Annotated in this window: 48 protein-coding genes (1 of these 48 running past the window's edge); 21 read left to right on the top strand and 27 right to left on the bottom strand. The window is 55.9% G+C overall.

The window, feature by feature from the left end:
* The 11 genes from ENI00_RS16625 to ENI00_RS16675 form a co-directional block, all read right to left on the bottom strand.
* On the bottom strand, nt 1–852 hold an 852-nt coding region (locus tag ENI00_RS16625), incomplete at its 3' end, for an adenylosuccinate synthase (RefSeq protein WP_304104781.1).
* 87 nt (nt 853–939) lie between these two features.
* Nucleotides 940–2,121 carry an ATP phosphoribosyltransferase regulatory subunit gene (locus ENI00_RS16630; RefSeq protein ID WP_304104784.1) on the bottom strand — a complete coding sequence of 394 codons (1,182 nt, stop codon included), beginning with the start codon at nt 2,119–2,121 and terminating at the stop codon, nt 940–942.
* 179 nt (nt 2,122–2,300) lie between these two features.
* On the bottom strand, nt 2,301–3,176 hold the full coding sequence (hflC, locus tag ENI00_RS16635; protein WP_304104786.1) for a protease modulator HflC: 876 nt from the start codon (nt 3,174–3,176) through the stop codon (nt 2,301–2,303).
* A 2-nt stretch (nt 3,177–3,178) separates the two neighbouring features.
* Nucleotides 3,179–4,384, bottom strand: coding sequence for an FtsH protease activity modulator HflK (hflK, locus tag ENI00_RS16640; protein ID WP_304104789.1), 1,206 nt, complete (start codon nt 4,382–4,384; stop codon nt 3,179–3,181).
* Nucleotides 4,385–4,462: 78 nt separating this feature from the next.
* Nucleotides 4,463–5,761 carry a ribosome rescue GTPase HflX gene (hflX, locus tag ENI00_RS16645; protein ID WP_304104792.1) on the bottom strand — a complete coding sequence of 433 codons (1,299 nt, stop codon included), beginning with the start codon at nt 5,759–5,761 and terminating at the stop codon, nt 4,463–4,465.
* Between the two features lie 119 nt (nt 5,762–5,880).
* Entirely contained in the window at nt 5,881–6,132 is a 252-nt protein-coding gene (gene hfq, locus ENI00_RS16650; protein ID WP_304104794.1) for an RNA chaperone Hfq, read from the bottom strand.
* A gap of 37 nt (nt 6,133–6,169) precedes the next feature.
* Nucleotides 6,170–7,222 (bottom strand): tRNA (adenosine(37)-N6)-dimethylallyltransferase MiaA, encoded by a 1,053-nt coding sequence (gene miaA, locus ENI00_RS16655; protein ID WP_304104797.1) that lies wholly within the window; start codon nt 7,220–7,222, stop codon nt 6,170–6,172.
* A gap of 2 nt (nt 7,223–7,224) precedes the next feature.
* Nucleotides 7,225–9,141 (bottom strand): DNA mismatch repair endonuclease MutL, encoded by a 1,917-nt coding sequence (gene mutL, locus ENI00_RS16660; RefSeq protein WP_304104800.1) that lies wholly within the window; start codon nt 9,139–9,141, stop codon nt 7,225–7,227.
* A gap of 20 nt (nt 9,142–9,161) precedes the next feature.
* On the bottom strand, nt 9,162–10,523 hold the full coding sequence (locus tag ENI00_RS16665; protein WP_304104803.1) for an N-acetylmuramoyl-L-alanine amidase: 1,362 nt from the start codon (nt 10,521–10,523) through the stop codon (nt 9,162–9,164).
* A 31-nt stretch (nt 10,524–10,554) separates the two neighbouring features.
* Nucleotides 10,555–11,040 (bottom strand): tRNA (adenosine(37)-N6)-threonylcarbamoyltransferase complex ATPase subunit type 1 TsaE, encoded by a 486-nt coding sequence (tsaE, locus tag ENI00_RS16670; protein WP_414674281.1) that lies wholly within the window; start codon nt 11,038–11,040, stop codon nt 10,555–10,557.
* Between the two features lie 8 nt (nt 11,041–11,048).
* The gene (locus tag ENI00_RS16675) at nt 11,049–12,611 is read right to left on the bottom strand and encodes an NAD(P)H-hydrate dehydratase (protein ID WP_304104808.1); all 1,563 of its coding nucleotides are present in this window, start codon (nt 12,609–12,611) and stop codon (nt 11,049–11,051) included.
* A gap of 147 nt (nt 12,612–12,758) precedes the next feature.
* Between ENI00_RS16675 and queG the strand changes: the two genes are divergently transcribed.
* The gene (gene queG / locus ENI00_RS16680; protein ID WP_304104811.1) at nt 12,759–13,838 is read left to right on the top strand and encodes a tRNA epoxyqueuosine(34) reductase QueG; all 1,080 of its coding nucleotides are present in this window, start codon (nt 12,759–12,761) and stop codon (nt 13,836–13,838) included.
* On the opposite strand, the gene orn is transcribed toward queG, so the two are convergent.
* Nucleotides 13,833–14,375: an oligoribonuclease gene (gene orn / locus ENI00_RS16685; protein ID WP_304104814.1), complete on the bottom strand. Its 543-nt coding sequence runs from the start codon at nt 14,373–14,375 to the stop codon at nt 13,833–13,835. The genes queG and orn overlap by 6 nt on opposite strands.
* An 85-nt stretch (nt 14,376–14,460) precedes the next feature.
* Between orn and rsgA the strand changes: the two genes are divergently transcribed.
* Nucleotides 14,461–15,516: a small ribosomal subunit biogenesis GTPase RsgA gene (gene rsgA, locus ENI00_RS16690; RefSeq protein ID WP_304104817.1), complete on the top strand. Its 1,056-nt coding sequence runs from the start codon at nt 14,461–14,463 to the stop codon at nt 15,514–15,516.
* 19 nt (nt 15,517–15,535) lie between these two features.
* On the opposite strand, the gene motB is transcribed toward rsgA, so the two are convergent.
* Together motB and motA are read right to left on the bottom strand one after the other, a co-directional pair.
* Nucleotides 15,536–16,495: a flagellar motor protein MotB gene (gene motB / locus ENI00_RS16695; RefSeq protein ID WP_304104821.1), complete on the bottom strand. Its 960-nt coding sequence runs from the start codon at nt 16,493–16,495 to the stop codon at nt 15,536–15,538.
* 46 nt (nt 16,496–16,541) lie between these two features.
* Entirely contained in the window at nt 16,542–17,393 is an 852-nt protein-coding gene (gene motA, locus ENI00_RS16700) for a flagellar motor stator protein MotA (RefSeq protein WP_304104823.1), read from the bottom strand.
* A 198-nt stretch (nt 17,394–17,591) separates the two neighbouring features.
* Between motA and asd the strand changes: the two genes are divergently transcribed.
* A complete protein-coding gene (gene asd, locus ENI00_RS16705) occupies nt 17,592–18,449 on the top strand; it encodes an archaetidylserine decarboxylase (RefSeq protein ID WP_304104826.1) in 858 nt (285 codons plus the stop codon).
* On the opposite strand, the gene epmA is transcribed toward asd, so the two are convergent.
* Both epmA and efp read right to left on the bottom strand, forming a co-directional pair.
* The gene (gene epmA / locus ENI00_RS16710; protein ID WP_304104829.1) at nt 18,446–19,414 is read right to left on the bottom strand and encodes an EF-P lysine aminoacylase EpmA; all 969 of its coding nucleotides are present in this window, start codon (nt 19,412–19,414) and stop codon (nt 18,446–18,448) included. The two genes, asd and epmA, sit on opposite strands and share 4 nt — an antisense overlap.
* A 7-nt stretch (nt 19,415–19,421) precedes the next feature.
* Nucleotides 19,422–19,997, bottom strand: a complete 576-nt coding sequence (gene efp / locus ENI00_RS16715; RefSeq protein WP_304104832.1) for an elongation factor P — start codon at nt 19,995–19,997, stop codon at nt 19,422–19,424.
* A 45-nt stretch (nt 19,998–20,042) separates the two neighbouring features.
* Between efp and epmB the strand changes: the two genes are divergently transcribed.
* The 3 genes from epmB (at nt 20,043) to ENI00_RS16730 (ending at nt 25,351) form a co-directional block, all read left to right on the top strand.
* The gene (gene epmB / locus ENI00_RS16720; protein WP_304104835.1) at nt 20,043–21,077 is read left to right on the top strand and encodes an EF-P beta-lysylation protein EpmB; all 1,035 of its coding nucleotides are present in this window, start codon (nt 20,043–20,045) and stop codon (nt 21,075–21,077) included.
* Nucleotides 21,078–21,318: 241 nt separating this feature from the next.
* Nucleotides 21,319–23,127 (top strand): GTPase, encoded by a 1,809-nt coding sequence (locus ENI00_RS16725; protein WP_304104838.1) that lies wholly within the window; start codon nt 21,319–21,321, stop codon nt 23,125–23,127.
* 139 nt (nt 23,128–23,266) lie between these two features.
* Nucleotides 23,267–25,351, top strand: coding sequence for an EAL domain-containing response regulator (locus tag ENI00_RS16730; protein ID WP_304104841.1), 2,085 nt, complete (start codon nt 23,267–23,269; stop codon nt 25,349–25,351).
* Nucleotides 25,352–25,376: 25 nt separating this feature from the next.
* On the opposite strand, the gene serB is transcribed toward ENI00_RS16730, so the two are convergent.
* Complete coding sequence (gene serB, locus ENI00_RS16735; protein ID WP_304104844.1) at nt 25,377–26,609, bottom strand: phosphoserine phosphatase SerB; 1,233 nt, start codon at nt 26,607–26,609, stop codon at nt 25,377–25,379.
* Nucleotides 26,610–26,654: 45 nt separating this feature from the next.
* A complete protein-coding gene (gene parC / locus ENI00_RS16740) occupies nt 26,655–28,955 on the bottom strand; it encodes a DNA topoisomerase IV subunit A (protein ID WP_304104846.1) in 2,301 nt (766 codons plus the stop codon).
* A 278-nt stretch (nt 28,956–29,233) separates the two neighbouring features.
* Here parC and ENI00_RS16745 point away from each other — a divergent pair, with 278 nt between their 5' ends.
* Nucleotides 29,234–29,497, top strand: a complete 264-nt coding sequence (locus ENI00_RS16745) for a hypothetical protein (RefSeq protein ID WP_304104848.1) — start codon at nt 29,234–29,236, stop codon at nt 29,495–29,497.
* Nucleotides 29,498–29,871: 374 nt separating this feature from the next.
* Here the strand turns inward: ENI00_RS16745 and ENI00_RS16750 are convergent, their stop codons facing one another.
* A complete protein-coding gene (locus tag ENI00_RS16750; RefSeq protein WP_304104851.1) occupies nt 29,872–30,453 on the bottom strand; it encodes a YceI family protein in 582 nt (193 codons plus the stop codon).
* A 54-nt stretch (nt 30,454–30,507) separates the two neighbouring features.
* Nucleotides 30,508–31,068, bottom strand: a complete 561-nt coding sequence (locus ENI00_RS16755) for a cytochrome b (RefSeq protein WP_304104855.1) — start codon at nt 31,066–31,068, stop codon at nt 30,508–30,510.
* Nucleotides 31,069–31,607: 539 nt separating this feature from the next.
* On the opposite strand from ENI00_RS16755, the gene ENI00_RS16760 reads away from it, so the two are divergent.
* Nucleotides 31,608–32,903, top strand: coding sequence for an EAL domain-containing protein (locus tag ENI00_RS16760; RefSeq protein WP_304104857.1), 1,296 nt, complete (start codon nt 31,608–31,610; stop codon nt 32,901–32,903).
* On the opposite strand, the gene ENI00_RS16765 is transcribed toward ENI00_RS16760, so the two are convergent.
* The 5 genes from ENI00_RS16765 to ENI00_RS16785 form a co-directional block, all read right to left on the bottom strand.
* On the bottom strand, nt 32,890–34,665 hold the full coding sequence (locus tag ENI00_RS16765; protein ID WP_304104860.1) for an SLC13 family permease: 1,776 nt from the start codon (nt 34,663–34,665) through the stop codon (nt 32,890–32,892). The two genes, ENI00_RS16760 and ENI00_RS16765, sit on opposite strands and share 14 nt — an antisense overlap.
* A gap of 112 nt (nt 34,666–34,777) precedes the next feature.
* A complete protein-coding gene (gene parE / locus ENI00_RS16770) occupies nt 34,778–36,673 on the bottom strand; it encodes a DNA topoisomerase IV subunit B (RefSeq protein WP_304104863.1) in 1,896 nt (631 codons plus the stop codon).
* An 89-nt stretch (nt 36,674–36,762) separates the two neighbouring features.
* Nucleotides 36,763–37,251 (bottom strand): protease complex subunit PrcB family protein, encoded by a 489-nt coding sequence (locus ENI00_RS16775; RefSeq protein WP_304104865.1) that lies wholly within the window; start codon nt 37,249–37,251, stop codon nt 36,763–36,765.
* 20 nt (nt 37,252–37,271) lie between these two features.
* Nucleotides 37,272–39,971, bottom strand: a complete 2,700-nt coding sequence (locus ENI00_RS16780; protein WP_304104868.1) for a S8 family serine peptidase — start codon at nt 39,969–39,971, stop codon at nt 37,272–37,274.
* A 67-nt stretch (nt 39,972–40,038) separates the two neighbouring features.
* Nucleotides 40,039–40,659: a TetR/AcrR family transcriptional regulator gene (locus tag ENI00_RS16785; RefSeq protein ID WP_304104870.1), complete on the bottom strand. Its 621-nt coding sequence runs from the start codon at nt 40,657–40,659 to the stop codon at nt 40,039–40,041.
* Between the two features lie 185 nt (nt 40,660–40,844).
* On the opposite strand from ENI00_RS16785, the gene ENI00_RS16790 reads away from it, so the two are divergent.
* The 8 genes from ENI00_RS16790 to ENI00_RS16825 all read left to right on the top strand — a co-directional run bounded on the left by ENI00_RS16790 (nt 40,845) and on the right by ENI00_RS16825 (nt 52,164).
* Nucleotides 40,845–42,659 (top strand): acyclic terpene utilization AtuA family protein, encoded by a 1,815-nt coding sequence (locus tag ENI00_RS16790; protein WP_304104872.1) that lies wholly within the window; start codon nt 40,845–40,847, stop codon nt 42,657–42,659.
* Nucleotides 42,660–42,663: 4 nt separating this feature from the next.
* Nucleotides 42,664–43,530, top strand: a complete 867-nt coding sequence (locus ENI00_RS16795) for an SDR family oxidoreductase (RefSeq protein WP_304104875.1) — start codon at nt 42,664–42,666, stop codon at nt 43,528–43,530.
* Nucleotides 43,531–43,539: 9 nt separating this feature from the next.
* Nucleotides 43,540–45,156, top strand: a complete 1,617-nt coding sequence (locus tag ENI00_RS16800; RefSeq protein ID WP_304104878.1) for an acyl-CoA carboxylase subunit beta — start codon at nt 43,540–43,542, stop codon at nt 45,154–45,156.
* A 257-nt stretch (nt 45,157–45,413) separates the two neighbouring features.
* On the top strand, nt 45,414–46,574 hold the full coding sequence (locus tag ENI00_RS16805) for an acyl-CoA dehydrogenase family protein (protein WP_304104881.1): 1,161 nt from the start codon (nt 45,414–45,416) through the stop codon (nt 46,572–46,574).
* 55 nt (nt 46,575–46,629) lie between these two features.
* A complete protein-coding gene (locus ENI00_RS16810) occupies nt 46,630–47,451 on the top strand; it encodes an enoyl-CoA hydratase/isomerase family protein (RefSeq protein ID WP_304104884.1) in 822 nt (273 codons plus the stop codon).
* Nucleotides 47,452–47,484: 33 nt separating this feature from the next.
* On the top strand, nt 47,485–49,455 hold the full coding sequence (locus ENI00_RS16815; protein ID WP_304104887.1) for an acetyl/propionyl/methylcrotonyl-CoA carboxylase subunit alpha: 1,971 nt from the start codon (nt 47,485–47,487) through the stop codon (nt 49,453–49,455).
* Entirely contained in the window at nt 49,452–50,285 is an 834-nt protein-coding gene (locus tag ENI00_RS16820) for an SDR family oxidoreductase (protein ID WP_304104891.1), read from the top strand. The genes ENI00_RS16815 and ENI00_RS16820 overlap by 4 nt, the downstream gene beginning before the upstream one ends.
* A 55-nt stretch (nt 50,286–50,340) precedes the next feature.
* Nucleotides 50,341–52,164 carry a long-chain-acyl-CoA synthetase gene (locus ENI00_RS16825; RefSeq protein WP_304104893.1) on the top strand — a complete coding sequence of 608 codons (1,824 nt, stop codon included), beginning with the start codon at nt 50,341–50,343 and terminating at the stop codon, nt 52,162–52,164.
* A gap of 57 nt (nt 52,165–52,221) precedes the next feature.
* Here the strand turns inward: ENI00_RS16825 and ENI00_RS16830 are convergent, their stop codons facing one another.
* Together ENI00_RS16830 and ENI00_RS16835 are read right to left on the bottom strand one after the other, a co-directional pair.
* On the bottom strand, nt 52,222–53,202 hold the full coding sequence (locus ENI00_RS16830; protein WP_304104896.1) for an NADPH:quinone oxidoreductase family protein: 981 nt from the start codon (nt 53,200–53,202) through the stop codon (nt 52,222–52,224).
* Between the two features lie 212 nt (nt 53,203–53,414).
* A complete protein-coding gene (locus tag ENI00_RS16835) occupies nt 53,415–53,981 on the bottom strand; it encodes a BLUF domain-containing protein (RefSeq protein ID WP_304104900.1) in 567 nt (188 codons plus the stop codon).
* Between the two features lie 198 nt (nt 53,982–54,179).
* Between ENI00_RS16835 and ENI00_RS16840 the strand changes: the two genes are divergently transcribed.
* The 5 genes from ENI00_RS16840 to ENI00_RS16860 form a co-directional block, all read left to right on the top strand.
* On the top strand, nt 54,180–54,797 hold the full coding sequence (locus tag ENI00_RS16840) for a trimeric intracellular cation channel family protein (protein WP_304104902.1): 618 nt from the start codon (nt 54,180–54,182) through the stop codon (nt 54,795–54,797).
* Between the two features lie 39 nt (nt 54,798–54,836).
* Nucleotides 54,837–56,135 (top strand): NCS2 family permease, encoded by a 1,299-nt coding sequence (locus tag ENI00_RS16845; protein ID WP_304104904.1) that lies wholly within the window; start codon nt 54,837–54,839, stop codon nt 56,133–56,135.
* A 30-nt stretch (nt 56,136–56,165) separates the two neighbouring features.
* Entirely contained in the window at nt 56,166–56,708 is a 543-nt protein-coding gene (locus tag ENI00_RS16850; RefSeq protein ID WP_304104908.1) for an adenine phosphoribosyltransferase, read from the top strand.
* Between the two features lie 73 nt (nt 56,709–56,781).
* The gene (locus ENI00_RS16855; protein WP_304104911.1) at nt 56,782–57,444 is read left to right on the top strand and encodes a fumarylacetoacetate hydrolase family protein; all 663 of its coding nucleotides are present in this window, start codon (nt 56,782–56,784) and stop codon (nt 57,442–57,444) included.
* A 47-nt stretch (nt 57,445–57,491) separates the two neighbouring features.
* Nucleotides 57,492–57,671 carry the 5' portion of an ABC1 kinase family protein gene (locus ENI00_RS16860; RefSeq protein ID WP_304104914.1) on the top strand. The gene runs 1,131 nt beyond the window's last position, so only the first 180 of its 1,311 coding nucleotides appear in the window; its start codon is at nt 57,492–57,494; the stop codon falls past the right edge of the window.

Below are 57,671 nucleotides of genomic sequence, written 5' to 3' on the forward strand. Positions count from 1 at the left end.
GAACAGCTCCGTGGGGAAAGGGCCAGCCCCAACCCGGGTGGTGTAGGCCTTGGTAATGCCCAGCACGTAATCCAGGTACAAGGGGCCAAAACCGGAACCTGTGGCGGTACCACCCGCCGTGGTATTGGACGACGTTACGAACGGATAGGTTCCCAGGTCAATGTCGAGCAAAGATCCTTGGGCGCCTTCGAACATGATGTCCTGTCCGCGCTTGCGGTAGTCGTGTAGCAAATCGGTGACGTCGGCTGCCATGGGCAGAATTTCTTCGCCCATCTGTTTCAGCTCTTCAAGAGCCGCATCGATATCTTCAGCTTCTTCCTTGAAGTACTCCGTCAGAACAAAGTTGTGATACGACATGATTTCACGCAGCTTCATCTCGAAATCCGCCGGGTTATGAAGATCGCCAAGACGAACGCCACGGCGGGAAACCTTGTCTTCATAAGCCGGCCCAATGCCCCGGCCGGTGGTGCCAATTTTGTCATTGCCTTTGGCGCGTTCGCGGGCCTGGTCAATGCGCACGTGGGTGCGCAAGATGATCGGACACGCAAGGCTGATACGCAGCCGGTCACGAACCGCCACACCGGACGCCTCAAGTTCGCGGACTTCTTTCATGAGAGCTTCCGGCGAAACAACAACGCCGTTGCCAATCAGGCACTGAACGTCCTGCCGCAGGATACCGGAGGGAATCAGGTGCAGAGCCGTTTTCTTGCCTTCGATGACCAACGTATGGCCTGCGTTATGGCCGCCCTGAAAACGGACCACCGCTGCGACTTTTTCGGTCAACAGATCGACGATTTTACCCTTGCCTTCATCACCCCATTGGGTGCCCAGCACAACAACGTTTTTACCCATGATTTTCTCTCAATGCGCACACGATGAGGCGTGCGTCTTGCAAATTTGGTAAATGTACCTGTATGAGTTCACGGCAGCTCACGAGCGTCAACCCAGCGTCTGTACCACCCAACGATCACCCTGTTTTACCAGTTCCCGATCACACCCTCGGGTTGCGGGATCAACTCCGTTGTCTTCCGGTAGCGCCCGGACAACGGTCTCCGTTATTCTCAGTTTTGAGATCATCTTTTCCAGCACTGCATCGTTCTGTGCAGGTGCCCAGACAGCGCAGCTGCGATTGAGCGACCGCTTGCCAAGGGCTACGAGTGCCCGTATGTCCAGGCTGAACCCTGTGGCAGGACGTGCCCGTCCGAAATCACTGCCAATGGCGTCGTAACGGCCGCCTTTGGCAACGGCGTCACCGTGGCCCGGCACGTAAGCGGCAAACACCAGACCGGTGTGATAGTTGTAACCGCGCAACTCGCAGAAATCGAAACCGAAACTGACTTCCGGGAAGTCTCTTTCCAGCATCTGTGCGACCCGGCCTAATTGATCGAGCGCCGCACTCAGGCTTTCGGACGCGCCGCTCAGTATTCGACGTGCTTCTGCCAGAGCCTCCGGGCCACCGCTTACACGGGCAAGCTCGCGGAGACGCGCACCCGCTGAACCGGCAGGGCAATCCCCCAGCAACTGGTCCAGCTCAGGTACCGATTTGCGCGCCATGGCGTCAAAGATTGCCGCACTGGTGTCACGATCAAATTGCGCTTCGCCAATCAGACTTTCATAAATGGAAACGTGGGCCAGATCCAGATGAATACTCGGCAGGCCAGCAACGCGAAGGGCCTCCAGCATCAGGCTGATGATTTCCATGTCTGCAGATTCAGACGCGCTACCGAACAGTTCACAGCCCGCCTGAATGGGCGTGCGCCCGGTCAGCATGTGCTTGGGGCGGGTATGAAGCACGTGTCCCGCATAGCACAAGCGTGTGATCCCCTCCTGTCCCAAGGTGTGGGCATCAATGCGCGCAGCTTGGGGCGTCATATCGGCTCGAACACCCATCATGCGCCCGGTCAGCTGATCCGTCAGCTTGAAGGTTTGCAGTTCCAGGTTGTGCCCGGTGCCGGTAAACAGGGATTCGAGGTATTCGATAAGCGGTGGGATAACCAGTTGGTAGCCCCAGCGTTGGCAGGTATCCATTACATCCCGGCGCAGGGATTCTATCTGTCCGGCCAGTGGCGGCAAGATATCCTCCACCCCGTCCGGCAGTAACCAGCGATCAGATACTGTCATGAGATTCCGTTGTCCATCCCGCACACTTCTGCTTGTTACGCAGAAAAATACGCAGGTTCTTTAGGGTGACATTCGGGTAGAAGAACCCGAACCAAAACTCAGCAAATTTTACACTGTTGGCGGACACAAAAAAACCGGAATACCAGGGCATTCCGGTTTTTCAGCAAACGGTGCGCGTTTTAGCTTCCGCCCTTTGAATCCTTCAGGAATTTCATGAATTCGCTGTTGGCGTCAATAACCATCATGTCGTCTTTGCCAGAGAAAGTGTTCCGATATGCCTGAAGACTACGGTAGAAGCTGTAGAAGTCAGCGTTGGAGCCATAGGCGTCTGCGTATATCTGGGCCGCTTCACCATCACCTTCACCCCGAGTTGTTTCCGAGGCAGAGAATGCTTCTGCCAGGGTAACGGTTTTCTGGCGATCCGCATCGGCGCGAATACCCTCAGCCAGCTCCTTGCCGCGGGAACGGAATTCCTGGGCAAGTTTCTCACGCTCAGCCGCCATCCGGCGATAAACGTTTTCACTCACCTGTCCGGGAAATTCTATAGCCTTAAGTCGGATATCCCTGACTTCGATACCAAACTCTTTTACAGAGGTTTCATTTACCCGGTCACGCAGAGTTTGCATAAGCTGGTCACGCTGACCTGAGACCACCTCGTGCATGGTGCGAACACCGAACTCATCCCGCAGTCCGTTATCCACCCGTGACAACAACAGTGACTGGGCACGCAATTCATCCCCGCCGGTGGCGCGATAGAACTGATCCACGTCACGAATTTTCCAGACAATATAGGAATCCACATCCAGCGGTTTCTTTTCAACCGTCAGGTACTGCCGCGAAGGCAAATCCATGGTCAGTACGCGGACATCGAACTGCCGAACCTGATCGATCACCGGCACCTTGAAATGAATGCCCGCCTGGATATCAGTTTCAACCAACTCACCGAACCTGAGCATGACCCCACGATGAGTTTCCGGAATGATAAAAACGCTCGACATTACCAGCAGGACGACGATCAGGGCGCCTGCAAGGCCCACTACACCTTTAGGTCCCATGATTATCTGCTCCTCCGTGCATTAGTGTCTTGTCTGGTCCGCAATTTCTGAACAACCTGATCGGTCAGGTCTTCAATATCCGCCTGGCTTCCACCACTTCCTGAAGACTGATTGCCTCCCCGTGATGATGAACCCTGGGTGAGACGATCCAGAGGCAGATACATCATGTTGCCACTGCTTTCAGTATCCACAAGAATCTTGCTGCTGTTTGAAAGCACAGTTTCCAGAGTCTGCAAGTACATACGCTCGCGAGTGACCACGGGCGCCGTCTGATAGACAGCCAGTAACTCGAGGAAACGGGCTGTTTCACCGCGGGCGCGCTCAACAACCTCTTGCTTGTAAGCGCTTGCTTCTTCGATCATGCGCTGCGCTTGGCCGCGAGCTTCAGGAACCACCTTGTTTCGGTAGGTTTCTGCCTCTTCCTTAACGCGTTGCTCATCTTCACGAGCGCGCTGGACTTCCCGGAACGCATCTTGCACCGCTGCGGGTGGCTGAGTACTTTCAACGTTAACACGGACGATCTCAAGACCGGTTCCGTATTCTTTCAAAAAGCCCTGGAGGCGCTGTTCAACACGAACGGCGAGTTCTGCACGACCTTCTGTCAGCACATCATCGAGAGACGAACTGCCAACCTCGTGGCGCAGTGCGCTGTCTGTGGCGAACGCGAGAGCCTGGTTAGAGTCACGCACGTTCAAGACGTAAGCACGCGCATCACCAACCCGGTACTGAACCTGCAGATCGATCGTTACCAGGTTTTCATCCTGGGTCAGCATCTGCCCGCTCGACTTGGCGGTTCTTACGCTGGTGACTCGCACCATGGTGACGTCGTCAATCAGAGGCACTTTGAATCTCAGGCCGGGGCTTTCAGTTTTGGCATATTCACCAAATCTGAGCACCACAGAGCGCTCTTGCTCGTTGACGGTGTAGAATGATTGAAATATCACGTAACCCAGCACGAGAATGGCTGCCAGTGCGAGAATAGCGCCGAACCCGCCGCCACCCCCGGAACTTTTACCGCCCTCGTTGTTACCAGAGTCTCCGGACTTTTTACCCTTACCGCCCAGCATCTTACTAAGCTTGTCCAGGCCTTTTTTCAGCGCCTCGTCAAGGTCTGGTGGTCCCTGATCATTGCCGCGACGACCGCCACCCGTTCCCCAGGGATCGTTGTCTTTGTCGTTGCGGTTTCCACCCGGTTCATTCCAGGCCATAGTGCTCTCCGTTACTAACGTGTCGATGGCTGCAGATACTAGGGACTTATCATCGCCCCGGCAATAGCCACTAAGGTTTCAGGCACGCCCAACGTCCAGACGTACCGATTCTTCACTGATGCCCGCACGGCTCAGAAGCTGCAGCCAGTCCCGATGTTGTAATCGGGTTTCGAGCACCATGTCTCCGGATTCCCGGTGTTCTTCGCTGAGTACTGATCCCGCCTCGTGCATGAGCGCCCGAAGCTTGCCATCAGCAGGCCCGAGCAAAACGAAGTAGTGTACAACATCTTCAGCCAAACGCTCGACGATCGCATCGTACAAGCCGTCCAGACCTTCACCGGAAACCGCAGACACCCAGGCCCGCACAGGCACACCCTCTTCATTGCGCTCTATCCGGGGAGTGAAATTGTCCAGCAAATCGATTTTATTGAATACCTGAAGCACAGGTATTTCGTCGGCGCCGATTTCCGCCAGCACCTCTTCAACTTGTTCTATATTTTCATCACGGCGGCTATCGTGACTGTCCACGATGTGAAGCAGAATGGTCGCTTCCGTTGTTTCTTCCAGGGTAGCCCGAAATGCCTCAACCAGTTTATGGGGCAGATGCCGGATAAAGCCCACGGTATCCGCCATTACGACCGGCCCTATGTCCGGAAGTTCCAGGCGTCGGATGGTTGGGTCCAATGTTGCGAACAACTTGTCGGCCGCGTATACGGAAGACGTGGTAATCCGGTTGAACAAGGTAGATTTGCCAGCGTTGGTATAACCAACCAGAGATACCGTCGGAATGTCTGCACGCTTGCGCGCGCGACGACCCTGATTACGCTGCCTGCGAACCTTCTCAAGACGCTTGTGGATCGACTTGATGCGCTCACGCAGCAATCTGCGGTCGGTTTCCAGTTGGGTTTCACCGGGGCCACGCAGGCCGATGCCGCCTTTCTGACGCTCAAGGTGTGTCCAGCCGCGTACAAGGCGCGTTGACATGAAATCAAGCTGAGCCAGCTCTACCTGTAGCTTGCCTTCGTGGGTGCGAGCTCGCTGCGCAAAAATATCCAGAATAACGCCGGTTCGATCCAGAACACGGCATTTTAACTCACGCTCAATGTTTCGTTCCTGGCTGGGGCTAAGCGCGTGGTTGAACAGAATGACATCGGCTTCGTGTGCGGTCATCGCATCACGAATTTCCTCCAGCTTGCCTTCGCCCACGAACAATCTCGGGCTGGGCTGCTTGCGGGATCCGGTTACAACTCCAACCGCCTCAACACCGGCAGACGCAACAAGTTCCCGAAATTCCTCGGGATCTTCAGAGCCTTCATGAGACGTAAAATCGATATGGACGAGGATCGCTCGTTCACCTACATCCGGGCGCTCAAACAATGGGCATCAACTCCGAAACAGTCTGGCTGTTAACCTCAGAAAAACAAACACCCGCGGCCGTCAAAACCCAAAGGCTCGTCGGGAACGCGGGTGGCAAAAACCGGTAACCCCGGGTCAATTCAGTCTTCAGATTCATCCTCTTCTGCCGGATTTTGCTGCGGAATGCGAACATTCCTGGCAGGCACAACCGTGGAAATTGCGTGCTTGTAGACCATTTGGCTGACGGTGTTTTTCAACAAAATAACGAATTGGTCAAAAGACTCTACCTGGCCCTGCAATTTGATGCCGTTAACCAAAAAGATGGAAACCGGAATGCGTTCCTTGCGTAAGGCATTGAGGTAAGGGTCTTGTAACGAGTGCCCTTTTGACATGTTTATTCTCCTGTTTTTTAGTAAATGCAAATCGTCATTATTCGAAACTAAATGTGGCGTGAAGTCTGACTTTTTTCAAGGCTGCCTCAACGATAAACGGGCCTTCGCTGTCGAACCAGTTCAAATCAGACCACTTGCGAAGCCACGTTAACTGCCGCTTGGCAAGCTGTCGGGTGGCCGCGACGCCGTTGCTTACAAATACGTCATAATCGTCGGAATTGACCAGATAACTCCAAGCCTGACGATAACCAACGCAACGCATCGAAGGGAGGTCCGGGTCAAGATCGCCCCGGCCCATCAGTGCGCGAACTTCTTCCAGAAATCCCGCTTCCAACATACTTGCGAAACGCTGGTGTATTCGGTCGTGAAGCACTTGCCTCTGCGGAGGTGCAAGCGCGAGTTGCGTTATAGTATACGGAAGCGACGAAGTTCCGTCTGCCTGCCATTGCGTAAAATAAGTGTAATCCTCAACATTCTGACAACCGGCCTCTTGCTGCGGCGACTGGGGGGCGTCTGACTTCCAGAACGCCGAGATCGGCCGCCCCGTCAGGCGAACGACTTCCAGGGCTCTCAACAGGCGCTGGTGATTGTTCGGGTGGATTATCTTTGCCGCAATCGGATCAACGGCCCGCAACTCTTCGTAAAGTGCCGGCCAGCCCAGCCGTCGCGCCTCCGCCTCCAAAGCTCTGCGCAGCTCCGGACTTGCCGCTGGCAACCCGGACATGCCATGCAACAACGCCTTGAAATACATCATGGTGCCGCCCACCAGCAACGGTATGCGCCCTGCGCGCGAGATTTTCGTCATTTCTGCGAGCGCATCCCTGCGAAAATCGGCAGCGGAATAGGTTTCGGCCGGATCACAGATATCAATCAGTCGGTGCGGAGCCCGCGCAAGCTCGTCATTGGTGGGCTTGGCCGTACCGATGTTCATCCCGCGGTAAATCATCGCCGAATCAACACTGATGATGTCGCAAGGCAGGCGTTCGCAAAGCGCCATGGCCAGATCGGTCTTGCCCGAGGCTGTTGGCCCCATGAGAAAAATCGCAGGCGGCCGGTCGGGGGCGCCACCGGCATCAGAGATTGGCAACATTGCTAGCGACCCCGCAGAAACAGCTTATCCAGCTCGGCGAGCGTCACCAGCGTCCAGGTCGGCCGGCCGTGGTTGCACTGCCCACTGCGCTCTGTTGCTTCCATATCCCGCAGCAGTGAATTCATCTCCGGTATGGTCAACTGGCGATTTGCCCGCACCGAACCGTGACAAGCCATGGTGCCAAGAAGCTCATGGGTTACGGCTTCTACCCGGTCGCTTTGGCCGTGCTCAATCAAATCCGATAACACGTCCCGAACGAGCTGCTCGGTATCGGCGCCTCGCAGCAACGCAGGCACCTGACGAATGGCAAGCGTTTCAGGCCCGATTCGCTCAATCTGCAGCCCGAGCTGTTGCAGCTCGTCTGCGTGGGTTTCAGCCAACGCAGCTTCCTTCTGGCTGACCGCGAGAGACAGCGGCACCAGCAACGGCTGGCTTTTGAGATCCTGCTCTGCCAGTGCGCGCTTCATACGCTCGTAGGTGATGCGTTCGTGGGCCGCATGCATATCGACCACGACCATCCCGGCACTGCCTTGGGCCAAAATGTAAATGCCGTGCAACTGGGCAATGGCATATCCCAGAGGCGGCTCCTCATGCCCGTTCGCGTTGGCCTGATGATCCAGAGCGGCGGGAGACGCAGGCGCCAAACCGTCCAGCGCTGCATGCTCTTGTCGCGCGCTGACACCGCCGCCGCCAAGGGACTGATAAAAGGCCATCTGATCACTGGCCCGCCATTCCTGCTGAGGCGCGGCCTGCCCGACAAAACCGGAACCCGGGGCACGATTGTCAGCCACAGGCGTTGCCGGTTGCCGACCCCATGGCTGGTGCTGGGCCACTGAGCCGGCTGCCGGGTATTCTTTGTGACCTTCGGCTTCGCGCCCAAAAGACTGAGCCACCGCACCGCGAAAGTGGTCGTCTGGCCGCACATCAGCCAAAGCCTTGTGCAGCGTACGAAAGATAAAATCGTGCACCAGACGACCGTCACGGAAGCGCACTTCGTGCTTGGTCGGGTGCACGTTCACATCCACGGTGGCCGGATCCACTTCAAGGTAAAGAACAAACGCAGGATGGCGATTGTTGTACAACACATCGCGGTATGCCTGACGCACGGCATGGGCAACCAACCGGTCGCGGATCACCCGGCCATTAACGAAGAAATACTGAAGATCGGCCTGGCTGCGAGAAAATGTGGGCAAGGCCACCCAACCCCAAAGGCGCAAACCCGTGGCTTCTGCGTCAATGACGACGGCGTTGTCGATAAATTTCTGCCCACAGAGGGCGCCAATGCGGCGCTCTCTGTCGAGCGTGGACCCTGCTGGTTGAAGGTTCTGTACAACCCGCTGGTTGTGACGGAGGGTAAAACCCGCATCGAAGCGACTGAGCGCCTGGCGTCGAATACACTCTTCTACGTGATTAAATTCGGTTTTTTCAGCCCGAAGAAATTTGCGCCGAGCCGGGGTATTGAAAAAAAGATCCCGAACTTCAACGGTGGTGCCCACAGGATGCGCGGCCGGTGAAATTGTGGCGTCCATGTCACGCCCTTCAACTTCCACCCGGGAGGCCGCCTCCTGGCCTTCTGTGCGAGAGGTCAGCGCAAGGCGCGACACCGAACTGATACTGGCCAACGCTTCACCCCTGAAACCCAGGGACACTACGGATTCCAGATCATCAAGACTGACAATTTTACTGGTTGCATGGCGGCTGAGCGCCAGCGGCAGGTCACTTTCAGCAATACCACTGCCGTCGTCACGAACCCGGATCAGCTTTACGCCGCCTTGTTCGACCTCAACATCGACGCGGTCAGCACCTGCGTCGAGTGCATTTTCAACCAGTTCTTTTACGACGGATGCAGGGCGCTCAACGACCTCGCCCGCGGCAATCTGGTTTGCCAGCCGCGGCGAGAGCAATCGTATGGAGGGCATGTTTCAGGGCCACCTCTTGTTCAGGATGAGGGAATACGAATGGTTTGCCCTACCATAACACGGTCGTCCCTCAGGTCGTTATACTGCATCAATTCGCTGACCGTGGTCTGATTGTCCCGAGCCACTGCTGAGAGCGTATCGCCACTTTGAACTTCGTATTGACTGATTCGACCAGAGCCTGGACCGTTATGTTTTTGCCACGCCAGCAAAGTACCCGGCGGGGGCGTTTTCCGGAAATATGCATCAATACCGTTCATTATGGCGCCGGCCAATCTGCGGCGGTACCAGTCTGTCGCCAGATTTTTCTCTTCATGCGGATTTGAGATAAATCCGGCCTCTACCAAGATGGACGGAATATCGGGCGACTTGAGCACCGCAAAGGCTGCTTGTTCCACGCCTGGCTTGTGCAGACGAGCAACTCCACCAAGCTTACCCAGCACAGAGCTACCCACGCCCAGGCTGGCGTTTATGCTCGCGGTCATGGATAAATCGAGCAGCACACCCGCCAGCATATCGTCGCGGCCGTCAAGAGATACGCCGCCAGCACCGCCGATCAGGTCTGAGCGATTTTCACTCTGCGCCAGCCAGCGCGCCGTTTCACTGGTAGCACCACGCTGGGACAACGCGAATACCGAGGCGCCTTTAGGCTGGGGGGTGCGAAAGGCATCTGCGTGCACCGACACAAACAAATCGGCGCCGTACTTGCGGGCCAGAATAGTGCGGCTTCTCAACCCGATATAATAGTCTCCGGTTCGGGTGAGCTTGGCGGTATAACCCGGCTGCTTGTCGATCATATCCTTGATAATATGCGCCATTTTCAAGACAACGTCTTTTTCGTGGGTACCCCGTGGGCCGATAGCACCGGGATCTTCACCTCCGTGGCCTGCATCAACAACCACGATAACATCGCGTTTGCCGGCGGAATTTTGAGTGACCGTTGGTTTGGTCGCTTTTTCCAGGCGACTGCCACTTTCATCAATCAGATCAACCACGAGCCGGTAGCCATATTGCTGATTGGGCTCCAACTGAAAACTCCGGGGCTTGACGTCGCTGGCAAGATCAAGAACCACTCTGAGATCTGTTCCATTGCGCGGCGCGCTGCGGATACGCCGGACAGGGCTGCCGGACAGATCGAGTTTATCGAAGTCCGCTTTGAGTCGAGTGTTCTTCAGATCAATCACCAACCGCGACGGATTGCTCAGTGCGAATATGTTGTGATCGACCTTGCCTTTCGTGTCCAGCACCAGGCGAGTATGGTCCGGCGCGGGCCAGATGCGGATACCTTCCACCTGCGTGCCTGCCTGAACCTGCACGGTTGCGACCAGCAGCCACAAGGACGTCAACGTCATCATTGTTTTCATTGTGAGCTTGAATTTATTCATACAGCCTGCCTGTTTATCCGGTTCTGGCCCATTAATAGCGCGGCCCGGTTAACTCCAGTTCGTTCAAAAGTGATGCACCCAACTCTGAGCGCGCCCGGACAACCGCGGAGCGGCCTTCGCCCTGATATTCAAGTTGGATTTCGAGATCCGGCTTTGGTAGCAACCCTGTGCCTCGCTCCGGCCATTCGATAAGGCAAACGCTCTGACCGTTGAAGTAATCCCGTATGCCCATGTATTCCAGCTCTTCAGGATCGCCCAACCGGTACAAATCAAAATGATAGGTCGGTGGTGTCAACTCCTCATAGGGCTCGACCAGCGTGTAGGTCGGGCTCTTCACAGCGCCTGTGTGCCCGAGACCCCTTATAAATCCCCGGCTGAGCGTGGTCTTACCCATTCCGAGATCGCCCTCGAGAAACACGGTCAGGCCCTGGCCGGATTTTTTTGCCAGCCGGGCTAACGCGCGGCCCAGTTTCTGCGTGTCGGCCTCACCTTCCAGAAACAGCCGATGCTCGCTCACAGAAATACTCACTTGTCTTCCTCACGGCAGTGACTGGCTGGCTCAGCCTCACGGAAAACCAGGGGGAGCGCGTCGATAACATCGGTCGGTATCAACCCGGCATAGCCTTTGGTTGCCGATGCCTTGGCGGCCGCTTCAAGATGAATAACGGCCCCCAACACAGCAGCGCGGGCAGGTGCACCGGGCATCTGAGCGTAAAGCGACCCGACAACTCCCGATAACACGTCTCCCATGCCTCCGGTCGCCATGCCCGGATTACTGCCACCGGCAATATCCACCGGCTCCGAACCAGATGCGATAACCGTGCCGGCACCTTTAAGCAACACCACGCCGCCATAAACCGACTGCAGCTTTTTGGCCGCAGCCAAACGATCCGCCTCTATCTCCGGGATCGCGCAGTTCAGTAATCTGGCGGCTTCACCCGGATGCGGTGTCAGAATCTGCTGACTGACCGGTTTAACCGCTTGGGATGACAGCAAATTAAGCGCGTCTGCGTCCAGAACGCGGGGTTTTCCGCTGTCTAAAACCTGTTGCAGCATTTGCTGGCCCCAGGCGCTTTGCCCCATACCCGGCCCGCAAACGACAACCGTCGCAGCCTGCAGCAACGCCGGCAGCTCTGAACCATGAATTACACCGTGAACCATAACCGACGGACACCGCGCCAACGCTGCCGTAACGTGCTCAGGGCGCGTCGCCAGCGAAACCAGCCCGGCACCCGAGCGTGCAGCCGCTTCCGCAGCCAACAAGCCTGCGCCACCAAAGCCCCGGTCTCCCGCGACCACCAGAACATGGCCAAACCGGCCCTTGTGGGCATTGGCGAGGCGAACGGGCAACCAATCGCGAACCGAAGGCCAACGCCGAAGCATCGCGACCGGGCTTTCGCCACTTTCATCGACGCCAGTGCCCGTTTTCAGCGCTTCAAAAACCACATCACCACACACAGCCACGCCCTGCCCGGTATACAGCCCGGCTTTACGGCCAATAAACGTAACCGTCATGGTGGCCAGCACTACTTCGCCCCCGGCCGCCCCCGACGTGGCATTCAGCCCGGATGGCACATCCACCGCCAGCACGGGAAGCCCGGCGCGGTTGCAGCGCACAATTATCCCGGAAAATGGTTCCCTGGGGGCACCGGAAATGCCGGTGCCCAGCATGGCGTCGACAATCAGTTTTGCTGTTTCAAACAAAGCATTCAGCGCGGGCTCGCTGATATCTCCCAGATCCTGCACCTCTACGCCATCCGCAATCGCCTTTTGCCAGGCTTTGCGGGCATCGCCACTCAACTTACCGGTGGGAGCAACCGCAAGACACTGCACAGACAGCCCGTGCCTGATGGCATTGGCCGCGATCAGATAACCATCACCGCCGTTATTGCCAGCGCCGCAAAGCACCAACACGGGCTCTACGCCGGGCCAGCGAACAACCAATTGGCGAAATGCTGCGCGGGCAGCAGACTGCATCAGTTCAAAGCCGTCGACGCCCTGCTGTTCGATCACATATTGATCGATACGACGCACAGAATCGGCACAAAACAGCGCATCTGATAAACTATTCCCAGCGTGCTGTGGCATGAACCTTTGCCCCCGTTACAGAAACCGGTTTAAGAAAATTGGCCAGCTATCTGTAAAGCATAGCAAAACAGCGGAAAAGGTCATAACTTAATCAAATTAAATATCATTATCTCTTGCGCCACCGACGCAGTTATCCCAACGGAGTTTATGAATACGACAGAAGATAACGCCCCTCGATCACCGGAACTGGCTGATTTGCCAGCGCTTATTCGACAGTGGGGCAAAGAGCTCGGGTTTTCGGAGACGGGCATCACAACGGCGGATACCGGTGAACATGCCCGGCACCTTCAGGATTGGCTGGACAGCGGCTATCAAGGCGAAATGGAGTACATGGGCCACCACGGCGACAAGCGGTATACGCCGAGCTCCCTGGTACCCGGTACAACCCGGGTGATCTCCGTGCGCATGGATTATCTGCCGTCGCCCGACAGCCCGAAAGAAGCGCTTACTAACCGGGAAAACGCGTATGTCACTCGCTATGCTCTTGGCCGTGACTACCACAAGCTGATTCGCAAGCGATTGGCAACCCTGGCAAAACGAATTGACGATGCCCTGATCGGTTATGATTACCGCGCCTTTGTAGACAGCGCTCCCGTGCTGGAGAGGGCACTGGCCCAGCGGGCCGGTCTGGGCTGGATTGGCAAGAACAATATGCTGATACACCCGAAAGCCGGATCGTTCTTTTTTCTGGGTGAGATATTTACCAGTGCGCCCCTGCCGATAGACGCACCTTTTGACACCGACCATTGCGGTAGTTGCTCTGCTTGCCTCGACCTGTGCCCGACGGATGCGTTTGTGGGGTCGCACAAGCTGGACGCCCGACGCTGCATCAGCTACCTCACTATTGAGCTGAAAGGCAGTATTCCAGAGGAATTGCGCCCGCTGATGGGCAATCGGGTGTTTGGCTGCGATGACTGCCAACTGGTCTGCCCCTGGCAAAAATTCAGCAAACCCACCCTCGAAGACGACTTCCAACCCAGACACAGCCTGGACAACAGCTCTTTGGCGGAGCTGTTTTTGTGGACGGAAGCGCAATTTTTGAAGCGCACGGAAGGCTCGGCGATTCGCCGCACCGGATATGAGGGCTGGTTACGTAATATGGCCGTGGGGCTGGGCAATGCGCCTTCGACCATTCCGGTGATAGAAGCGCTGAAACAGCGCGCTGACCATCCTTCTGACATGGTCCGCGAGCATGTTCAATGGGCCCTGGCGCAGCATGGCTTATAGCTTGAAGAAGTGCTCGCGGTAGTGGCGCAACTCGTTGATTGAGTCACGAATGTCGTCCAGGGCCAGGTGGCTGCCCTTTTTCTTTACGCCGTCCAACACGTCCGGACGCCAGCGGCGGGCCAGTTCCTTTATGGTGGAGACGTCAAGGTTGCGGTAGTGGAAGAAATCTTCCAGTTCGGGCATGTACTTCACGAGGAACCGTCGATCCTGGCCGATACTGTTGCCGCACAGGGGGGACTTCCCCGGTTCCAGGTGCTCTTTCAGGAAGGCAAGAGTTTGCTGTTCGGCCTCGGCTGCCGATACCTTGCTTTCCCGGACGCGCTTGGTTAACCCGCTTTCGCCGTGGGTTCGGGTGCACCATTCGTCCATGGCATTCAAGAGGCTGTCGGGCTGGTGTAACGCGATGACCGGGCCTTCGGCCACGAGATTCAGTTCTGAATCTGTGATGAGGGTGGCCATCTCGATGATGCGTTCTTTTTCCGGATCCAGGCCGGTCATTTCCAGATCAATCCAAACCAGGTAGTTGCCTGCCGACATTTTATTTCCCTCAAGCCGAATATGGTTTATTCCCGTATGATGGCACAGCAACGACACCACTTTCATCCGTGTTATCTGAGACCTTATGGCAAAACGGCAACTGAACAAGCAGCAGCAATTCCGGATCAAGAAGGTTCAGGAGGAGCGCGCAGCCCGCGCAGCGCGCAAAGAGAAGTCGGTTCAGGCGCAGGCCGATGCCGGTGAACTGGGGCCAGAGCAGGAAGGGCTGATTATTGCTCATTATGGGCAACAACTGGATGTCGAGGCGCTGGAAGGTGAGCACAAAGGTGACGTTGTGCGCTGCTTTGTTCGGGCGAATATCGACAGCCTGGTAACGGGCGACCGGGTTGTGTGGCGGCCAGGCAAGAACGAAACCGGCGTGATCGTTGCCCGCTGTGAGCGCGATAATCTGCTGCAGCGGCCGGATAACTTTGGCGCCGTAAAGCCTGTGGCGGCGAATATTGATCACATTATTCTGGTGATCGCGCCGGAGCCTGAACCCCATGACAACCTGATAGACCGGTATCTGGTGGCATCAGAGATCACGGATATTCCCGCGGTTATTTTGCTGAACAAGACAGACCTGATCACGGATCGAAACCGCGCGCACATAGACGCGCTGCTCGAGCGCTACGCAGTGCTTGGCTATGAAGTAGTGCGCACCTCAGCGGTGCAGTTTGACGGCGGACCTTCGCCGGAGGTTGAAGCGCTGGTGAGGGATAAAACGAGTGCGTTTGTAGGGCAATCGGGGGTTGGCAAGTCGTCGATTATCCAGACGCTGATGCCGAATGAGGCGATTCGCGTAGGTGCGGTCTCTGAAAGCACGGGCAAGGGCATTCACACCACAACGACTGCGAAGCTGTTTCACTTGCCGATGGGCGGCGATCTGATTGATTCGCCGGGAATTCGGGAGTTCGGCCTCTGGCACATGAAGCCACAGGAAATCGAGTATGGTTTTCGTGAAATTCGCGAGGTGATCGGCTACTGCAAGTTCCGCAACTGCCGGCATATGGGAGACCCCGGCTGTGCGATTGATGCGGCTGCAGACTCCGGCAAACTCAGCCCGGAACGGTTGCGAAGCTTTCATCGCATTCTGCAAGATATGGCAGAGCAGCAAACTCGGGGGCTGAAAGCCAACTGATCCAACACCGGCCGGCGAGCTACCAGTTCAGTTCGCCGGATGCAGGCTCTGCTTTTTTCTTCTGCCAGTCTCCGCCTTCAAGGTTATCCAGAGCTTTTTTCTGCGTCTCTTCAGAAGGTACCGTGAGGTCGATCAGAGGGGCGCCTTGGGCACTGGCGCTGCTGTGGATACCGTTCACGGTTTTCTTGTTGAGCACGATAATAGAAATTCGTCTGTTTACAGGCGCCGTTGGCTCATCCTGCTCGAACAGTACGGAATCACTCAGCCCCACCACCCTCGCGATCTGCTCGGCACGTACCCCGCCGGCGACCAGCGCTCGACGCGCTGTGTTCGCACGATCCGCAGAGAGTTCCCAGTTGGTATAGCCCGGGCGGCCACCAAACGGTGTAGAGTCCGTATGCCCGGTGATGCTGAGCTTGTTGTCCACTGACCCAAGGGTTTTTGCCAGCTCGAACAGAATTTCCTGAGAATAGTATTTCAGCTCGGCCTTGCCGCTATCAAACATGGGGCGACCGGAGCGATCAACTATCTGGATCCGCAGGCCCTCGTCTGTAATGTCTATCAGGAGCTGGTCTTTGAACTCCTGCAGCGTTTCGTTCTCTTCAATCCTCTGCTGCAATTCCTGAAAAAGTTCTTCCATGCGGCGCTGCTCAAGCGTGTCTGCAAGCGTATCCACCGCATCGTCGCCGATCACTAACGGGTTGGGGGCGATATTCGCGCTGGCTTCGTTGACAACCGATGCGCTGCCTTCAAGATCCACCGGGCTTGGGGACCCGCCTTCTGTGAACCCAACCGGATCACGAAAATAGCCTTCCACCGCTTTTATCTGCTCCGGCGATGCGGTTGCAGTGAGCCAGAGCACGAGAAAAAACGCCATCATCGCCATTGCGAAGTCGGCAAAAGCCACCTTCCAGGAACCGCCGTGATGGCCCCCGGCAACGACTTTTTTACGCTTGATGATTATCGGCTGCTGTTCCAAAAGTTCGCTCCTGGGTCAGGGATCCGGGGACAGAGAGCAGGCTGCGTTATTTCGCACGCACATGATCGTTCAGCTCCTGAAAACCAGGGCGCTTATCCGTTGGCAGCGCCTTGCGGCCAAATTCGATGGCCATCTGGGGGGCCTGCCCTGAAACCGTGGCAACAATAGCGGATTTAACGCACTGATAAGCTTTGAGTTCGTATTTTGCAGCATGCTCCATGGCGATAGACGTTGGCCCCACAAAACCGTACCCCATCCAGATACCCAGGAATGTTCCCACGAGCGCCGCAGCTACACTCAGACCAATGCGCTCAGGCCCCTCACTCAGGAAATTCATGGTGACCACAATACCCAGCACCGCCGCGACTATGCCCAGGCCCGGCAACGCGTCTGCAATTTTGTTCACCGCGTGGGCAGGTTCAAGAAGCTCATGTTCACGACTGTCAATTTCATTTTCCATCATGCCATCCAGCTCGTGGGTGGCCATATTGCCCGCGCTGATAATTCTCAGGTAATCCGTAATGAATGCGAGCAATTCCTTTGATTTCATGATGGCCGGGTAGCGACTGAAAATCTGGCTGGATTCCGGATTATCGATATCTTCCTCAATGGACATGACGCCCTGCTTGCGGGATTTATCGAAAATCTCGTAGAGCATGCTCAGCAAGTCCATGTAATAGGATTTGTTAAACGGCGAGCCCGTGAGCAAACGCAAAACGCCGGAGAATACTTTTTTGACGGTATGGAGTGGATTGGCAATTATAAAAGAGCCAAGGGCAGCGCCGAAGATAATAAGCAGCTCCGTCGGTTGCCACAACACCATAAGGTTGCCGCCGTGGAGGGTGTACCCACCCAGAACGCTGGCAACGACAATAATTGCGCCAATAATAAGTAGCATGGGTAGAATGTGAGCCTTTATATTGAGGTTGCCGACCAGTGCCGGAAGCGATCACGCGTTTTCTGCGACTGATAATAGCAAGCCCCTGCACCATCCGCGAAGCTATGAAACAATTTCTATACATACGGACGGTGGCGCGACACTCTTGCAATACTATTTGGTAAGCTTCACACCTTTGAGCGTAGAGGAATTCTTGTAATGTTCGACAAGCTGTTCATCCTGAGCCAGTACGTGACGCCGCAGCTGGCAATTTCGCGCCTGGCTGGTCGTCTGGCAGATAATGACCACGCCCCTGCACTCAAAAATCGCGTTGTTAACTGGTTCATCAAGCGCTACGGCGTGGATATGAGCGAGGCCGCCGAGCCGGATCCAGCGGCTTATTCCAGCTTTAACGCGTTTTTTACCCGGGCGTTAAAACCTGGCATCCGCCCCATTGCGGAGGGTGAAAAGACATTCGTATGCCCGGTAGACGGTGTCATCAGCCAGCTTGGCCAAGCCTCCGGTGATCGTGTGTTTCAGGCCAAAGGCCAGTCGTTCAGTCTGATTGAACTGCTGGGTGGCGACACTCGGTTGGCTGACGCATTCTCGGAGGGAGAGTTTTCCACAGTTTATCTCTCCCCCAAAGATTATCACCGTATTCACATGCCGCTGGCGGGCAGGCTTCGGGAGATGATTTATGTTCCAGGCAAGCTGTTTTCGGTGAACCCGATGACGGCAGAGAATGTGCCTAACCTGTTTGCCCGAAATGAACGGGTTGTCTGTATTTTTGATACCAAAGCGGGGCCCATGGCGCTGGTTCTTGTGGGCGCGATGATTGTGGGCAGCGTTGAGACGCCCTGGGCCGGGGTTGTGGCGCCCAATGGCGACGGCGTGCGAGCGGTTACCTACGAGGGTGGGAGTGCGGTTGCGTTTGCCAAAGGTGAGGAAATGGGGCGTTTCCGTTTGGGCTCTACGGTGGTGATGGTGATGCCCAAGGGGAGCGTGAGCTGGAATGCTGAGCAGGTTGCGGGGAAGTTGGTTCGGATGGGTGAGGCATTTGGTCGGGTTGGGGTTTAAGCTCGTTCTAGTGGGAATGCCAGAACATCTGCAATATCACGGGTGCCGATCTTAAGCATTAACAACCGATCGAGGCCCAGGGCCACGCCGGCGCAGTCCGGGAGGCCATATTCCAAAGCTGCCAGGAAGGCTTCATCTGCGTTCATTTCGGGTTTTCCAGCGGCTTTGCGCATAAGGTTGTCGGCTTCGAAGCGGGCGCGCTGTTCTTCTACATCAGTCAGTTCCCAGTAACCGTTGCACAGCTCGAGGCCGTTGATGTGGAGCTCGAATCTGTGGGCCACGTCGAAGCCGCCAACTTGGGAAATTCTGGCCAGGGAGGCCTGGGAGGCCGGGTATTGGTTGATGAATACCGGGGTTTCAGTGCCCAGGTTGGGCTCAACGGCGAAGCTCATCAACAAATCCAGGCAACCGTCGCGGCTGAGATCCTCTAACTGCTCAGGCTCCAGCCACTGACGGCAGCGTTGGCGCAGGTCTTTTTCGGTGATGTCGAACGGGTCTATGCCTGCCCATGCGATCATTGCCTGGCGGTAGCTTGTAGTCTGCGGCCGGGGGCAGTTGAGCCAGCCGCAGACCAGATCGGACACTTCTGACATCAGGGCGGCATCGTCGAAGCCGGGGCGATACCATTCGAGCATGGAGAACTCGGGGTTGTGGCGGCGGCCACGTTCGCCGTTGCGGAACACTTTTGAGATCTGATAGATGGCGCCTGCGCCTGCGGCCAGCATGCGCTTCATGTGGTATTCGGGAGACGTTTGCAGCCAACCACCTTCAACTCCCCGGGCGCTGATCTGTGCGGATACGCCGTCAAGATTGGGCTCAGTTACACCGCAGCGGCCAAGTACCGGGGTTTCAACTTCCAGTACGTTGCGCCGGGCAAAAAAATCGCGCACAAAAGATGCCTGTTGTGCGCGGCTTTTCAAGGCTGCCCAGGTGGCGGTGGGCTGCCAGTCAGGCTGGCTTTTCATATGGCAATCAGCTGCTTTTTACCCGGTTCATGTACTCACCGGAGCGGGTATCAACTTTGAGCACTTCGCCGATGGTGATGAACAATGGAACGCTGACAACGGCGCCGGTAGACAAGGTTGCTGGTTTGGAACCGCCCTGGGCGGTGTCGCCTTTCATGCCGGGGTCGGTTTCAACCACTTCAAGCTCAACGAAGTTTGGCGGGGTGATGGACAGGGGCGCGCCGTTATAAAGCGTTACGGTGTAGACGTCCTGCTCTTTCAGCCACTTGAGCGTGTCCCCAACGGCTTTCGCATCGGCAGGGTACTGCTCGAAGGAACCGTCGGTCAGCATGAAGTGCCAGAATTCCCCGTCTGTGTAGAGGTATTCCATATCCTGATCCATCACGTCTGCAGCTTCGAGGCTCTCGCCAGACTTGAAGGTGCGATCCCACACCCGGTTACTCATCAGGTTACGCAACCTGACCCGGCTGAACGCCTGGCCTTTGCCTGGTTTTACGAGTTCGTTCTCAAGAATGATACAGGGGTCGCCATCGAGTAATACTTTAAGACCGCCGCGAAATTCGTTGGTAGAATATGAAGCCATGAAATGTCCACCTGCCAAAATGCTGTTTAAAATTCGAAGGCCGTTATGATACAGCGAACCCCTGCCTCTATAGAAGCCCGGCTTTCAGGCGATGATAACCGGAGCTGGCAACAACTGCTTTCCGATTCGATAACTTCACCGCGAGAACTGCTGGAGCGACTGGAACTGTCCCCGGAGATCTGGCTGGCCGGTGCTGAAGCAGGCAACCGGCTGTTTCCTGTCAGGGTGCCTGAGCCGTTTCTGGCGCGGATGGAAAAAGGAAATCCCGCAGACCCACTGCTGCGGCAAGTTCTGCCACTTGATCTTGAAACCGGCGTTGCCGAGGGGTTTGTTACCGACCCGCTGCAAGAAGATACGGCAATACAGGTCACCGGGCTGATCCGGAAGTATCGCAGCCGTGCTCTTTTGATGGTAACCGGCCAATGTGCGATTAACTGCCGCTACTGTTTTCGCCGGCATTTCCCCTACAACGAACAGCGCCTCAGCCCGGCCGACCGGCAAAAAGTGCTTGATACGCTTGCGGCATCCCCCGAAATCAACGAGGTCATTTTCAGCGGCGGCGACCCCCTGGCCGTTAACGACCAGCTTTTGGCCCAGTGGGCATCGGCGATCAGCTGCATTCCTCATATTCGCCGTATACGTCTGCATACGCGCCTTCCCGTCGTGATACCGCAACGCGTGTGCGAGGCCCTGCTGGAATGGATAGACAACACGCCGGTGCAGGTTGTGATGGTGCTGCACATCAATCACCCGGCGGAAATAGACGAATCAACCCGCCGGGCGCTGAACCATCTCCGTGCAGCGGGCGTAACACTTTTAAACCAGAGCGTGATTCTCAGGGGGATTAACGACAACGCCTGCGTTTTGGAGCATCTCAGCGAGGCATTGTTCGAAGCCGGCGTGCTGCCCTATTACCTTCACGCGTTTGACCCGGTGGCGGGCGCTCATCACTTTGATGTGTCCGACGAAGAGGCTCGAGTGCTGGTTCGGGAGTTGCTTTGCAGACTGCCAGGGTTTCTGGTTCCACGGCTGGTGCGGGAAGTTCCCGGGAACGCAGCCAAGACGCCAATTAATCTGTAGTTGGAAGCGGTTTAGCGATGCCTGAGAAGCGACAACCTGGCTTTACATGTCAAACATTGTTAACAGACGACGTTCTCGCTTTCTTGCACTGGTTTGCGGCCCCAAAGTCAAGTACCTTCTATCTTGTAAAAATATGTATTTACGGTGTTTTCCTGATATCTCCGCAAGTCACACTGGTATCTGCGGGGCAGGATAAGAAAACCCTGAATGCGAAACGTTGTCCTGATATTGGCGCACATTCATGGAAGGTACGATCCTGAAACCAGATCTCCGTGTCCCGGAACAGAAAACGGCAAGCCTGTCGTTTTGTGACACAACGCCCAAGGCGTTCAAGACCTGGATTAAACAGCTTCCCATGGCGAATATTGGCGAAGTATCGCGCCAGCTCTATCACGCAATCATTGAACTCAACCACCTGTTTCTAGCACCTCAGAATCGCCTACAGTTTCTTGAGTTGATTCGCGAGAAGATTCACTTTGTTTGCGGCGAGCTTTCTCGTCACTATCTTGGCCTTGCCGTGGCACTGCCGGAAAAGCAGCGCAAAATTGCCAACCTGTCCCAGGCGCTCCAACTGCACCTTGCCAGTGGTTACAAGCTGTGTATTCTGGAGGCGTTAGACGATAACGGGCTGGACAAAAACCGCAAGCTGGTTACCACGGCTATCCACCGCGCGATGTCCGAGTTGGCATTTACTGTTCTGAGATCCCATCAACTCTATTGCCCGAGCCCGGCGCACAGCTGGCTTGAATGCCATCGTTTGTTCCAGTTTGCCCACCGCAATAGCCTTGCAGACGTTACCGTTGAAGACAACATCCTGAAACAAAAGCAGGCGAGCACGGTGGCCAACAGTTATAAACGCCTTTTGCTTCTTGGCTGTGCAAGACCCAACCAACTCAGGCAATCGGAACTGCTTCAGGCTTACGATCTGTTCGAGTCCTGGACCGAACAAACCCAATGCGGCAAAGACATCGGAGAGGACACTCTGTTCGTTGTCAATATGGAACGCGACAGCTCGCCGGTATACAGAAGCCTACTCGAGAGCAAGCCTGGCGACGAAAGTTTCGGATTTGATACCCGCGAACTGGCCGCCACCATTGCTGAAAATCTCGATGCCCGGCTTCGTCAGCTTCCGGTGCCCGGCACACTGAAAATTCCAGCCAACGTTAACGACACCCTGCTAACTCACCTTAGCCAGGCGTTGGGCATTCTGGCAAAACGGAACTTCAATCGGATTACCAGCCAGGGAACGCTGGAAATTTGCGTAGGGCTTTCGGCAGCGCACTATTTCATTGCCGGCGAAAAATTGTTCACGGAATTTGTCACCGGCAACGACAACGGCGACCCGAACGACGAAAACCTGTTTGTTCGCTCTTCCCGCAAGCGCGATGACGCTTGGGCTGGCGCCCATGATGCCTCCCCCAACGACGAACACCTGCACTCCGCCGATACGCCAATTAATTACCGCGGCAGTTTCGGGAATACACCGGCCTCGGCTAACCAGAAAAACCGACCCAAATCACACATCACCTTATTGGTGAACACCAGTCCTGGCGGCTACTGCGTGTCATGGGAGACCAATGTTCCGCCGTCGATGCAAGCCGGCGAGATCCTCGGGGTTCGAGAACAACGCTCTCACCCATGGAGCATTGCGGTGGTTCGCTGGATTCGGCAAATCCGTAACCAGGGCACTCAGATTGGTATCGAGCTGCTGGCCCCCAGCGGCTCACCCTGCGGTGTTCGCCTGATTCAAAAGGTTGGCAATAGCAGTGAATACCTGCGTGGTTTGATGCTACCTGAGATCAGCGTGGTCAATCAGGCTGCCACCTTGATAACCCCTCGGCTTCCGTTCCAGCACGGCAGCCGGATTTCCCTGTTGCATGACGGCAGAGAAGAGCAAGGCCAATTATTGAAGAAGGTGTCCTCAACCGGAAGCGTTAGCCAGTTTGAGCTAAAACTTCAAAATCATGTCGCTGCGTCGACGCCCTCAAGTCCACCCACGGCATCCAGCACCAGTGAAGACGATTTCGATTCGCTTTGGCCGTCTCTCTGAACACCTCCGGCGGGTGCCTCTGCAAATCCGCCGGAGGCTTGTTATTCCGCCTCAACCCCTTCATCATTTAACGATCGTGTTCAACGATAGTGTCAGTCGGGGCAAGCCCCGCCAATCCGTTTTATGAGACGTCTTAGGAATGCAGAAACAGAACGCCACCGTACACCTGCTGATCCTCGATCCTTCCCAGAATGATGCCGAATCGTTGATAAGCCTGCTCCGAAATGCAGGTAACGCTACTCGGGCGCATCGCATTACCTCCGAAGAAGATCTGGAAGAAGCCCTGAAAACCAATAACTGGGACCTGCTTCTGGCCCGTGATATTGAGCAGGAATTCTCAGCCGATAACGCCCTCGCCATGATCCGGAGAATGGACAAAGACATTCCGTGCCTGTTCCTGACCGAGGAAGAAAGCCGCGAGAGAACGGTCGCTGTCATGAAGGCCGGCGCTCAGGGTACGGTGCAATCCGGCCACAACGATCTGCTGATACTGAAAACCAAGCGTGAACTCGCTGCGCTTGAGGATCGCCGCCGCCGCAGAGCGCTGGAGTCGCATCTAAGGGAGGCCGAGCAGCGGTGTCAGTTGCTGTTGGAAAGCTCTAAAGATGCCATCGCTTATATCAATGACGGCATGCATATTTATGCCAATCAGTCCTACCTGGAGTTTCTGGGCTACGACGACATTGATGACATGATGTGTCTTCCCGTACTCGATACGTTAACGCCCGAAAGTCAAAACGCCTACAAGGCGTTCATGAAGTCTTTCGCAGAAAACGGTGAAGACGGCATGACCCTCAACTGCACCGCAAAGCGCAGCGATGAACACGAGCTGAACGTGACCATGTCGGTGTCGGCTGCCACCTACGACAGCGAGGTGTGCACCCAGATAGTGCTGCAACCGGAGCACAGTGACGTCGAGCTGGAAGAAAAATTACGGGAAATCAGCAGCCAGGACCTCCTGACGGGCCTGTATAATCGGCAACACCTGATGAGAGAGCTCGAACAGGCCATCGCCAGTGCCGGTAAAAACAACGAAACCGGCGCCCTGGCGTACATTGCACTCGATAATTTCATGACCATGAAAGGTCAGGTGGGCATTGCCGGCGCGGACCTTCTGTTGGGTGACCTGTCGGCCTTGCTGAAACACGAAGCGGCCGATGACCTTGTATTGGCGCGCCTCAGCGACGATGCATTCTGCTTCCTGTGCCTGCCGGGGGATGAAACGTCTCTGGCTGGCCGGTGTGAAAGCCTCCGCAAAGCGGTCGATGAAAATCTGTTCGAGATCAACGGCCGTACCGTTCCGTTAACCGTCAGTATCGGCATTGCGTCTATTACCGAGAACTCGCCAAAAGCAGAAGAGCTTATGGCCCGTGCTCACACTGCATCGTCGGAAGTACGCAAGCAGGAAGGCCAGTCTCAGGGCAACGGTGTTCGCGCCTACAATCCGGCAGACCACGAAATGCTGGACGATGGCAGCTCTGTAGAGACAATACTGAGAGCTCTGGATGAGAACCGCTTCCGGCTGCTGTTCCAGCCTATTATTAACCTTCGAGGCGACGGCGAAGAACACTACGAAGCCTTTGTGCGAATGCTCGACAAAGACGAGAAAGAAGTCTCGCCCTACGATTTTCTGCCCCCCATGGGCCCAAGCGATACCGCCATCAAAATTGATCGCTGGGTTATCCTGCAAACCATCAAACAGTTATCAAGCCACCGCGCCAATGGCACTGATACCCGCATGTTTCTCAACGTGACGGCGGAAACCTTGCAGGACAAAACGTTTACACCTTGGCTGAGCGTTGCCCTGAAAGCTGCACGGCTGCCGGGAGACGCACTGATTTTCCAGATTCGCGAAGGCGATGCGAATAATTACATGAAGCAGGCCAAAGACTTTACGAAGGCCCTGCATCAGCTTCACTGCAAGGTATCCATTGCTCAATTCGGCTGCGCCCTGAATCCGTTCAACACCCTGAAACACATAGATACCGATTACGTGAAGATTGACGGATCCTTCACGGAAGAAATTCAGAAGAGTGACGAAGCCAAAGAGCAAGTAAAGGAAATGGTGAAGAGCCTGCAGAGCGCCGGCAAGCTAACCATTATTCCATTGGTGGAAAACGCCGCTATTCTTGCCACACTTTGGCAGGCGGGCGTTAACTACATTCAGGGGTATTATTTGCAGGCCCCGGCGCCGGAAATGAATTACGACTTTGGCGACAACTGAGGGCTCAACACTGAAAAACGCCGGTTCAGAAACCGGCTTTTTTCAGCCCCTGATTCGTCTCGCTTTCGCGAAAGCCGATAAGGTAAAGAATGGCGTCCAGGCCGAGCGTAGAGATAGCGTGGCGCGCCGATTCTTTTACCAGCGGTTTGGCCCGAAAGGCAACGCCAAGGCCTGCCTGACTCAGCATGGGCAGATCGTTGGCACCATCGCCCACAGCAATAACCTGCTCCCGGGAAATATGTTCTTTTTCGGCAATTTCCAGTAACAACTCGGCTTTGCGCTTGCCATCGACGATCTGTCCAGACACCTCCCCGGTTACCTTGCCATCACGAATTTCCAGCTCGTTAGCGTACACGTAATCGATACCCAACTTGCTCTGAAGGTGCCGGGCAAAATAAGTGAAGCCACCGGACAGTATCGCTGTGCGATAACCCAGTGCTTTCAAGCTTCGAATCAGGTGCTCCGCCCCTTCCGTCATTTTCAATCGACCGGCAACCCGCTCCAGCACTGATTCATCCAGGCCCTTGAGTAATAGCAGGCGCTCGGCAAAACTCTGGCTGAAATCCAGCTCACCCTGCATCGCACGTTCGGTAATCTCCGCGACCTGTTCGCCAACACCGGCTTCCCGGGCAAGCTCATCAATCACTTCGGCTTCAATCAGGGTGGAGTCCATATCAAACACCACAAGCCGCCGGTTGCGCCGAAAAATGGAATCTTCCTGGAACGCAATATCCACATTCATTTCGCCGGCAATCTGCAGAAAATCGGCTCTCAACTGCTCAGAATCCGAAGGCGTGCCGCGCACTGAAAACTCCACGCAGGCAATCCCGTTTGTCGTCGCGTTGAGGGACGGTCTCGCTGACAGCCTGGAAATATTGTCAATATTCAGGCCGTGGCGGGCCGTGATCGCAGAAACCTGAGCAATCTGCTCCGCCTTGATATCACGGGACAACAAAGTGACGATGTAACAGGCACGATTGCGCCCTTCCGCCCATGCTTGATATTCCTGCGTGGTAATCGGCGCGAATCTCACTTGAAGATCGAGCGCGTGCAAGCGGAACAACAAATCACGGATCACCGGGGAGGATTTCGACTCATCGGGGATTTCAATAAGAATTCCCCAGGTCAGATGGTCATGGATAACCGCCTGGCCTATGTCGAGAATCCGCACATCGTACTGCCCCATGATGCCGGTTATCTCAGACGTGAGCCCGGGCTTGTCGCGCCCGGATACATTGATCAGTACCAGTTCACTCACTGTCAGATTGCTCCCTTTCCGCTCTCTGTTTCCAATCTGTCCATTTCAGGTCTCACCATTTTCCAGACTCGCCTCTTCCTTTGCTCGCGAGGCAGAGGGAATAACGTCAATGGCATCGACACGCTGCAGCCCTCGGGGCAGCTTGTGCCCGCGCCGGCCGCGCTCGCCCAGATAGTGCTCAAGATCGCTGAACTGCAGGCCCATCTTGCGCTTGCCCGCCCGGATCTCCAACTGATCATCCTCGGCGAACACCGCGATGGCCACCACGAACTCCTCACGGCTTTGCACCCGGGCTGACGGAATACTGATAATCTTGTTGCCTTTGCCCTTACTCAACTCCGGCAGCTCGCTGAGCGGGAACACGAGCATTCTGCCTTCGTTGGTAATGGCACCCAGGTACAGACCTTTCTCTGTAACAGGGATAACCACAGGCGACATAATCTGCGCACCTTTGGGAACACTGACCACGGCTTTGCCGTTCCTGTTTTTACTGAGCATGTCGTTCAGCGAGGTCACAAATCCATAGCCGCCATCCGTCACCAACAACGTTTTCCGCGCTGGGTCGCCCATCAACAAGCCCGAGAAGCTTGCCCCTGAAGGGGGGTTGATCCTTCCCGTTAGAGGTTCGCCCTGCCCTCTGGCGGACGGCAGGCTGTGAGCCATCAGTGAATACGCCCGACCGGTGGAGTCGAGAAAGATTGTTTGCTGGTTATTGCGGCCTTTGGCGACCAAAGCAAAACGGTCGCCGGATTTATAGCTCAGACCATTGGGGTCTATGTCATGGCCCTTGGCAGCGCGAACCCAGCCCTTGTCAGACAGCACAACGGTCACGGGATCGTTGGAAACCAGGTCATTTTCGCTGAACGCCCGGGCCTCTTCGCGGGCAACAATGGGCGAGCGGCGCTCATCGCCATAGGTTTCAGCATCGGCTAGCAGCTCATTCTTGATCAGTTCGCGCAACCGCTCCTGGGAACCAAGAATGGTCTGCAGTTCGTCCCGCTCTATGGCCAACTCGTCTTGCTCGCCGCGAATTTTCATTTCTTCAAGCTTGGCAAGATGCCGCAGTTTCAGCTCGAGAATGGATTCGGCCTGATCCGGAGACAATCCGAATCGCTCCATAAACACCAACTTGGGCTTATCTTCGGTGCGGATAATATGAATGACTTCGTCAATATTAAGATAGGCAATCAACAGGCCTTCAAGAATGTGCAGTCGGGCAAGTACCTTATCAAGTCGGTACTGCAAACGGCGCGTGACCGTCGTGCGACGAAACGCAAGCCATTCGGTCAGCATCTGGCGCAGGCCCTTTACACCGGGACGGCCATCGTTACCAATAACATTGATGTTAACCCGGTAGCTTTTCTCAAGATCCGTGCTGGCAAACAAATGGGCCATCAGCCCGTCGAGATCAACGCGGTTAGAGCGCGGCACAATAACCAGCCGGGTCGGATTCTCATGATCGGATTCGTCGCGAAGATCGGCCACCATCGGCAATTTTTTGGTTTGCATCTGGTGCGCAATCTGCTCAAGCACGCGGTTACCGGAAACCTGGTGCGGTAAATCGGTTACCACAACCTCACCACTCTCTCGCACCCAGCGGGCGCGCATGCGCAGCGAGCCCCGGCCGGTTTCATAAATCTGGCGAAGATCTTTACGGGGCGTGATGATTTCTGCGTAGGTCGGAAAGTCGGGGCCTTTGACGTGCTCGCATAGCTGATCGACGGTGGCGTCAGGATCATCCAGCAGCCGGATACAGGCGGCGGTTACCTCCCTGACGTTATGGGGCGGAATATCTGTGGCCATGCCTACCGCGATGCCGGTCGTACCGTTGAGCAGCACGTGGGGCAGCCTTGCGGGCAGCACCGAGGGTTCGTCCATGGTGCCGTCAAAGTTGGGCGTCCAGTCTACGGTGCCCTGGCCAAGCTCGGTGAGCAATACATCGGCAAACCGCGCCAACCGTGATTCGGTGTACCGCATGGCCGCGAAGGATTTGGGATCGTCGGGCGCACCCCAGTTACCCTGGCCGTCAACAAGCGGATAACGATAGGAAAATGGCTGAGCCATCAGCACCATGGCTTCATAACAGGCGCTGTCGCCGTGGGGATGGAACTTGCCGAGAACATCGCCCACGGTACGGGCAGATTTCTTGTATTTGGACGTAGATTTCAGGCCCAGCTCTGACATAGCGTAAATAATGCGCCGCTGAACCGGCTTCAGCCCGTCACCAATATTGGGAAGTGCCCGGTCGAGAATGACGTACATGGAGTAGTCCAGGTAGGCTTTTTCCGTGTAGTCTCTGAGTGAAACCCGCTCAAAGCCTTCATCCGTCGTCTGAAACTCTGGCATGGATGCCTCTTTTGCCTGTATTAACTGATTTTGAAGGAGTCCGTGATGCTACCTTGTGCGCCCGGAATAATCACGGGGCCGGTGCAACGGGACATTATATGGAGCGCCGGGCGGATACACCAACAACCCACGGATTTATTGGCCAAAATGGTTCGCCGAAGCCCAATACCGCCAATTCCAATAGCGGAATTCCCGCATGGAGAGTCTGTAACGTGCGCCGTATGCTCGTTGCCAGTGATGAATAGAAGACCGTTTTCCTTCCAAACAAGCGGAACACTATGAAACCTAATCTAAAAGCCTGCGGGCAAGCCATGGTAACAGCCATGGTGAATGCGGCTCTGGCCGTCGCGCTGATGCTGCTCGTGGAATTTGCAATCAGCGGCAGCTTTCACGTTCCGGCAACCTATCTTTGGGCAGGCTTGCTGATATGGCTGGTTATTTTCGGTGCTCAGTTCTGGCGCCAGCGCAATCTTTGCCTAGCCTGTGACACTACGCCAAAAACAACCACTGCAACCCATCAAAACCTGCACACAGACGTCTGAATATCACGATCAAGTCACCTCTTCTTTAATAAGTTTCTGACAGCCGGCTCTGCGCTGCTATGCTTTGACACAAGCATCAGCAGACACCTTCTTCACGTCCGCCAGCCGCATCCTGAACGGTGACCGGGATCTTTGTTAGGCTAGGGAACGTTTCGAAACAACCGTCAAACAGTTCTCCAACACTGATGTTTCCAGCGTAGCCAAGCGGTTTGATTCATTGCGCACGTATTTTGATGAAGTAGGCGCCCATGCGGACGATCAGGGGAAATTGACGGGATCAGTCAGTCTCTTGACAAACATGCCCGTGAACTGGAAAAACAGACCGGCAGGTTCCGGGTATAAATCCGAAACCTGCCATCCGTGAGCGGCCAGGTTTACTGACGGATACCCTCAACCGAGATAATAATTTCCACGGTTTCGGATGCCTTGCCAAGATTCATGGGAATGCCGAAGTCTTGAAGTCGCAACTCAGTTGTGGCTTCAAAGCCCATACGATATCCGCCCCAGGGGTCCTTGCCGTGACCCAGCATTTCCACGTCGAGGGTGACCTCACGAGTAACACCGCGCAAGGTAAGATCACCAACAATATCGGCCTCGCCGTCATCATCAAGTTCAACACGCTTGCTCTTGAAGCTCGCTTCAGGATGCTCACTCACATACAGAAAATCTTCACTGCGCAAGTGCTTGTCCCGCTCGGCGTGGTTCGAGTCCACGCTGGAGGTGTCAATGGTTACGCTTACCGAATCGTTTTGCGGATTTTCAGCGTCGTAAACAAACTGGCCGTCAAAATCGTTGAATCGGCCATACAGCCAACTGTAGCCCAGATGCGAAATTTTGAAGGTAATGAACTGATGATCTTTTTCGTTATCAAAATCGTAGGTGCCGCTGCCCTCGCTGGCATGCACGCTTCCCACAAGTGCCAATGAAACGGCTGATGCAAGCAGTAATTTTTTCATGATGTCTCCTTTTAAAAAACAGAATCGCTCTGGTTCAGAGCAGCGTTACGCCAATTACTTCTCCTGACGCTGAGGAACAAACATCCGGCGCAGGGTGTTATCCCGGTCAATAAAATGATGCTTCAATGCGCCTGCCGAATGGGCCAGCGCAAGAGCCACTAAACTCCATGTGCTCCAGTAGTGAACCAACCCTGCCGTATCTTCCAGTTGTTTGATCTGGCCTGTTACAGAGGGTACCTCGATCCAGCCAAACACGCTCACAAATGAACCGTCGGCGGTTGAAATGAGATACCCGCTTACCAGCGCAACGAACACTAGAACGTACAGAAGGCCATGGGCGAACCGGGCGCCGATAACCTCCCAGCGTTTATGATTCGCAAGCGCATCAGGAGAGGCGGTGAACAAACGCCAGAATAGCCGGAGTACAATCAAACAAAATAACAAAACGCCGATGGCACGATGGATGTCCGGGGCGCGTTGGTACCAGCTGCTGTAATAGGTAAGATCAACCATCCAGAATCCTAGCGCGAACATTCCGAACACAACCACAGCGGCAACCCAGTGGAGAACAATCGCTACGAAGCCGTAGCTGACAGGTGTATTACTTAATTGCATGGTGACGGTGACCTTTCATTCTTTGCCTGAAACTCTCGCTCGCACGAGTATAGAAAGTGACATCCGCAAAGGACATCGCAATCTTTTGCTCTGTATCGTCAAAAATTCTGATCATGGGCCTGAGACAGTGCACCTATTTGCCTTTGGTCGCATACGGGTTTTACGGATTGTTGAGAACTCTTGACTTGATAGTATTTACTCATACTGAATTGCCCCGTCGTGGGGTCTCATTGAACGAGAGGACAAGACATGGAAATCGAATTCGACGAATCCGTTGCGATTCCCAGCAATAACTGATTTTGAGTGGCCCCTTTTCGGGGCCATTCCATTTTTTGCCGTGTACAACCCGAGCGAAAATCTGCAGCCCGCTTTCAGTTTCTTTATGAAACAGTAGCAATACTCCCGTGTTTTTGGCAATCTCTCTCCCAACTATCAGTTTACTCAGGCTTTTCCGGTTTCATCAGTGACTGATCAGTGATCGTTCAGGCGCTCGTCTGTCATGGCGCCTGATGCATTCGTTCAATAACTAAAAACTCACTATGCAGCAATCTCTCCCGGAAAAGTTGACCGATTCAGAAGTAGACTTGCTAACGCCAATGCTGCGCAGAAACGGCGATGCCTGGACGGCAAGTTTTCGCGGCCTGATTCTGGGCACGGCACTGCAACCTATTTACAGCATTTCCCATAAACGAATCGTCGGTTATGAAGCCCTGATTCGGGCGCTCGATCCCGATAACGCCAGTGTGCTGCCAATACACCTTTTTGAACTGCCAACGTCTGATACCGAAGCTCTGCTGCTAGACCGCTTGTGTCGGTATCTGCACATTCAGAACTTCAGCGGTATACAGGACCAGCTCAACTGGCTGTTTCTCAATGTCTCCCCCAGGGTTATCACCAGTGGCAGCCAGACCGATTCTTTTTTAGGCGAATTACTTGCCAAAACCGGGCTACCGCCCCACCAGATTGTTATCGAGATTGTTGAGCAACCAACCGATGACGCCGAGCGCCTGCGTGAAACCGTTGCTTACTATCGGCAACTGGGGTGTCTGACAGCCATTGACGACTTTGGTGCCGGGCATTCCAACTTTGAGCGCATCTGGAACCTGTCGCCCGACATCGTAAAATTGGACCGGAAGCTGCTAACGCGGGCAACAGAAGATCATAAGGCGCGACAGATACTGAACGGAATTGTCTCATTGCTGCATCAGTCGGGTTGCCTGGTGTTACTGGAGGGAGTGGAAACCGGCGACCAGGCGATGATTGCCATTGATGCAGGGGTGGACTTTGTTCAGGGATTCTACTTTTGCCGTCCTGTTATGGATTTGTCTCAGTTGCGCTCATCGTCCGCCGACTTCGACAAGCTGCTTCGCGAGTACAAGGCGTGCTATCAGATAACAGGGGATCCGACGCGCCAATTGGTCGATTTTTTCCAGCCCGATTTCCAGAAAGCCATTGAGCAACTGCAAGCCGGCGTCAGCATGGCCCTTGCTTGCCATAACCTGCTGAATCACCCTACCGTTTCACGCTGCTATCTGGTGGATGACAAAGGTGTCCAAGTTGGCGACAACCTGATATCCGATACCGGCACTCGTAGCCTGGACCCACGTTTCAAGCCGCTTGAGCGCACCAGCAAGGCGGACTGGTTTCGGCAACAGTACCTTCAGCAGGCACTGGCCCAGCCAGGAACGTTGCATGTTACTGCGCCCTACCTCTGCGTAACGGGTGCCTACATGTGCGTCACTCTGTCACTGTGTTTTACTCACGACAGCGAATTGCATGTACTTTGCTGCGATATTCTGGCCAATCCTTCGATGCCTTCTGTTATCCCGGGCTAATTCCGTACACCATCGCAATGACGGCAACAGAGACAAGGCCAATGAGCAGATTCATTGGCAGGCCTACCCGCACGAAATCCCAGAACCGGTAACCCCCGGGGCCAAATACCATCATATTGGTTTGATATCCAAGAGGCGTTGCAAAACTGGCCGATGCGGCCATCATCACCGCGATCACAAACGGTTCCGCCGCAACGTTCATGGTTGTGGTCATCGACAAGACCACCGGGATAACCAGAACAGCCGCCGCATTATTGGTAATAACCTCTGTCAGTGCAGACACTGAAAAATAAACCAGAAAAAGCGCCAGCAGCACGTGCCCCTTACTGAGGCCAAGAATGGCGCCAGCGACATAACTTGCCGCCCCGGTTTCCTGCAGGGCTGCACCCAAGGCAAAGGATGCGGCAATTGTGAGAACAACCGGCACATCAACGGACTTCTGCGCCTGCCCCACCGAGCAGCAGCCGCTCAGAATCATCAGGGCCGCACCCAGTAACGCGGCATTCAGCATGCTGAGTAAGCCGCAGGCGGCAAGCCCTACCAACACAATGAGAATCCCCCAGGACAGCCAGGCACGATCATGCCTTGGGGCCTCGGTTCCCAAATCGTTTATAAGCAGAAAATCCTTGTTGTAGCGTTGCCGGCTTACAAACGCCGGCCGGGCTTCGAGCAAAAGCACATCGCCGGGCTTGAGACGAATATTGCCGAGGTTTCCTGACACTCTTGCCCCACCCCGGGCAACCGCCAGGACGATCGCTCCATAGCGTTCGCGAAAACGTGCATCGCGGATGGTGAGGCCCAGAACTTCGGACTGGGGAGACAAAGCCGCTTCCATCAGGCACCGCTCTGCGCGATCTTTGCTCAGGCTGGGTTCGTCGGCGTGCACTGAGGGCACAATGCCGTTAATGCGCAGAAGATCAGAAATCGCCTGGGTATCACCGGCAAAGACCAGCCTGTCTCCGCCGCGCAGGCGCTCTTCTGAAGGTACTGCGGTTACCACGCTACCGTCACGTTCGATTTCTACCAGATAAAGCCGTTCCAGCTCCCGCAGACCGGCCTCGCCTACGGCCTTGCCAACCAGAGGCCCATCAACCGCAACCGCCACTTCAAGCGTAAACTCTTTCATGGAGCCAAATTTGTGCCTGTCTTCCCGGTCTGGCAGCGCTCTGGGCATGAACAGTAAAATCGCTGCAATACCGACAATAGCGACCGGCAAACCAACGGCGGTGATGGAGAAGATAGAAAGCCCGGTGTCACCGGTCAGTTGCTCGTATTGGCCGTTAACAACCAGGTTGGTGCTGGTGCCAATCATGGTCAGCGTGCCGCCCAAAATAGCGGAGTAGCTGAGGGGGATCATTAGTTTTGACGGGGCAATTCCGATCTTCCGGGACCAGGCGTGAACGGCCGGAATCATTGTGGCCACAACAGGCGTGTTGTTGAGAAAGCCACTCAGCAGAGCAACCGGTAGCGTAATCCGCGCCTGGGCCGAGCGAACCGTCTTGGGGTTTCGCAGAAGGTATCTCACCAGCAGGTCTACGCCGCCGGAATGATGGATGCCAGCAGCCACCACAAACAGGGCCACAACGGTTATCAACCCTGTGTTGCTGAAGCCCATCAGCGCCTGATCTGCCGAGATGATGCCGCTTGCGCTCAGCACAACGAGTACGCTCATCATCACCAGATGAGGGGCGTATCGTCCCGAACTCATGAGCACCAAAGCAGCCCCTGCGAGGCTCAACGCAAACCAGCCTTGCCAATTCATCTGCGGTTTATCCCGATCAGAAAACCGGCAGAATAACGAGTTTGCTAGATACTTAAAAAGAATAACGAATTCTTTTTATAGTTCTTAATCGAATAATTGATGCACCATGGGCCTAGCTTGCCACATCCGCCATGTTGCCGTAGGCCTCGAGCCAGGATCGTCGGTCAGACGCGCGCTTCTTGCCAAGGAGCATATCCATCCGGCTGTCGGTGTCGTCACCTTCTTCAATGGTCAGCATCACCAGGCGACGGGTATCCGGTGCCATGGTGGTCTCCCGGAGCTGAAGCGGATTCATCTCACCCAATCCTTTAAAGCGGGTGACTGAAATTTTGCCTTTTCGCTTTTCCGCTTCTATGCGGTCAAGAATGCCTTGTTTTTCATGCTCATCGAGTGCGTAGAAGGTTTCCTTGCCAAGATCCACCCGATACAGGGGCGGCATGGCGACAAACACATGACCCGCAGCAACAACCGGACGAAAATGTTTGAGAAACAACGCGCACAGAAGCGTGGCGATGTGCAGTCCGTCAGAGTCTGCATCGGCGAGAATACAGACCTTGTTGTAGCGCAGGCCACCAAGCTGATCCGAGTCCGGATCAACGCCGATAGCCACGGCAATGTCGTGTATTTCCTGGGACGCCAGAATCTCACTGGAATCGACCTCCCAGGTGTTCAGGATTTTTCCACGCAACGGCATCACCGCCTGGAACTCGCGATCTCGTGCCTGCTTTGCAGAGCCGCCAGCGGAATCACCCTCAACCAGAAACAGCTCGGACCGTGCGGTATCGCTGCCAGAGCAATCGGCAAGTTTTCCGGGCAAGGCCGGACCGGATGTCACTCGTTTACGCGCCACTTTTTTGCTGGCCTTGAGCCTGCGCTGCGCATTGCTTATGAACAGTTCCGCCAGCACTTCCGCAATATCTGTGTGCTGGTTAAGCCACAAGCTGAAGGCGTCCTTGACCACACCGGAAATAAAACCTGCTGCCTCCCTCGAGGACAAACGCTCTTTGGTTTGGCCGGAAAACTGCGGCTCCTGCATTTTGAACGACAGCACGTAGGCCGCACGCTCCCATATGTCCTCAGGAGACAACTTCACGCCCCTTGGCAGCAGGCTGCGAAACTCACAGAACTCGCGCATGGCTTCCAGCAAGCCAGTGCGCAACCCGTTTACGTGGGTGCCACCCTGAACCGTGGGGATCAGGTTAACGTAGCTTTCCGCAACCGCCTCTCCGCCTTCCGGGAGCCACTGAATGGCCCAGTCCACCGCTTCCGTGTTGCCGGAAAAGCTGCCGGTGAAAGGCTCCAGAGGCACCACTTCAATATCGACCAGTGCACTGCGCAAATAATCCCGAAGACCCTCTTCATAGAACCATTCATCTTTCTCGCCGGTCTTCTCCTGAACAAAGGTTACGGTTAACCCCGGACAAAGCACCGCTTTTGCACGAAGATTGTGCCGCAAACGGCTGACGGAAAAGTTGGGGCTGTCGAAGTATCTCGTATCCGGTGTGAACTTGATGCGGGTGCCGGTATTGCGCTTACCGACGGTATCGATCACTTCCAGTTCCGAGGCCTTGTCTCCGTTCGCAAACGTCATCCGATGGAGCTCACCGTTGCGTTTGATAGTCACTTCCAGGTGGGTCGAAAGGGCATTCACCACGGAAACGCCAACGCCGTGCAGGCCGCCTGAAAAGTTGTAGTTGGCCTGGGAAAATTTGCCGCCGGCGTGCAGCCGGGTAAGGATCAGTTCAACACCGGGCAGGCCTTCCTCTTTATGCATATCTACCGGCATGCCCCGACCGTCGTCTTCAACGCTCAGGGACCCATCCGCGTGGAGCACCACATCGATACGACGAGCATGGCCGGCGAGCGCTTCGTCCACGCTGTTGTCGATCACTTCCTGGGCCAGATGGTTCGGACGGCTGGTGTCCGTGTACATGCCCGGGCGTTTTCGCACCGGGTCCAGGCCACTCAGTACCTCAATGGCGTCGGCGTTATATTGTTGCTGGCTCATAGACAGGAAGTGACTCCGAATGGCGTAAGAAATCGTCCCCATAGCTTAGGGATTCGCGGCTAAAGATCAACGGCTGTAAAACACATTCCTCAGGGCTTCATCACCAGATCCTCGTCAAGAACGCCGGAAACCCGCACTTCAGACCAGTTGGTGGCGGGAACCGCAACCACAACACAGGGTGAGGTAACCGCTTGCGTAACCATTGTTCCGGGTGCCGGCGTGCGCACTGCCACAGAAATGTGCAATACGCTTTCGTTGCTCTCAGACGAGACCAGGCTGACACTGTAACCACCCGTGGTTTTCTCGCCCAACGTCACGAAGAGCAAGTGCTCTTTCGTGAGGTCAACCTGTCGCAATTGTTGAACCACCATGTTCTGGGCGGGTAACTCAAGCAATGCCTGTAACCGATCCGCCCCCTGAACATAAGCCAGGCCGGGGCCCGTCAGCCCGCAATGTGCAGACTGGGTAACTTGGCGAGCCAGGAGCGCGCCGGGCTCATCTTCCACGGCTGTTGACGATGCACAGCCGGCCAATACGGCGATCACAGATGCCATAAGCACTACAGGCACCTCGGCCATTGTCTTCCTGAATACAGCGATCAACGCTCTGCTCCAATTTGTTTGGGGTCAATTCCACCTTCTGACGACCACTCTATCAGGCTATAGCCTTTGAATCCGGGACGCGGCAGCATATCCGATGTGGCCGCTGATATAGACGGGCGGGAATAGCTGGTGGTCATTCTCACCTCAATAACGGGCTTGCCCGCCTGAACCGTGATTTCTTCCCGAAGCCCGGCCACCGGGTATTCCGCACAGGCTTCGCCTGCGAGGCAAATCAGGCCATCGTTATCCAGATCAGATCCGGCGACCAGAATGTAGCTGCCGGGTGGCACCTCGTTTCGCTGTCTCGGCTCAACACCGTCATCGGGCAGAAACGCGAACTGGTATTGACCGTTCTCCGCCAGCGCAGTGGTTTGAGCAACCGTTGTATACAAGCCGTTCCTGGGTTGCGGGTCGACTAAAAGAACAAAATGCCTGCCCGCATCACGGGCCTGCTGATCCGTGATGCGCTGGCCGATAACCGGGATTTCGAGCTGGCGAGATTCGGCACCGCGATATTCGACAACCACCGTTGTTCGTTCCGATATACCTGCGTCAAGCGCTTCCGGCAGCAGCGTTATGTTGATATCAAACTCGGTACCCGAATCGCCGCTGGCGGGCGCAGAATCCAAGAGTACCCATGGTGCTTCTACTGATACAGAATTGATGGTAACGGACGCCGAATTGCTGCCATAAACGCGTAATTTCACACTCGCCGACAAGCCACCTTCGGAAGAAAGGCTTACAACGGCGGGAGCTGCCGTCAGCAAATCTGTCACCGTGGCGTTGGAGACCGCCAAGGTCGACTTACCGGCATCAAGAAGCCCCCAGCCCAGAGTGTCAGTCTTGGGGCACATTTCGCGACCGCAATCCTGAGACGTCAGCTCTCCGGCCCTCAGCATGGCATTCAGCCTTGTATAATCGAGACCTGGGTCGAGGCCCTTCATCAGAGCAAATACGGCCGAGACATGGGGCGCCGCCATGGAGGTGCCCTGCAAACCGATGTAGGTTTCCCTCGCGCCGCCGTTTATCACGCTGGCACTGGTGCTGCTGACCAGGTCGCTGCGACCGTCGGCGTTGCCGTCACGGCTGGCGTCGCCGCCGGGCGCAGCCAGATCAATCGAGTCACCATAATTCGAATAGGATGCCAGCACGCCCGCACCGTCTACGGCGCTTACAGAAAAAACGTTCTCATACGCCGCAGGGTAGGACGCACGCGTCGAGGCCGAGTTGCCCGCCGCCGCGACGAACACAATGCCCCGATCGGTGCCATAACGGATAGCGTCCCGCAGCGGCTGCTGAAAAGGCAAGCCGCCCAGGCTCAGGTTAACAATGTCGGCGCGGCGCGATCCGTTGGCCGGGCCGGCAACCCAACGCAGGGCTGCAAGCAGGTCGGCGGATGAACCTGTGCCGCCCTCACCCAGAACCCGCACAGGCAGCAACGAGGCGTTGTAGGCAACACCAGCCCCGCCAACACCGTTAACCGCAGCGGCAATGGTTCCCGCGACGTGCGTGCCGTGGAAAACACGGCTGCCTATCGAGTTACCGGGCTCGGACGGGTTATTATCCGGGCCCGGCATGTCATCGTTATCAAACTGTGCCGACACGAAATCCGTACCAACAGGCAAAGGCTGAACGACATTCGCATTCAGCTCGCTGTGCCAGTTATCCGGCGCGCCGTACAAGCCTGTGTCCATGACTGCGACGGTAACACCATCGCCCCCGGTTCCGGCGATCTGCCATGCGATCGGGGCATTGATCAGCTCATAATGCCATTGCTGACCGACTGAGGGGTTGTCGTACAAAGGTTCATTTACAGGCGTTGAGGCCATGGCCCGCATTTTATAGTTGGGCGTGGCCGAGGCAACGTCCGGGCGTTGCTTCAGTGCCCGGATCCACTCCAAAGTTGACTCTTTCGTCGGCGATTGACCCGCCTTGGCGGCTTGGGCCGGCGCTTTCATCAACCAGACTCCCGGAGCCAGCTCCTCTTCGGGCTCCATCGAGCCTTGTGGCACTGCCGAGCCCATTGCCACCTGATCCGCATTCTGCTTTAGCACGACAATGGCCTCTGCCGGGGCAAAATCATGATCGGGCCACGCGAACGACGTCGCCAAAACGCTGCCAACCGCAGACGTTGACAGAATATAAAGCATGGGGGCCGGGCCCGACGCCTCAACCTGCAGTCTATAAGTACCCGCAGGCTCGCCAGCTGACAACGAAACCTCAACCGGTTTCGGCTGGTTGCTGGTAGCAACGGTTTCGACAACACGACTGCCGCTCAATAGAGTCAACGTCAGCTCAGACGACCCTTCACTTGTTGAGAACGGCTGGAGATAAACACTCTGACCTTTGCGCAGGTCCATGGAAAAGTTATCGGAAGGATCGGCAGCATAGGGGTTTCCGGACGACTGGCTGCCGCTCACGTACTTTCCCGCGCTGGCACTTACGTAACCCGCAAGAATGAATTCCCGGGGCAAAGGCTGGGCGCCAGCCAACGGACGCAAGCCAAGCCCCAGAGTGTCCCCATCGTCTGCATCTACTCTGGTGCCGGTTTCAATATCGATAGTGCCAGAGATCGCAATGTTTGCGGGTGTTGGCTCACTGTCGCCCGAGCTACCACCACAGCCGCCCAGCGCGGTTATCAACCCCACCAGCACGGAATATCTTAAACACTTCACAGCTTGTGCGTTATCCAGCATTCACAGTAACCCCTGTTTCATCAATCGACAGTTTACAACGCGCGCGTTCAGCCAGATGAATACTACCTCAGGACGGGCTCAAGCCAAGCATGGCGATTACCTCATCGGTCAGTGCGTCCTGCGTCAAACCGCCGCGCTCGGGCCGGTACCAGGTTACGGTCCAACTCAGGGCACCTGTCAGCAGACGGCGCACCACAAACGGATCGGCCAGCAAAGCGCCCTCCTCTTTCAGCGCACTGAGCACGTCCAGCCACAAGGTTTCATAGATATCCCGAAGCTTAAGAACTTCTACCTGAGAAACCTCAGAAAGGCTGCGCCATTCAAACACCAGAACGGCCATGGCTTCTCCGGTCTGGCCGTTAATCGATTCCAGCTCTGCGCTTACCAGCGCCCGCAGTTTCTCTCGATTGGAGTCAGCCGCATCGATAGCGGCCCGCATCACCGCCGTGTTCAGCCGTATGGTTTCAACCATCACCGCCTTGAGAATTTCTTCTTTGGTGCGAAAGTGATGGAACAGGCTTCCCGACTGGATACCCACAGCGGCGGCCAGATCCCTCACTGTGGTTCGCTCATAGCCTTTTTCCCGGAATAATCGCGCCGCTTCGCGAAGCAACCGGCCGCGCGCACTGTCCGGATCGGAAACCAGATTGTCGGCAACGAGTAACTGAAGAATTTTGGCTTGATTCACGAGCGTATCCAGTGGTTTCAATAGAATTGATAGTTTAACTGAAACTTACCTGTTTACATACCAAGCGCTTGCTTGGTATTGTCTGGTGGTCAGATTACATCAGACTACATTAGATCAAGATGTCGCCCGCATTCATGCGCTGACGCATTAGAGCTGGGTCAATACGAAGAACAGGATGCACAAACATGGCTGACTCCCCGAAAACCGTACGCATCGGATGTTCCTCCGCATTCTGGGGCGACACCGAGACGGCCGCAGCGCAACTGGTTCACAAAGGCAACATTGATTACCTGGTTGCCGATTACCTGGCCGAAGTCACCATGTCGATCATGGCCGGCCAGAGGATGAAAGATCCCGGCCAGGGCTACGCCCGGGACTTTGTGGAAACCGTTATGGGCCCCTTGCTGGGCGAAATCAAAGCCAAAGGTATTCGCGTTCTGGCCAACGCCGGTGGCGTTAACCCGACGGCCTGTCGCGATGCCCTGCAAGCCCTGTGTGAAAAAGCCGGCGTGAAAATGAACATTGCCCTGGTGCTGGGTGATGACTTACTGCCCAAAAAACAGGCTCTGAGCAAATCCGGTACAACCGAGATGGCCACCGGCGAGCCCATGCCCGCCATGATGGTAAGCATGAATGCCTATCTGGGTGCGCCTGGCCTGGTCGCAGCGCTGGAACAGGGTGCCGATATTGTTATTACGGGCCGGGTTGTCGACAGCGCACTGATCCTCGCGCCTCTGGTTCACGAGTTTGGCTGGCAGTGGAACGATTACCACAAGCTGGCGCAGGGCAGCCTTGCCGGTCACCTGCTGGAATGCGGCGCCCAGGTAACGGGGGGCAACTTTACCGATTGGGAAGCTGTCGCCGAGGGCTTTGCAGATATGGGGTTCCCCATCGCCGAAGTCAGTGCAAGCGGTGATTTTGTAATCACCAAGCCGGAATGTACGGGCGGCCTGGTAAGCCGTGGCACCGTGGCCGAACAACTGGTTTATGAAATCGGCGACCCGCGCGCGTACGTGCTACCCGATGTGGTCTGCGACTTTACCGCGGTCGAGCTGGAAGAAAGCGGCACAAACCGCGTAACCGTGCGCGGGGCAAGAGGCATGCCGCCAACAGACAGCTATAAAGTGTCCGGCACTTGGCCGGACGGATTCAAGTGCACCGCCACTTTTCTGCTCGCCGGTATTGATGCCCCGAAGAAAGCCCAGGCGGTTGCCGAGGCAATTCTCACCAAAACGTCGCGGCTGTTTCTGGAGCGCGGCTTGCCCGACTACACAGAGACCAGCATCGAGCTGCTGGGCACTGAAACCACCTACGGCAAACAGGGCCGTGGCCGGGACTGCCGGGAAGTGATCGTCAAAATAAGTACGGCCCACGCCAAAAAGGCAGCTCTGGTGCTTTTCTCCCGGGAGATTGCCCAGGCCGCTACCGGCATGGCACCGGGCCTGACCGGCATTGTCGGCGGCCGCCCGGCCGTGATGCCGAAGATTCGGCTGTATTCGTGCCTCGTGCCCAAGAGCCAGGTGGCTGTATCCGTCGATCTGAACCGTAATGCAACCTCCGTGGACATAGATTCGGCAGGCGGATTCCAGCCAGATAAAATCGCAGACCAACACCCAGGCGAGCCAGCATCAGCGACCGATACCAACGTGCGCCTGATCGATTTGGCTTGGGCCCGCAGCGGTGACAAAGGCGACCACAGCAACATCGGTGTGGTCGCTCGCAGCCCGGAATTTGTTCCGTTTATCGAAGCGGCGCTGACCGAAGAGGCCGTTGCCCAGTGGATGGCCCACACACTGAACCCGAAGACCGGCAAGGTGACACGCTGGGCTATGCCGGGGCTGCATGGGTTTAACTTTCTTCTGGAACACAGCCTGGGCGGCGGCGGCATTGCCAGCCTGCGCATTGATCCGCAGGGCAAAGCGTTTGCCCAACAGCTACTTGAATTCCCGGTGCCGGTTCCTTCCGAGCTGGTTCGCGCCTTAACGCTGAATAAGGTTTAGAGACATGAGCTATCAATCCGTTTTTCACCCTGACCTGTTCAAGGGTCAAACATTTATCGTAACCGGCGGCGGCTCCGGTATCGGCCGCTGCACCGCACACGAACTCGCCTCCCTGGGCGCCCGGGTTGCGCTGGTGGGCCGTAAAGTCGAAAAAGTTGAAGCCGTAAAAGCAGAAATACTTGAAGACGGCGGCATTGCATCAGCTCACGTATGCGATATCCGTGAGGAAGACTCTGTAAAAGCCACCGTAAAAGCCATCATCGAGGAACACGGTGGTCTGAACGGCTTGGTCAACAACGCCGGTGGCCAGTTCCCCTCTCCGCTGGCAGGTATTAACCAGAAAGGTTGGGAGACGGTTGTTCGCACCAATTTAACCGGCGGGTTTCTGATGGCGAGAGAGGCTTACAACCAGGCATTGTTAAAAACCGGTGGCGCCATCGTGAACATTGTGGCCGACATGTGGGGTGGCATGCCCGGCATGGGTCACTCAGGCGCCGCAAGGGCTGGCATGGTGAACTTCACCCAGACAGCCGCCGTGGAGTGGGCCACCTGCGGCGTTCGTGTGAATGCGGTGGCGCCGGGCTGGATCGCCTCCAGCGGCATGGACAGCTACCCCGAGCATATGAAGCAGTGGATTCGCAGCCTTGGCGACAATGTGCCCATTAAACGCATGGGCACGGAATCGGAAGTGAGCTCGGCCATCTGTTTTTTACTCAGCCCTGGCGCAGCCTTTATAACCGGCGACTGCCTGCGCATTGATGGCGCTGCGTCACAAGGCGGGCGCGTGTGGCCGTTTCCCAAGGCCAAGAATAACGAACCTTACAACGGTTTCCATCGGGCGGTCACACCAAAAGTACTCAGCGAGGATTGAGGAGTTTTTATGCAAACACTTCAAACCAGCGTTAACCCGCAATCCGATGAGTTCCGCGGTAACACGGTTGCCATGAGCGCGCACATTCAAACCTTCCGCGATGTTGAGCAACAGGTGCTCGACCTGGCGGAAGCGGCAAGGGAAAAGTTCACCACGCGCGGAAAACTGCTGCCCCGGGATCGCATTAACCGCTTACTGGATCGCGGCACGCCGTTTCTGGAGCTGTGTTCCCTGGCCGGCTACAAGATGCACGACGACAAAGACGGCAGCATGGCCGGCGGCAACATCATCGCCGGCATCGGCACCGTCAGCGGCATTCGCTGCCTTGTGGTCGCCAGCAACAGCGCCATCAAAGGCGGCACCATCACGCCTGCAGGCCTGGATAAAACCCTGCGTCTGCAGCAAATTGCCAAAGAAAACAAACTGCCGGTTGTTTCCCTCTCGGAAAGCGGCGGGGCCAACCTGAACTACGCCACCGACATTTTTGTGCAGGGCGCGCGCGGCTTCGCCAACCAGGCGCGCATGTCCGCCGCCGGGCTGCCACAGGTTACCATCGTACACGGCAACGCAACCGCAGGCGGCGCCTACCAGCCGGGTTTATCTGACTACGTGATCGCTATCCGTGGCCAGGCCAAAATGTTCCTGGCCGGCCCGCCACTGCTGAAAGCCGCAACCGGCGAAGTAGCCGATGCCGAAGAACTCGGCGGTGCCCAAATGCACGCACAGGTCGCCGGCACCGCCGAATACCTGGCCGAAGACGACGCAGACGGCATTCGCCAAGCCAGAAACATTCTGGAAGCTCTGCCGTGGAACGAGCAGCTTCCAGTGCAACGCGAACTAAAGTGGGACAAGCCCCTGCACCCGGCGGAAGAGCTGCTAGGGGTTATTCCCTCAGATTCCAAAAAACCTTACGACGTGCGTGAAATCCTGGCGCGCATTGCCGATGGCTCAAAGTTCCTGGATTTCAAAAATGAGTTCGACGACCAGACCGTATGCGGCACCATCCGCATTGAGGGTCACTCCGTTGGCATCGTCGGCAACAACGGCCCGATCACCCCGGCCGGAAGCGCAAAAGCCGCTCAATTCATCCAACTCTGCGACCAGGCTGGCACGCCCCTTCTGTTCCTGCACAACACCACCGGCTTCATGGTGGGCACCCACTCAGAGCAGAACGGCATCATCAAACACGGCTCAAAAATGATTCAGGCAGTGGCCAACTGCCGGGTGCCAAAAGTCGCAATCGTGATCGGTGGTTCCTACGGTGCAGGTAACTACGCCATGTGTGGCCGCGGCCTGGACCCACGCTTCATCTTCGCCTGGCCCAACAGCCGAACCGCCGTCATGGGCCCGGCCCAGGCCGGCAAAGTGATGCGCATAGTGGCTGAGGACAAACAGAGGCGCAGCGGCATAGAGCCTGATCCGAAGACTCTGGACTTTCTGGAGCAAGCGACGGCCAAGAAACTGGAAGACGGTTCCACAGCCCTGTTCGGTACAGCCCGGCTCTGGGACGACGGCCTGATTGATCCACGGGATACACGGCGCGTTATCGCGCTGGTTCTGGACGTATGCCGCGAAGCCGAAATCCGGCAATTACGGCCCAATACATTTGGCGTAGCCCGCCTCTAAGAGATTCAAATAATGGTGTCTGGAATCGAACAACCATTGAAACTGAAAATTGTTAGCAGGTAGCAGTGCAGTTGCAGACATAAGCGGCTGTGGGGGTAGGCTTTCAGAAAATGTCGGAGGCCATGGATGGCCGGAGTCAAGCGCACACGGACGTGCTTGTAGCGGTTTTCTGAAAGCCTACCCCCACAGTCGCAACCCGAGTCAAAGAACCTGCGCCAAGAGAGGCAGGCAAGAACTAATTATCAGGAGAACAAAACGTGAAATTCACAGCCGAACACGAAGCCCTGAGAAAAACCGTCCGCGATTTCGTGCAAAAAGAAATCAACCCCCATTGCGACGCGTGGGAAGAAGCCGGCGAGTTCCCCATTCGTGAAATATTCAAGAAAATGGGCGATTTGGGCTTGCTCGGCATTCAAAAGCCCGAAGAATACGGCGGCATGGGGCTGGATTACAGCTACAACCTCGTAGCGGCTGAAGAACTGGGCATGGCCAATTGCGGCGGCGTACCCCTGGCCGTTGGTGTGCAAACCGACATGTGCACGCCGGCCATTGCTCGCTTTGGCTCTGACGAACTGAAGCGAAAATTTCTGGCACCGGCTATCGCCGGCGACATGGTCGGCTGCATTGGCGTGAGTGAAGTCGGTGCAGGTTCCGACGTGGCGGGCATGAAAACCAACGCCAAAAAAGACGGCGATGACTACATCATCAACGGCTCCAAAATGTGGATCACCAACAGTCCGAAAGCCGACTTTATTTGCCTGCTGGCCAACACCAGCGACGACAAGCCGCACAAGAACAAATCCCTGATTATCGTGCCCATGAACACGCCGGGCATCACCATGAGCCCGCACCTGAACAAGCTGGGCATGCGCTCTTCCGAGACCGCTCAGATCTTCTTTGACGACGTTCGCGTGCCACAGCGTTACAGAATTGGCGCCGAAGGTACGGGCTTCATGATGCAAATGCTGCAGTTCCAGGAAGAGCGTTTGTGGGGTGCCGCCAACGTGATCAAAGCGCTGGAAAACTGCATCAATCAGACCATTGATTACTGTCGCGAGCGCAAGACGTTCGGGATTCCGCTGATCGACAACCAGGTGATTCACTTCCGCCTGGCCGAATTGCAAACCGAAGTAGAGGCCCTGCGCGCCCTCACCTATCAGGCCTGCGAACTGCACATTGAAGGCAAGGAAGTGACCAAGCTCGCGTCCATGGCCAAACTGAAGGCCGGCCGCCTCGGGCGTGAGGTTACCGACAGCTGTCTGCAGTACTGGGGTGGCAACGGTTATATGTGGGACAACCCCGTATCCCGTGCCTTTCGTGATGTTCGGCTGGTGTCTATTGGCGGTGGTGCCGATGAAATCATGCTGGGGATTATTTGCAAGATGATGGGCACTTTGCCTGGCAAGCGCAAAAGCTGAACTCAGGTGCCAGACCGGACTACCGGCCCCAAAATAATGTTCGTGGAGTCTACCGATGGAAACCTTGCCTCATTGCGACACACTGCTTCTGGAAAAACAGGGGGCAGCCCTGCACATAACCATCAACCGGCCGAACTCCCGGAACGCCATGAGCCTGCAGATGGTTGCCGAGCTGTCCGCGATATTCACCGAAGTGGAATCTAATCCCAGCATACGCGCCTTGGTTATCCGCGGTTCCGGTGGACATTTCTGTGCCGGCGGCGACATCAAAGACATGGCTGGCGCCCGCAACCACAAAGCCGGTGAAGGCGAAACCGACCCGTTCTACCGCCTCAACCGTGCCTTCGGGCAGATGATCCAGCAGGTAAACGAATCCTCCAAAGTCGTCATTGCCATCACCGAAGGCGCCGTTATGGGTGGCGGCTTTGGCTTGGCCTGCGTGTCAGACGTCGCCATCGCCGGCCCCACAGCCAAGTTCGGCATGCCGGAAACGTCCCTGGGCATCATCCCGGCGCAGATCGCACCGTTTGTCGTAGAACGCATCGGCCTGACCCAGGCCCGTCGACTTGCGCTACTTGGATTAAGAATCGGAGCAGAAGAAGCCTGCGCACTGGGCATCGTTCACCAAGCCGCTGCATCGGATGAAGAACTGAACGACATGTTAGCCAAGGCACTGGATCGCATTCGCCATTGCGCGCCAAACGCAACAGCCCAAACCAAAGCCCTGCTCCACCGAGTAGGCCACGAGCCCATGAGTAGATTACTCGACAGCGCCGCTGAAATGTTCACAGCAGCCGTCCGAAGCAGCGAAGGCGCCGAAGGCACCATGGCGTTCATGCAAAAACGCCCGCCAGCTTGGGCAGACGAAAACCATTGATTGCGGCCTTGTACCGATTAAGAGAAATACGCCATGCTGAAAAAATTACTGATAGCGAACCGGGGCGAAATCGCAGTCCGGGTTATTCGCACCGCCAAAGCCCTCGGATACCGCACCGTGGCCGTCTACTCCGAGGCAGACGCCAACGCAATGCACACCGAACTGGCAGATGAAGCCGTTTGCATAGGCCCAGCGCAAGTGGCGGCGTCTTACCTCAATGCTGACGCCATACTCGATGCCGCCCGCAAAACCGGCGCAGATTGCATCCACCCTGGCTACGGCTTTCTCTCTGAAAATGCTGGCTTCTCCAATGCCTGCAAAGCAGCCGGCATCGTATTCGTAGGCCCGCCGGCCAGCGCCATCGAACTCATGGGTAGCAAGCGACGCTCAAAAATCGCCATGCAAAAAGCCGGCGTACCCGTGGTTCCCGGTTACGAAGGCGACAACGCAGGCGATGACGAACTGATCGCCGCAGCAGCGGACATCGGCTACCCGCTGATGATCAAAGCCTCCGCCGGCGGCGGTGGCCGGGGCATGCGCCTGGTGCATCAAGAATCCGAACTGGCCGACAACATCAAACGCGCCAGATCCGAATCCAAACAAGCCTTTGGCGACGACGAACTGATCCTCGAAAAAGCCGTCATCGAACCCCGCCATATCGAAATACAGGTCTTCGCCGACCGTCACGGCAACGCCGTTTACCTTGGCGAGCGGGACTGTTCGGTACAGCGTCGGCACCAGAAGGTGGTCGAAGAAGCGCCCTCGCCCTTTGTGACACCCGAACTTCGGGCCGCCATGGGCGACGCCGCCGTAACAGCGGCCCTTGCCTGCAACTACGAAGGCGCGGGTACCGTCGAATTTCTCGTCGACAAAGACCGTAACTTCTACTTCCTGGAAATGAACACGCGCCTGCAGGTAGAACATCCGGTTACCGAACTGATCACCGGGCAGGATCTGGTGGCCTGGCAGCTCTCGGTTGCCGAAGGCCTACCGCTGCCACTGGCTCAGAACGATATTGAACTGAACGGCCACGCCATTGAAGTCCGGCTTTACGCGGAAGATCCCGCCAATGGCTTCACACCCCAAACCGGCCCGCTGCATGTCTTTCAGCCGGCAGAGGGCGAAGGCCTGCGCTATGACACAGGCGTGCGTTCCGGTGATGAGGTAACGCCACACTACGACCCCATGCTTGCGAAGGTTATCGCCTGGGGCGAAAACCGTGATGAAGCCCGTCGTCGGTTGATCCGGGCCTTGGAAGACACCACCATTTTTGGCCTGACAACCAACCGGTATTTCCTTAGCCGCATCATCGCAGACAGCACGTTTGGTGCCGGCGAGGCCACCACCGCGTTCCTGCAGCAGTCCTTCAGCGCAGACCCATCACTGCAGCCGGCGAAGACGCAAATCCGCCAGCTCGCACTTGCAGCCTGCGTATTGGCCCATGGCACCAGTGGCCAGGAAGCCTGGAGCAACGCACCGGCTACCCACACCCCCATGAAGCTTGAAACCGGAGGTGAGACCGTTGAGTTATTGGTGCAAAGCAACGGCCAAAATCTCTCCGCCCGTCTCGGCCATGAACACTATGAATTGACCATAGCCAGCATCCAGAACGGCCTCTTGTGCGTTGTCGACAAGGGTATTCGTCAGCGTTGTCACTATCACCGCGACGGAGATTCTCTTCATTTGCAGGCATTCGGAAAATCGTGGTCAGTGACGGATCTTACTCACCAGCCAGCCGCCGGCGCCAACGGAGAAGGCAACGGGCGCATTCCAGCTTCAATGGACGGCGCCATTATCGACGTACTGGTCGAGCCCGGCCAAACCGTTCGCCAGGGTGAAACCCTCGTCATACTGGAAGCCATGAAAATGGAGCACCCGGTGAAAGCAGACTGTGACGGGGTTGTTGCCCAGGTTCTGACTCGCAAAGGCGATCAGGTCAGGCGCAATCAGTTACTGGTGGAAGTGACCATCGACGAAGCATCCGAATCGGAGAACAAAAAATGAACACACTGAAAAACCAAACCATCTTTATTACCGGCGCCAGCCGGGGTATCGGCCGTCAGATCGCTATTGCCTGTGCCCGCCAGGGCGCCAATGTTGTCATCGCGGCGAAGTCAGACACACCACACCCTAAGCTGCCAGGCACCATTCACACAGTAGCCGAAGAGGTTCGTGCGGCAGGTGGCCAGGCGCTGCCTTTGGTTCTCGACGTGCGCGATGAAAAACAGATAAAACAGCGTATCGATGAGGCCGCCGAGCACTTTGGCGGCCTTGATGCATTGATCAATAACGCCGGCGCCATACGCCTGACCGGCGTAGAAAACCTGAAGATCAGCCGCTTCGACCTAATGCACCAAGTGAACGCCCGCGCAGTACTTGCCTGCAGCCAGGCTGCCCTGCCCTGGCTCAAAAAAACCGGTCGTGGCCATATTCTGAGCATGTCGCCGCCACTGAACCTGGATCCAAAATGGTTCGCGCAGTTCGGGCCTTATACCTCAACAAAATACGCGATGACCATGATCAGTATCGGCATGGCACAGGAATTCCGGCGTTACGGAATTGCCGTGAACACTCTTTGGCCCAAAACGCTCATCGCGACCGCCGCCATTCAATATGAAGTGGGTGGCGAGCAATTGATGGCACAGGGCAGAACGCCGGAAATCATGGCCGATGCGACCGTTAGCATCCTGAATCGATCGTTAGACGAGATGACCGGCCAAAACCTGATTGACGAAGACGTGCTCCGCCAAGACGGCGTCACCGATTTCGAGAGATACCGGTACATAGCGGGTGATAAGCCCCTATTGCCAGATCTTTACCTGGACCAGCCTTAAGGCGAGGTTATCCCAAGGCCCTAAACACATTATAAAAATACCTTACGGAAAGCCCATGGACCACGACAACGTTACAGCGATGGACATCGTGCGCAGCCTGCCGGGAATATTCAAAAGATTCCCGACTATTGCAAAAGGGTACTATTACTACTCGATCAAGGACGCGCAGAATACCCTTACCCTCGGGACCCTGGTTGAAAACAACGCTGAAAAGCACGGGAACAGGCCGGCAATTCTTTTTGAGGATTGCCGCATCACCTGGGGTGACTTCAACGCCTGGGCCAACCGCATTGCCGGTTACTTTCTGGCACAGGGGCTGAAAAAAGGCGATTCCATCGCTGTATTCCTTGAAAATCGTCCGGAAATTCTGGCAGTGGTGGCGGGCGCAGCCAAGATCGGGGTTGCCTGCGCAATGCTGAACGCCTCCCAGAAAGGCAACGTACTGAAACACAGCGTCAACCTGATCAAGCCGAAAATGATGGTGATTGGTGAGGAGCTGATACCTGCCTTTGATGGGATTAAAGCAGGCCTTCAGCCCGACCATCCCACGCCTTTTTTATTCCTTGCCGACACCAATACCCTCAACGCCTTCGGCGATGCCCCCTCGGGCTACGCCAACATGGCGCAGCAGATCAGCACATTTAACAGCGAAGACCCCGTTCTGAGCGATCCGCCCAGAACCGGAGACATAGCGATTTACCTGTTCACCTCCGGCACCACAGGTCTGCCTAAGGCCGCCCCTGCCTCCCACAACAAGTTCCTGAAAGCCTATGGCGGCTTTGGCCTGATGTCTCTGGCCATGAAGCCGGAAGACGTCTTCTACTGCGCCCTACCGCTGTATCACGGCACCGGGCTTGTGGTTTGCTGGGGCTCGGTACTCGCCGGCGGATCTGCCTTTGCCCTGCGCCGAAAATTCTCTGCCAGCGCCTTCTGGGACGACGTGCGCCGCTATGATGCCACCGTCTTTGGCTACATCGGCGAACTCTGCCGTTACCTGCTCAACCAGCCGCCCAGCGATCAGGACCGCAACCACCGGCTAACCAGAATGCTCGGCAACGGCTTGCGCCCGTCTATCTGGAAAGAGTTCAAAGACCGGTTCGGTATTGAAACCATTGCAGAGCTCTATGCGTCCAGCGAGGGCAACATCGGCTTCAGCAACTTCTTCAACCTGAACAAAACCGTCGGCTTGTCTACCGCGCCGTACAAACTGGTGAAATTCCATGACGGCACCCGCGACCCAATTCGGAACCGCAACGGCATCCTGCAGGAAGTAACGAAAGGTGATCCAGGACTGCTCATCGGTGAGATCACGAAAAAGTGGGGTTTTGAGGGTTACACTCAGAAAGACGCCACGGAGAAATCCATCCTGCGCGATGCCTTTAGAAGAGGAGATTCCTGGTTCAACACTGGCGATGTGCTGAGAGACATCGGCTGTCGCCATCTGCAGTTCGTGGACCGTATGGGGGATACGTTTCGCTGGAAAGGCGAGAACGTTTCAACCAACGAAGTGGAAAACATCATCGACGGCTCGGGAATGGTCGAGGAAGCTATCGTCTACGGCGTGGAGATCCCGAAAACCAGCGGCAAAGCCGGCATGGTGACGCTGGTACCGAACAGTCGCACCTTTGAAATCAACAAACTGCTGGCATTCATGCGGGCCAACCTGCCAGCGTATGCGGTTCCGGTGTTTGTGCGCATTACCCACGCCATCGAGAAAACCGGCACGTTCAAGTATCGCAAGGTGGATATCCAGAAAGCCGGTTACGCTCTGGCGCGGCCCAGTGAGCACGTTTTCGCTTGGCTGCCAAAAACCGAGGGTTACATTCAACTAACCCCTGAGCTGATTACGGATATTGATGCTGGCATGTTTAACTTCTGAAATCGGCTCTAGCCTTTCAGTCGCTGCTTTGCGCCAAAACTAAAAGGCTACGAGAACTCAGGAGCCAACCTTAAGCACCACCTTGCCAGTAGCACGCCGCTCACTCAGCGCCCTCAGAGCCTTGGCGTAATCCTCGAACTCAAACACTTCGCTGATGTTTGGGTCGATTTTGCCTTCGGCATAAAGCTTCATCAAATCCATCATGTTCTGGGCGCTCGTTTCTGGCTCGCGCTGGGTGAAACTGCCCCAGAACACGCCAACAACCGAACAACCTTTCAGAAGTGTCAGATTCGCCGGAATTTTCGGGATATCCCCCGCAGCAAAGCCGATGATCAAGTGGCGACCGTTCCAGGCCATGGCGCGCAACGCCTGCTCGGTGAAATCGCCGCCTACGGGGTCGTAAATCACGTCCACGCCCTTGCTGTTCGTCAGGCGCTTTACCGCGTCTTTCAACGGCTCTTCGGTGTAGTTGATCAGCTCATCTGCGCCCGCCGCTCTGGCAACTTCAAGCTTCTCCGCTGAGCTGGCAGCAGCAATAACGTGGGCGCCCATGGCTTTGCCCAACTCTATCGTAGCAAGGCCTACACCGCCGCTGGCGCCCAGAACCAGAAGGCTTTCGCCAGGCTGGATGTTGGCGCGCTGTTTGAGGGCGTAATAGGACGTGCCGTAAACCATGGTAAACGCCGCGGCTTTCTCGTCGCTCATGCCTTCTGGCACCGGAAGCAGGTTGTGCTCGGGCACGATGACTTCTTCGGCAAAAGCGCCGTAACCGGTCAGGCCGGCCACTCGGTCGCCCACCTTGAAGCGGGTTACCTTGTCGCCTATCGCAATGACTTCACCGGACATTTCGCCGCCGGGAGAGAATGGCATGGTCGGCTTGAGCTGGTATTTACCTTCGATAATAAGCGTGTCAGGAAAGTTCAGCCCGGCTGCTTTCACGCGGACTTTAACACCGCGACCTTTGGCTTCAGGGCTCGGTACGTCTTCAATTACGAGCTTTTCAGCCGGGCCGTATTCTTTACAGAGGATGGCTTTCACGGAAACTCCTGCAACGATGCTGCTGTTTGATTCTGACAGGACAGAGATTCTGCCCGTTCGTGGTTTCAATCAAGCTAAACAGAGTCACCCCATGAAGCAAATAAATCTCTTTTATCCATCTGAATAAAGATTGTTTATAGTTGTGGCGTTGTGTGGATCGTTGTTGGTTGGAGCATTGTTGGCCAGAGCGTTATCGCTAAAGGCGTTAGGGCTTACAGCATCGTACCAGCATAAATCAGCGCTCCCAGCAGGCAGGCAGCCGCAGCGAGCAGGCCCATGCGCAGTTTCCAGGAATAGGCCTGTGCCTTTTGTTTCGGTGCGTTCCGGTCATTCGGATTAACCGACTTCTGGTTTTGACTGGCGCTGCGAACCAATCCGATCATTTCTTCGCATTGCCCGGAGGTGAACGATGCAGGATTAAAACTATCCAGGTTATGGCTTGCCAGAAATCGACGAACGTCCGTTGAGAGCGGCACGTACTTCATGGACCAATTGCTGAACGTTCGTGCCTCAAGGGGCTCATCCATCAATTTGACGATAGTGCGATGCCTGCTGTCCTGCTTGATGCGCTCATAGGTTTTTCGAACATCCTCTTCTTCACCTTCCAGATATTGAAAGAATCGATTATCCCCGTAATAGAGACCCCCGACGAGGTCGCACTTGCCGTTATTCCGGCGCGACGCCATGAGAATTCGGGCAACGTGGGGCTCAACACCCTGCTCTACTGGTTTGGGTGCGAACGTGGCTTCACTGGCATAGGCCAGACGCGTGAGAGGCATATCAGAAACTCCGTATATCGGATTAACGGGAAGCAGACAGCAGAGTACGTCCAGGGACGCTGTTATGGATCATAGACGCCGGCGAAAACAGGCTCTTCGAATCGCTATTCGGGATGAATCAAAAGCGGTTTTCCGCTATCCTCCTCACTCTTGTTACAGACTACTCAGAAAGCATCCGCCTCCCAGTCAGAATCCGCTATGTTCGACGTTGTTTATTCGCTTGAAATGATTGGAATTATTGCCTTTGCCATATCCGGCATGGTGGTTGCGCGTTCGAAGAACATGGATCCCGTCGGGGTTTTCACCATCGCATTTATTACCGCCCTTGGGGGTGGAACCCTCCGTGATCTCATCATGGCGAATCATCCGGTTTACTGGATCAAGCACGAAGAACAACCCATCCTTATTCTCGCCATGGCGATTGTATTCAGCTACTGGAAGCGTTCAGAGCGTATTCGCGAATCCTGGATTGTATTTCCGGATGCCATCGGGCTCGGTACCTTCTCGATACTCGGTGCGCAACTGGCTCTCGATATGGGCCACTCATGGTTTATCGCCTCACTGCTTGGCGTGATGACAGGTACATTTGGTGGCGCCTTGCGCGACACTATTTGCAACGAAGTACCCTTCATTTTCCGCAAAGATCAGATTTATGCGTCTATTTCGTTCGCCGGCTGCTGGCTTTATTTTCTGTGCCAGTGGGCGTTGCAAAGCGAAGTGCTTGCGCTGGCGATTGGCCTGCTCTTTATTGTTATTGTTCGAATGGCTGCGGTGCGATTCGACATCCGCTTACAGCGTGATCCAACGCAAAACTGACATCCCACACTCTGATACCCCGAGAGGCCGACACCCGACATGCTCGAACGACTGTTCCAACTCCAGGCCCACGGCACCAACGTTCGTAAAGAACTGGTTGCGGGCATTACCACCTTCTTGACCATGGCATACATTATTGTGGTCAACCCCAGCATTATGTCTTCCACAGGCATGGACGCCGGTGCGGTATTCGTTGCTACTTGTTTGGCTGCCGCCATCGGCACCCTGATTATGGGACTGTGGGCTAACTACCCGATTGCCCTGGCGCCGGGCATGGGCCTGAACGCATTTTTCGCGTATACCGTTGTGGGCAACCTCGGGTACAGCTGGCAAGTCGCGCTTGGCGCCGTATTTCTCTCGGGCCTGATCTTCTTCCTGCTCAGCATTTTCAAGATCCGCGAGTGGATCATTAACAGCATTCCCATGTCCCTGCGTTTTGGAATTTCCGCGGGCATCGGCTTTTTCCTGGCGCTGATTGCCCTGAAAAACGCCGGTGTAGTGGTTGCCAATCCTGGCACTCTGATTGGCCTTGGTGAATTAAAATCGGCAGAGAGCCTGCTGTTTTTTGGCGGGTTTGTCGTGATTTGTGCTTTGTCGTTCCGGCGCATAACCGGTGCGGTCATGATTGGCATTATTGCCGTAACAGCCATTGCAATGATGTTGGGCATGGTCGAATACAACGGTCTGGTTTCCGCTCCGCCAAGCCTTGCGCCTACGTTCATGCAGCTGGATATCGCCGGCGCCCTGAACGTTGGCATGATCAGCATTGTGTTCGCCTTTCTGTTTGTGGATCTGTTTGACACCTCGGGCACGCTGATTGGCGCCGCTCAACGCGGCGGACTGCTCGACAAAGACGGCAAACTTCCACGCCTGGGCCGGGCCCTGATGTCTGACTCGGTAGCCACTATGTCCGGTGCCGCTCTCGGCACCTCAACCACCACCAGTTACATCGAGTCTACCGCAGGTATTTCGGCCGGTGGGCGCACCGGCCTGACCGCCGTGGTGGTTGCCGTTCTCTTCCTCGCGTGCCTTTTGCTGTCTCCCATTGCCAGCATTATTCCGGCGTATGCCACAGCGCCGGCGTTGCTGTACGTTGCGGTGTTGATGGCCAGCGGGCTGAAACTGATAGACTGGGATGACATCACAGAGGCCGCGCCGGCAGTGGTTACAGCACTGATGATGCCGCTGACGTTTTCAATCGCCAACGGCATTGCACTGGGCTTCATCACGTATGCCGTCATCAAGGCTTTGAGCGGTCGCTGGTCGGATCTGAACGTCAGCGTGGTGGTGATCGCCATTATTTTCATTCTGAAATTCATCTTTCTTGACGCAGCCTGAGCTGCGCGCAGACCCAGAGCCTGATTTCCTATGGATTACTTTTCCAACAGCATTAAACAAGCAATCCGTACGGTGCCGGACTGGCCCAAGCCCGGTGTCACGTTTCGTGATATCACCACCGTTCTGCAAGACAAAACAGCCTTCCGGAAGCTGATTGACGCTTTCGTTCATCGCTACCACGGCCACAAGATTGATGCGGTGGCCGCGGTGGATGCTCGGGGGTTCATTATTGGATCGGCCCTGGCTTATGAGCTCAATGCCTCTTTGGTGCTGGTGCGCAAAAAGGGCAAGTTGCCGTTTGATACGCTGGTGGAGGACTACGAACTGGAGTATGGAACCGCCTCCGTAGAGCTCCACGAAGATGCGCTCAAACCCGGTGACAAGGTTGTGCTAGTCGATGATTTGATTGCGACCGGTGGCACCATGCTGGCCGCCAGTCGGTTGATCCGCCGTATTGGCGCAGACATTATAGAAGTTGCCGCAATGATCGATCTTCCCGACCTTGGAGGTTCCGCCAAGCTGCAGGAAGAGGGCTTGAAGGTCTATACTGTGTGCTCGTTTGAGGGCGAATAGAGACGGCGCCTCCGGGACGTTTTGAGACGTGTTTAAGTTTTAGGACGTGTTTAAAGAGCATCGGGAGAACACCATGGATCGTTATCAACACCACTGGAAAGACGGCACACCTGTGCACCTGCCGCTGGGAAAGATTGTCTGCGTTGGCCGGAATTACGCGGACCACGCCAAAGAGCTCAACAACCCGGTACCCGCGGAACCCCTGCTGTTCATAAAGCCCGCCACGTCTGCGGTGCACGTAACACGTCCTCTGGCGCTTTCCGCCAATCAGGGCCAAGTGCACTTCGAAACCGAGCTGGCGGTATTGATAGGCAAACCCCTCACCAACGCATCGGAGAGCGACGCTCAGTCAGCCATTCTCGGCTACGGGCTGGCGTTGGACCTGACCCTTCGGGATCTGCAAAGTCAGCTCAAAGAGAAAGGCCATCCCTGGGAACGGGCAAAAGCCTTTGATGGCGCCTGCCCCTTGTCTCCGTTTGTGGCGGTGGAGTATTTCGGTAACGACTGCATCACCTTCAATCTGGACATCGATGAGCAGAGACAGCAAAGCGGCGACACCGGGGATATGATTTTCCCTATCGTTCCGCTGCTGGCTCATATAAGCCGCCATTTCACGCTGTTGCCCGGCGATGTAGTGCTCACTGGCACCCCCAGTGGCGTGGGCCCGCTGCGCTCAGGACAAACCCTGTCGCTACAACTGGAGGACCAGTTGTCTGTCTCCACCAAAGTGGTTTAACGTGAGCTGACACAATCTTTCTTTTTCGGGAGCACGTATAGTCAGGCATGGCAAAAAAACCGGTTACCTCGCGCAGTGGTCGATTCTTCAAGCTTGCCGGCATGACGGCCTCGGTAGCGGGACAGTATGCCGGTCAGAAAGCCCGCAGCCTGTTCAGCAATGAAAACGACGACGGCGCCCGCAGTGAAAGCTACACCCGCATGGCAAACCGCATTACCGACACCCTC

The sequence above is a fragment of the Marinobacter antarcticus genome, from assembly GCF_011049865.1.
In the GTDB taxonomy this organism is placed as follows: Bacteria; Pseudomonadota; Gammaproteobacteria; order Pseudomonadales; family Oleiphilaceae; genus Marinobacter; species Marinobacter antarcticus_A.

Coding starts and splice junctions, on each gene's coding strand:
- ENI00_RS16630 (WP_304104784.1), bottom strand. CDS start 2,121: ATGACAGTATCTGATCGCTGGTTACTGCCGGACGGGGTGGAGGATATC.
- hflC (WP_304104786.1), bottom strand. CDS start 3,176: ATGGGACCTAAAGGTGTAGTGGGCCTTGCAGGCGCCCTGATCGTCGTC.
- hflK (WP_304104789.1), bottom strand. CDS start 4,384: ATGGCCTGGAATGAACCGGGTGGAAACCGCAACGACAAAGACAACGAT.
- hfq (WP_304104794.1), bottom strand. CDS start 6,132: ATGTCAAAAGGGCACTCGTTACAAGACCCTTACCTCAATGCCTTACGC.
- miaA (WP_304104797.1), bottom strand. CDS start 7,222: ATGTTGCCAATCTCTGATGCCGGTGGCGCCCCCGACCGGCCGCCTGCG.
- mutL (WP_304104800.1), bottom strand. CDS start 9,141: ATGCCCTCCATACGATTGCTCTCGCCGCGGCTGGCAAACCAGATTGCC.
- ENI00_RS16665 (WP_304104803.1), bottom strand. CDS start 10,523: ATGAATAAATTCAAGCTCACAATGAAAACAATGATGACGTTGACGTCC.
- ENI00_RS16675 (WP_304104808.1), bottom strand. CDS start 12,611: ATGCCACAGCACGCTGGGAATAGTTTATCAGATGCGCTGTTTTGTGCC.
- queG (WP_304104811.1), top strand. CDS start 12,759: ATGAATACGACAGAAGATAACGCCCCTCGATCACCGGAACTGGCTGAT.
- orn (WP_304104814.1), bottom strand. CDS start 14,375: ATGTCGGCAGGCAACTACCTGGTTTGGATTGATCTGGAAATGACCGGC.
- rsgA (WP_304104817.1), top strand. CDS start 14,461: ATGGCAAAACGGCAACTGAACAAGCAGCAGCAATTCCGGATCAAGAAG.
- motA (WP_304104823.1), bottom strand. CDS start 17,393: ATGCTACTTATTATTGGCGCAATTATTGTCGTTGCCAGCGTTCTGGGT.
- asd (WP_304104826.1), top strand. CDS start 17,592: ATGTTCGACAAGCTGTTCATCCTGAGCCAGTACGTGACGCCGCAGCTG.
- epmA (WP_304104829.1), bottom strand. CDS start 19,414: ATGAAAAGCCAGCCTGACTGGCAGCCCACCGCCACCTGGGCAGCCTTG.
- efp (WP_304104832.1), bottom strand. CDS start 19,997: ATGGCTTCATATTCTACCAACGAATTTCGCGGCGGTCTTAAAGTATTA.
- epmB (WP_304104835.1), top strand. CDS start 20,043: ATGATACAGCGAACCCCTGCCTCTATAGAAGCCCGGCTTTCAGGCGAT.
- ENI00_RS16725 (WP_304104838.1), top strand. CDS start 21,319: ATGGAAGGTACGATCCTGAAACCAGATCTCCGTGTCCCGGAACAGAAA.
- ENI00_RS16730 (WP_304104841.1), top strand. CDS start 23,267: ATGCAGAAACAGAACGCCACCGTACACCTGCTGATCCTCGATCCTTCC.
- parC (WP_304104846.1), bottom strand. CDS start 28,955: ATGCCAGAGTTTCAGACGACGGATGAAGGCTTTGAGCGGGTTTCACTC.
- ENI00_RS16745 (WP_304104848.1), top strand. CDS start 29,234: ATGAAACCTAATCTAAAAGCCTGCGGGCAAGCCATGGTAACAGCCATG.
- ENI00_RS16750 (WP_304104851.1), bottom strand. CDS start 30,453: ATGAAAAAATTACTGCTTGCATCAGCCGTTTCATTGGCACTTGTGGGA.
- ENI00_RS16755 (WP_304104855.1), bottom strand. CDS start 31,068: ATGCAATTAAGTAATACACCTGTCAGCTACGGCTTCGTAGCGATTGTT.
- ENI00_RS16760 (WP_304104857.1), top strand. CDS start 31,608: ATGCAGCAATCTCTCCCGGAAAAGTTGACCGATTCAGAAGTAGACTTG.
- ENI00_RS16765 (WP_304104860.1), bottom strand. CDS start 34,665: ATGAATTGGCAAGGCTGGTTTGCGTTGAGCCTCGCAGGGGCTGCTTTG.
- parE (WP_304104863.1), bottom strand. CDS start 36,673: ATGAGCCAGCAACAATATAACGCCGACGCCATTGAGGTACTGAGTGGC.
- ENI00_RS16775 (WP_304104865.1), bottom strand. CDS start 37,251: ATGGCCGAGGTGCCTGTAGTGCTTATGGCATCTGTGATCGCCGTATTG.
- ENI00_RS16780 (WP_304104868.1), bottom strand. CDS start 39,971: ATGCTGGATAACGCACAAGCTGTGAAGTGTTTAAGATATTCCGTGCTG.
- ENI00_RS16790 (WP_304104872.1), top strand. CDS start 40,845: ATGGCTGACTCCCCGAAAACCGTACGCATCGGATGTTCCTCCGCATTC.
- ENI00_RS16795 (WP_304104875.1), top strand. CDS start 42,664: ATGAGCTATCAATCCGTTTTTCACCCTGACCTGTTCAAGGGTCAAACA.
- ENI00_RS16800 (WP_304104878.1), top strand. CDS start 43,540: ATGCAAACACTTCAAACCAGCGTTAACCCGCAATCCGATGAGTTCCGC.
- ENI00_RS16810 (WP_304104884.1), top strand. CDS start 46,630: ATGGAAACCTTGCCTCATTGCGACACACTGCTTCTGGAAAAACAGGGG.
- ENI00_RS16815 (WP_304104887.1), top strand. CDS start 47,485: ATGCTGAAAAAATTACTGATAGCGAACCGGGGCGAAATCGCAGTCCGG.
- ENI00_RS16820 (WP_304104891.1), top strand. CDS start 49,452: ATGAACACACTGAAAAACCAAACCATCTTTATTACCGGCGCCAGCCGG.
- ENI00_RS16825 (WP_304104893.1), top strand. CDS start 50,341: ATGGACCACGACAACGTTACAGCGATGGACATCGTGCGCAGCCTGCCG.
- ENI00_RS16835 (WP_304104900.1), bottom strand. CDS start 53,981: ATGCCTCTCACGCGTCTGGCCTATGCCAGTGAAGCCACGTTCGCACCC.
- ENI00_RS16840 (WP_304104902.1), top strand. CDS start 54,180: ATGTTCGACGTTGTTTATTCGCTTGAAATGATTGGAATTATTGCCTTT.
- ENI00_RS16845 (WP_304104904.1), top strand. CDS start 54,837: ATGCTCGAACGACTGTTCCAACTCCAGGCCCACGGCACCAACGTTCGT.
- ENI00_RS16850 (WP_304104908.1), top strand. CDS start 56,166: ATGGATTACTTTTCCAACAGCATTAAACAAGCAATCCGTACGGTGCCG.
- ENI00_RS16855 (WP_304104911.1), top strand. CDS start 56,782: ATGGATCGTTATCAACACCACTGGAAAGACGGCACACCTGTGCACCTG.